The organism is Campylobacter concisus, from assembly GCF_015230015.1.
Classification (GTDB): Bacteria; Campylobacterota; Campylobacteria; order Campylobacterales; family Campylobacteraceae; genus Campylobacter_A; species Campylobacter_A concisus_AF.
In genome coordinates this window covers 1-47127 of the sequence record NZ_JAAKZC010000017.1, presented here as the reverse complement: position 1 = coordinate 47127, position 47127 = coordinate 1, and the positions used below count along the sequence as shown (strand labels likewise).

Sequence of the window (47127 nt, the reverse complement as noted above, 5' to 3'; positions counted from 1 at the left end):
AAGTAATATTTGTGACGAAAATACTATATTTACAGAAATAAATTCGATTGGAAACATAGTATTTTTAATAAGATTGGAATTTGCAACAACACTGCCAACACCACGACCTATAGCTTCAGCAAAACTTAAAAAAGGTATTAACCCACAAAATATTAAAAGTACATATTCATATGGAGACATTATTTGAAGTCTTATTTTGAAAATCATCAAATAAACTAGTGCATACATGCATAAAAACAATATAGGATAAAGCACTATCCATCTCATACCCAATAAAGACCCTGAGTATTTTGTCTTATATCATAAACCGTTTTTGTATAAATTATCTTTCTATACTTATACATTCTAATAATATGTTCTAATACTACTTTTAAAATTTCATAAAGCATCTGATATATACTCAATTTCTTCATAACACAAGTATGGATTCATTGGAAGGCTTAAAATTTCATTGGAAACTTTCTCGGCTACTTTAAAATCGCCTTCCATATATCCCAAATACTTAAAACATTCTTGCAAATGTAGTGGCATAGGATAATGAATAGCAGTTGGAATATTTTTTGCTTTAAGTTTTTCTTGAACAATATCTCTATTTTTTACCCTAACAGAATATTGTGCCCATGCCGATGCTGCTCTATTCTCAACATATGGTAAAACAATATTTTTTTTATCTTTTAAGGCTTTTGTATAGTTTGCCGCAACCTGCTGTCTAAGCTTCAAATCTTTTTCATAATGCTCTAATTTAACAATTAAAACAGCTGCTTGAATGGTATCAAGCCTACCGCCAATACCAATATATTTGTGATGATATCGCTTTGACTGACCATGTACTCGTAAGGATCTTATTTTTTCAGCCAATATATCATTGTTTGTAAAAACAGCACCTCCATCACCATAGCATCCAAGTGGTTTTGCTGGAAAAAATGAAGTTGTAGCGATATCTCCAAGTGCCAAATCTTTAATACCATTAAATGTAGCACCAAAACTTTGTGCTCCATCAACTATAACCTTCAAACTATACTTCTTTGCAATTTCAGAAATCATATCCATATCTGCTGGTTGTCCATAAAGCGAAACTGGTACTATCGCCTTTGTTTTAGATGTTATAGCAGCCTCAATCTTACTAGCATCAATATTATAGGTTCTTTCATCAATATCAACAAAAACTGGCTTTCCACCAAGTAATGCTATCATTTCAGCTGTAGCTATAAATGTAAATGGCGTAGTTATAACTTCATCTCCATGTTTTATGTCAAGTGCCATTAAGGCAAGCAAAAGCGCATCTGTGCCATTTGCACAGCTTATTGCATGTTTTACTTTTAAATAATCCTGGAGTTTATTTTCCAAGATATTTATTTCATCACCCATGATAAAGTTACAGTTCCTTGCAACTTTTAATATTGCATTTTCAATCTCATCTTTATATAGATTATGTTGATAGGCTAAATTTGCAAAATCAATTTTCACTTTCTATCCTTATTAAATTATTGTCCTCTAGTTTATATACACTACCATCTAACTCATCAATGGCAGTACCATTATTATTAAATTTCAATGTATTTCCTGCTATGCTAACCCAGCCGATCTGCTTAGCTGGAACTCCAACCATTAAAGCATAAGGCTTTACATCTTTATTTACAACAGCACCAGCACCTATAAGTGCATATTCACCAATAGTTGTACCACAAACTATTGTAGCATTTGCTCCTATACTGCATCCTTTTTTAAGAAGAGTCTTTTTAAATTCATTTTTTCTAACAATGAATGCACGTGGATTTACAACATTCGTAAAGACCATAGAGGGACCTAAGAATACGTCATCTTCTATTTCCACGCCTTCATAAATAGAAATATTGTTCTGTACCTTCACACCATTTCCAATTTTTACTTTCGGACCTATTACACAATTTTGACCAAAAGAGCAACCTTCTCCTATTGACGAACCACTTAATATATGGGAGAAATGCCAAATTTTAGTATTTTTACCAATTGTTACATCTTTATCAATATAACAACTTTCATGACAAAAATAATCCATTATAAAACCTTTTTACAAAATTTATGATATTCACCAATTAATGGTGAAATCTCAGCATTTCTCACAAAAGAAACAAGCTCAACAGAATTTCTAGCAGCATCAAGTCCAAAACCATTGCCCTCTAAAATTTTTTCATAACTTTTTGTATGAAGATCAAAAAAACCGCCACTAAATTCAATCTCTTCATTATTTACAGTTATACTTCTATAGGTTCTTTGACCTTTAGTTTTTATATCATCTGGAATATAATCGTAATTTACACTTAAAAACCACTTAACTCTAGCATGTTCTAATTCTAAATATCCAGCATTTACATCAGGTTGTTTTATATGTACTATATTTTGTTTAACCTTACCAAATATCCAAGTAATCATATCAAAAAAATGCACACCAATATTTGTAGCAATACCACCACTTTTATTCTCATCACCTTTCCAAGACACAAAGTACCACTTACCTCTGCTTGTTAAATACGTAAGATCAATATCATACATTTTGTTTGGGTCTTGCTTTAGCTCATATTCAACACGTTCTTTCAGTGCAATAATATTATCATGCAATCTTAATTGAAGTATGTTATAAATCTTTTTACCAGTTTCTTTTTCTATTTTAGCAAGCTGATCTATATTTTTTAGATTTAATACCAATGGTTTCTCACAAATTGCATTTGCATTATTTCTTAAAGCACATCTAATATGGGCATCGTGTAAATAGTTTGGAGTAGTTACTGCAATATAATCAATTTTTTCATTTGTATCATGAAGCTTATAAAGATGTCTATCAAACCTTTCAAATTCCGTAAAAAAACTAGCATCAGGAAAAAAACTATCCATAATACCAACACTATCACTTTTATCAAGTGCACATACAAGTTTATTGTTAGTGTCCTTGATTGCCTTAAGATGTCTTGGCGCAATATATCCACCAACTCCAATCATTGCAAAATTTTTCATAAAAGAAACCTCCAAAAAGTTATTTATTTTTTAATTAATACTAGGATTTAGATATTAACTTACTTATAACTAGTTTTAATCAGTTATAAAATTTTCTTTAATTTTAAATACACTAATATTAAAAAAACATTAAATACTATAAAAATTTTTAATAATCTATATTATCGTTAATGATATTTTACCAATACTGTATTTTTCGGTTATTTATAAATATTTTTATTTAAATAAATAAAACATTCTATCTTTTAAAATGTCTTCTCTACAAGTAAATTCTTGATTTATAAATTTCTCGGTCAGTATTTTTTCTAGCTCAATATAGTCTTTAATGACACCAATCTCTTTTCTTGATCCTTGAAGCATGTGAGCTTTTGCGGGATCTTTTGGATCGCTAAAGTTAAATTTGAAATTTGCAAGGTTTTGCCAAGTGTCTATTAAAGCTCTATCTTTTTTGTCACAATATGGATTAAAAGCCATTCCGCTTTCTAAATCAATTTTTGGTATGGCAAAATTTAACTCAAGTCGACCTTTATCGACATGTTGAACCCAAAGGATATTAAATCTCTCTTTGTATTCTCCAAAAAGTAGTGTTTCAAATTCGTCTATAATCTTTTGTTTAGTACTTAAATCAATATCAGCTTCTTCAAAACTCAAACAACCAATACAAAGTTTTTGTTTTTTAGTCATATTGGATACTATCTGCCTAGTAACCGCTTCGCTACCTTTTAAAACAAATGCCGTCCCATCTTTCACTCTATGATTCAAAAGATAGTTGATACCCGCAACACTACCGCCGTTTTTGTTTTTAAAGAATTTTGCTAACATGCTTAACTTCCTGGATTTTGCTTTTGCAGCATTAAGTCGTCTAATTTTTTATTGACATCAATTATTTGTTTTAAAACAACACAATCTATGACTTTATCTATATTTACATGCTTTGCAATTTGGTTTATGTTGTTACCTATTCTTGCCACTTGAACTATCATTGCCTTATCAAATTTATGAATAGGTGGCTTAGCATTTATTAAAACGTATCTTATATAGGATGATTTATTTAGCCCAGATATTGAAGCATTTATATTCACTTGATTAAATTCATTATCATCAAGTCTTATAGTGAGTCTATTTCTCTTATTTTGCTTCATCATAAAACCTTTTGCCTTTGATTTGTTAAAAACTCAGCTATTGAAAGTAATGGAAAAACTATCCTTGAATTTTTAGCATCACCTATTTTTATATATCTAGGTAAATTCCTGCCATCTTTGATACGTAAGTCTAATGTTGAAAGCCCAATTCCAATCGCCTTGGCTGTTTGCTTCCGATCTAGAGCTTGCACAGATGGAAACTGCCTTTCTAGACTTTGTAGTACTGTATTTAAAAACTCATTACTATCGAGCATAAAAATCCTTTTTGCTTTTACTATTAATTATACTAATTGAGGTATTTTTTCATTACAGAATGAGATATTTTTAGAAATTCTTTATAAAATATAGCTCTTTAGGGTAGCTTAGAGCGAATTAGAGTAAAAATATTTTATATTTTTGCCTACAACTCTTTAAAAACAAAAAATAATATACATAAAAACACATTAGAGCAAAATAGAAAATTTTAAAATATTAAATAAATCTGAGGGGAAATAAAGGGGAAAAATGCAAAAAATAATAAAGCATAAAGCTCTTAAAATATCGTAAAAGTCGGGGTTTTAAAAGGATTTTTTAATATAAATGGCTCCGGATGCTGGGTTCGAACCAGCGACCAAGTGATTAACAGTCACCTACTCTACCGCTGAGCTAATCCGGAACACTTAAAAGAAGTCGTATTATAGTTAGCAATCATTTAAAAATAGCTTAAATAACTAAAAAATTTAGCCATTTTTCTTATAAATTATATATTTTAAACCACTCAAGCAAATTTGCCTGAGTGGTTTAAAGTTTTACCAAAACAAGATCGTTTTGTTTTAGTAGTTTTGTTCAAACAAGAGTTTGTTTAAACTCTAAAGAAAGAGTCTTTTAAAACCTCTTCTTCCTAACCTCTTCAACTATGGCTTTAGCCATCTCATCTACTTCAGATGTTACTTCATTGGCTCTATTAGCTATTACCACATTCTCTTTTGTTAGATTATCTATTTGAGCAACTGATTGATTTATCATATTTATTCCTTCACTTTGCTCTTTGATTGATTCACTCATCTCATTTATTGATTGAGCTAAGACATTTGTATTTGCTTCTATCTCACCTAGAGATTTTTGAGTACGTTCAGCTAGTTTTCTTACTTCATCAGCAACAACGGCAAATCCTCTGCCATGCTCTCCAGCTCTTGCTGCTTCTATTGCAGCATTAAGTGCTAGAAGGTTTGTTTGATCTGCTATATCTCTAATGATAGTTATGATGTTTTTGATCTCATCACTTTGTCTTATAACATCAGCTGTCTTTTGAGAGATGGCATTCATTGAGCTACTCATTTGCTCAACTGCTGCTGCACTTTCTTGTAAGCTATTTGCTTGAGTGTTTGCTGAGCTTGCTACTTTTGATACTGAGCTTGCTAGAAGTTTAGCTTTTTCTTCTAGTACTTGAGCTTGGTTTAGATTGTCATTTAGCATTTTAGATATCTCAATACCTAGTGAGTTTATACCACTTGCTATCTTGCCATTATCATCAAGTCTTTTTGTAAAGTCTTGGTTTTTATATGTGTTTAGTAGATCAAGTACATCTTTACCATTACTTGAGATTGCTTCTTTAAGAGCTACTTGAAGATCTTTAAATGTATTTTTTAGTTGATTTAGAGCTGGGTTGTTTGTATCAGCTTCTAGGCTTGCTTCATAGTTGCCATCTTTTATCTCATTTACAAAGGTGTTGGCTTTTTGGATGAAGGTGTTCTCTTTTTCTTTAGATGTTTGGATCTTTTGGATGTTTTCATTTATAAGAGAAGACATAACGCCAAATTCATCTTTAGAAACGATATTTGACTTAACTGGCTCTTTAATCTCGTAGTTTAGAAATTTAAAGAACGAAATAAGCGAATCAGATATCTTTGAGAGTGGCTTAAGCGATCTGCTAACGATAAATATAAGAAGCGCTACGATGACTACTATAAATATAACTGAAGAGATGACTTGTGAGACAAGTGTTTTGCTAAGGCTTCCGTCATAATCGCTCCAAGAGTTTGCAGAGCATACAAGCCAGTTTGCTTGATCGTAAAGCTCGCAAGCAAGAAGCCTCTCTGTGCCTCTAAGATTGTAAGTAAATGTTTTATCTCCATTTTTCTTATACTCGTTTGAGTAGTCGTCAATGATCTTCATAGCTTCGCTAGCATCAGATAAAACAAGATCCTTATGAACAAAATGAATTATTTTTTTATGCTCTAAATCAAATAAAGCTATTGCGCTACTTGGAGTTGGTTTTATCTTATTAAGCTCATTATCAAGCTTATCTATGCCCATATCCACGCCAAATACACCAACGACCTTGCCATCAACAACTATCTTTTTAGCGATAGTTAAATTTAAGCCACCAGCTGAGCTTGTGTATGGAGCTGAAAAGATAATGCCATCTTTTGCAATAGCGTCCTTGTACCAGCCTTTAACCCTCGCATCATAGTTTTTTCTCTGATCAAAAACCATAAATTTACGCTCTTTGCCATCAAGCACAGCGTTATAAACAGCACCATCAGCTGCATAGCCAAAGTAAAACTCAGAAAAATCAGTAACCTGTGCTGCGTTCATCAGCACTTTTTCCAAAGCCTCTTTGTCATCTAAAATTTGCGGATGCGCCTCGAGGTAACTAGCAAAATTTTGAACGGCTGCAAGCTTGTCTTCAAAAAATGCATTCATATAAAACTGCAAAACTTTTGAAGATGAAGTCTTAGACTCCTTTGCTAGATCATAAATCCTCTCCTTGGTATTTGTGTAATTCACCGTTGAAAACACGCCAAGCGAGACAACTAAAAGCACCACGATAATGAGTGCTATCTTGTTTGCTGCTTTTTTCATAAACAAAATCCCTTTGTGTAAATTTTATGTTTATATCGGCAAAAATTTTTTATGGTTAATAGCTATTTACAATTATTTAGGTGTGAAATTTCAAGCTAAATTTCACATAAATTTTAGTTTCTAGCATCTGCTAAAACAAGCGCAAAAAGCACATCAACGCCTGCTTTTTGAAGCGTATCTCTAGCTTCTAGTATCGTTGTGCCAGTGGTTACGATGTCATCAACTAAGATAACTGGCGCAGTGATCTTTTTTAAAATTTTAAAATTTCTTGGATTGTTTTGCCTAAATTTAATATCCTTGCCGCTGTAGCTGACACTGCTTGTCGCATGCAAGGCGTGAAAGATGGGTTTAAGGTTTTTAGCACGAAGTTCATTTGCCAAAATAGCCGTGTGCGAGTAGCCATGATGCACTCTATCATCTATCGGCAGGGCATAAATTTGCTCTGGGAAGCTAAAGCTTTTAGCAAATTTCTTAAATGCAAATCTGGCTAAATTTTTATAGATAAAAAGTCCGTGCATTTGGTGCTTTGAGTGGATGAGCTCTTTGATCTCAGAGTAGGCGTAGAAGCTATAAATTTTAAAGCCCTCTAGCTCTCTTACTACAGGGCTTGGCTCGCTTAAAATTTGCGAGCAGGTTTTACAAAATGTCTTTAGCGTAAAGCTCTTGCAAAACGCACAAAACATTAGCTATTTAAGATAGCAAGTGCTGTGCGCTTAACGGCGTCGTTGATGATATCTGTTAAAAATGGCTTAAACGCCCCGCCTGTGCGGATAAACTCAAATTTAGTCTCGTTGTTTGAGATATTTTTGATGATGCTTTGATCGCCTTTTTGTATCTTAAGCGTGATCTTTATCTTGCCCTTTGTATTGTCGCTGCCATATCCGCTCATATTTGCTTCAAATTCGTTTATGAAAACTTCGACCACAACGCCGCCCATACCATTTACATTTGCGCCACGTGCCATGAGCTCTTTTTTGAGCGCGTCACCAAAGTACGCTGAAAGGTCGTTTTGAAGCACGATATACTCTTCAACACTACCCTTGCTATCGGTAATTGTTGCTATAACGCTTTTATTTTTGCGGTTATCATGCACTGCGCTCACATAGACCTCAAAGCCACTATTTTGCTGGCTCGCAGCAGCCTTGTATGGGTCAAATGCGACTACACTCTGACTTGGCGCGCAACCTGTCAAAAACAGGACAAAAAGCCCAAAAATAGTTAGAAATTTAAATTTATTCATCGTTTTTCCTTTTAAAGTTTACTTATCTCGTCAGCCACTTTTATCGCAGCTTGCTTGACAAGAAGCGCGATAAAGAAGTCAAACTGACCACTTTTTGACGCCTCAAGCTCCTCCACATGGTGTCTAGTCGAGATAGGAATTCGTTTTTTGAAATTTATATCTGAAAGCACAAGCTCGCCGTATAGATGTCCGTTTAAAATTTCTGAGCTTCTTGAGTAAGTGCCTCTAAGCTCGTCAAATCTAAAATCAAGCCTATATGTATAAGGAGATGTTTGCGTATCTACGACCACGATGCCACGCGAATTTAGCTCACGTTTTAAAAACATATAAAAGAGCACTTCTAGGCGTGGGTTTGAGTTAAAGACCACACCGCTACCATCTTCTCTTGTATAATAAATCGAGCTTGCGCTGCTTCTGGCATCCACAATCCTATGAAAATAGACCTTTTTTAGACCAACATTTATGTCGATCATATTTTTTTCTAAGCAGCAGTTTATCGCCACGTCGCTTCTATACTTGACGCCGTTTATAAAGACGCCATCGCCCCTGCCCTTGCAAGCGCTGCAGTCAGCTGGGATCCTCATAACCTCTTCAAAATAGGTCTTATCTTCGCTACTTATGCTTGCACTTTGCACGCCGTCTATACCCTCACACGATAGACAAAGGCTAGCTTTTGCTACACAGCCAGTTAGAAAGATAGCTGCAAAAACTGCTAATAATGTCGCTCTTAGCATTTCACTTCCTTTTGCTCTTTTTGTTTTTTACGGAGATTTTTTACACTCTCGCCTGCGATGCCGTAGTTGTTCGTATCGATCTCATCGATAATAACAACGGTATTTTGAGCGCTTCTACCTAAAATTTCGCTTATTAGCTTTGTAACTCCACTTATCATCTTCTCTTTTTGCTCCACACTTGGGCTATCACCCTCTTTTGTCACGCAAATTTTCACAAATGGCATAGCACTCCTTTTTGTAAATTTAGCATTTAATTTTAATCAAATTCATCAACCAAAACAATCCACAAGCAGACCTACCGCCAGATCTATATAAGGCGAGATATTTTGTGATGATTTTGAAAGCTGTGACGTGAAATTTTGGTGCAGATAGAACAGATAGTTCATCAAGCCAAAATTTCACTAACTCTTTCAAAAGGGCACAAAAGATAAGCCGTCAGTCTATTTTTAGGACCGATAAAAACGCCTCCTGCGGCAAATTCACCTTTCCTATCGCCTTCATCCGCTTCTTACCCTCTTTTTGCTTTTCTAGCAACTTTCTCTTACGAGTGATGTCGCCGCCATAGCACTTGGCTGTGACGTTTTTACCCATTGATTTTACCGTTTCACGAGCTATTATTTTATTGCCGATGCTAGCTTGTATCGCCACCTCAAAGAGCTGACGCGGCACGATCTCTTTCATCGCCTTTACAAAGTCCCTACCCTTTGTCTGCGCCTTGCTCTCAGGCACGATGATAGAGAGCGCATCGACCGTCTCGCCAGCCACTTTGACATCAAGCTTTACTAGATCGCCCACTCGGTAATCGCTTGGTTCATAATCAAAGCTCGCGTAGCCTTTGGTGCTTGATTTTAGCTTGTCATAAAAGTCCATCACGATCTCATTCATCGGTATGTCATACTCGAGTAAAACGCGGTCAGTCGTGATGTAGTCCATCTTTGTTTGTATGCCACGGCGGTTGTTTAAAAGCGTAATGATGTTGCCCAAAAACTCGCTTGGCGTGATGATCGTCGCTTTTACGTATGGCTCAAGGATAGAGTCTATTTTATTTACAGGCGGTAGCTGGCTTGGGTTTTGAATTTTTAAATTTACCCCGTCAGTTTGCCGCACTTCGTAAGTCACGGTCGGCGCTGTGGCGATGAGATCTAGATCAAATTCACGCTCTAGCCTCTCTTTAACGACCTCCATGTGTAGTAGTCCCAAAAAGCCAACCCTAAAGCCAAATCCAAGCGCGACCGAGGTCTCTGGCTCGTAGCTAATGGAGCTGTCGTTTAGCTTTAGCTTATCAAGCGCGTCACGCAGATCTTCAAATTTATCAGTTTCGATCGGATAAAGTCCCGCAAATACAAAAGGCTTAGCCCTCTCAAAGCCTCCAACTGGCTCTTTTAGCGGATTTCCTGACTGCGTTATCGTATCTCCAACTTGCACGTCGCTAACGTTTTTTAGTCCAAGCACGACTATACCGACCTCGCCAGCTGCGATACTTTTTGTCTTTATCGGTGCGATCGGATTTGGGTACATGAGATCAAGCACGATATGCTTTTTGCCTGTTCCCATGACTAAAATTTCGTCATTTTTAGATATTGCGCCGTCGTATACACGCACAAGAGCAAGCGCGCCAAGGTAGTTGTCAAACCAGCTATCGTAGATTAGCGCCTTTGTAGGCTTGCTTGCATCGCCATTTGGTGCAGGGATCCTCGTGATGATCGCTTCAAGTAGCTCTTTTATTCCAACGCCTGTTTTTGCGCTCACTTCGATCGCTCCTGAGCAGTCAAGGCCGATGATGTGCTCGATCTCGTCTTTTACCCTAGCAGGATCAGCCGCTGGTAGGTCGATCTTGTTGATGACTGGGATGATCTCTAGGTTGTTTTCAAGTGCGATATAGACGTTTGCGATGGTTTGTGCCTCCACGCCCTGACTGGCATCCACGACAAGTAGCGCGCCCTCGCAACTAGCCAAAGAGCGGCTCACCTCGTAGCTAAAATCAACGTGTCCTGGGGTGTCTATCAAATTTAGAACAAAATTTTGCCCATTTAGTGCATAGTTTAGGCGGACAGACTGAGCTTTGATCGTGATACCACGCTCTTTTTCTATATCCATCGTGTCCATGATCTGCGAGCTCATCTCACGGTCGCTAACAGCGCCACACTCTTGAATGAGACGGTCAGCAAGCGTGCTTTTGCCGTGGTCGATGTGAGCGATGATGCTAAAATTTCTAATGTTTTTCATGAAATCCCTAGTTAAATTTTAGGCGATTTTATAAAAAAAATCGTTAAAGTTGAGTAAAAATGAGTTTTGCTAGGTCAGTAAGGTTTAAATTTAAAGCTCAAATTTAGCTCTTAAAATTTTACGCAGATCAAAGAGCACAACACAAAGCGAATATAAAAAATAGATACAAACTACAAGTGGCAAAAAACCTAAAAATGCCGAGGCATAGACTAAAACACTAAGCCCATAAGTCGCATTTGCCAGCGCTGGCACGTGATAAGTCCAAAGCTCTGGTTGTTCAAAAGGGGTGTCTATGGCATTAAAATATAGAGCAAAATTTAATGCCAACAACAAAATAAATATATAATCCTTTTTCATACAAAATAGAGCGCAGATCAAGGCTACTACGAAATTTACCGCGATAAGAGAAACTATGACACTGCCCATAAAAGTGCAAAGCAAACCCATAGCCACGACTACCAGATATTCATTTTTTATGCGCAACATTAAATTTAAGCCTTTTGTGTCGAATTTTAGTGATGATGCCCAAAGTGCTCGTCTTTATGCTCGCTTTTTAGCTCGCAGATGAGATCGTCTTTGTGCCCAAGGCTCTCGCTCTCAAACTGAAGCGTGACGTGACCGATACCTGCGTGAGAAAGCTCGTGCTCGATGCGCTTTATCATCTTTGAAATTTCAGCCACGCTTAGCGCGTCATCCACCACCACGTGGGCTATTAGCGCATTTGTACCGGCATTTATCGCCCAGATATGCAGGTCATGCACGATTTTAACGCCATCTACGCCCTTTATAATGCCTAAAATTTCATCCATATCAAGCTTAAGCGGCACGGCTTCGATTAGGATATTAAAGCTATCTTTTAGCAAGCTGGCGCCACTTTTTATGATGAGTAGCGATACAAAGATACTTGCGATGCTATCGGCCTGCGTGAAGTCAAATTTCATCACAAGAAGCGCCGCGACGATCGCTCCAACCGAGCCAAGCGTGTCGCCAAGCACGTGCAGATAAGCCCCTTTCATATTTAAATTTTCTTTTGTATCAGCACTTTTGTGCATGTAAATAGCCACGACTAAATTTACCACAAGCCCCAAAATACTAACAAAAAGCATCGTTTTAGCCTCTATCTCTGGCTCGTTAAAAAGCCTAATGATCGCTTCAACTATGACAAAGATAGCAAGCGCGATAAGAGCGATAGCATTTATGAAAGCAGCGACGATCTCGACCCTTTTGTAGCCAAAGGTCTTTTGTAAATTTGCCCTTTTTTCTGCGATCTTAAAAGCAACCAACGACAAAAATAGCGCAGCAGCGTCAGAGAGCATGTGAAATGCGTCGCTAATTAGCGCAAGTGAGTTTGAAAAAAAGCCAAAAACGGCCTCAACTATCATAAATGTAAAAATTAGAAAAAATGAATTTCTAAGAACGCTCTTATTGTGCATCATTGTCCTTCTTTTGGGCGTCGATCCTTTTGCCTATGTCTTTTAAATTTGAAAACTCCTCGATGAGCTTTGGCGAGTCGTCAAGGCTAATGACGAAATTCCAGATATAAGTCATCACGGAGTAGATGTGGCCGGCGTTTGTTGGTTGCGAGCTTAGTACCATTATCGCCACCAAAAAGAGTACCGAAGCGCTAATGCCGATGATAAAATAGCTCACCGCTTCCCTGTTTGAGATCGCTATGCGAAATTTAGAAACGACGCCATAGTGCCTATCTAGCGTGCTTTTGCTAAAAGCGCCTATCACTTTTGCCTCTTTTTCTAGGCGGTTGTTTAAGCGAAGATAAAGGTCGTCATTTTTCTTAACATATCTTGGCAAAAATATAAGAAAAAAGACCATCACTCCAAAGCACGCCACAGCGACCTTTGGCTCGACAAAGATGAGCATAAATGCTGAGCCGATGATCGAAATAACAGAGTTAAAAAACATCGGAAAGTGCGTCTCAAAGAAATTTACAAACTCACGTGAGAGCGCTACTCTAGCGATGATAGCGGAGTCGTCTTTGGCATTTTGTTTTTCATTCATGATGACATTTACAGCAAGCTTTGCGTAGATATTTGCAAAAACTTGCGTATCCACGCGGCGCCTAATGGCTCCTACAAGCCACGCTATGAGCACAAAAAGTGCGTAAATGAGGGCATTTAGCGTGTTGCCTTGTATGATTGCGTTGATCGCAAAGCCTGCAAATATCGGATAAGCTAGAAAAAGTCCGTTCTCTGCTAGCACAAAGGCAAAGGTCAAAATGAGCTTTTTGTTATGCTCGGTCGCTATGCCTTTTAGCGTTTTAAAGGCGTTATTTTGCAAATTTACTCCTAAAAATTTTGCGAATTTTAGCTCAAATTTATAAATTTTGAAAAATTTTTGTTGTAACTCTTGACATTACAACAAAAAAACATTATACTTCGCTCATCGGTTGTAAATAAAAAGATTACAACACAAAAAACAAGGAGAACAAAATGAAAAATTATCAGGTTGCAAAGATCACAAACGAGCCAAGAGTTGAGCTAAAAGAGGCTTTAAATTTAACTGGCTGTGAGGTATCTATAAACGAACTTCCAGCAAACGCGAGCGTGCCATTTGTCCATGCGCATAAGCAAAACGAGGAGCTTTACATCATCATTGAGGGCGATGGCGAGCTTTTCATCGACGGCGAAGTGATAAAAGTAAGCAAAGGCGACGCGGTGCGCATAGATCCAGAGGGTAAGAGGTGCTTTAGGGCTGGCAAAAACGGCATCAAAATGATCTGTATCCAGACAAAACGCGGTAGCCTAGAGCAATACACAATGAGCGACGGCGTGATAGTTGATGACATAAAGCCAAGCTGGCTCTAAATTTAAAAAGAAATTTAAAGGAAAAACATGAAAATAGCAATCATAGGTGCAAACGGCAAAAGCGGTGCAAATTTAGTAAATGAGGCACTAAAACAAGGTTACGACGTCACAGCGATCGTTAGAAACAAAGAGTATAAAAACGAAAGCGTAAAGGTCGTTTATAAAGATATTTTCGAGCTTACAAAGGCTGATCTAGCAGGCTTTGACACCGTTATCAGCGCATTTGCAGCATGGAGCGAAGAGACTTTCCCGCTTCACAAAAAAGTGGCTGCTCACCTAGTAAATTTACTAGAAGGCACTAGCACAAGGCTCATCGTAGTTGGCGGCGCTGGCACGTTATTTGTTGATAGCAAAGGCACTATGCTCATGGACACCCCAGACTTCCCAGTAGCATATATGGGCGTGGCAAAGGCTACGGCAGAGTCTTATTTTGTGCTAAAAGGTAGCGCAAATGTGCTTTGGACGTATGTAAGTCCAGCAGGTGACTACGACGAAAACGGCGCTCGCACCGGCAAATATGTGCTTGGCGGGGACGATCTCATACTAAACTCAAAAAATGAGAGCTACATAAGCTACGCAGACCTTGCGCTTGCGATCATAGACGAGCTAAAAAACAAGAAATTTATCCAAAAACGCTTCACTGCAGTCGGCGAGAGAGCGTGAGCTTAGTTTTAGCAGGCAAATTTAAACTTACGCCTGCTAAACTTAGGGGTTTAAATATGAAATTTAAGGGAGCTTATGCAAGTTGGCATTAAATTTTCAACTGCGATACACGCGCTTTTGTGTGCTAATTTTTTTGAAAATGAGAAGGTTACAAGCGAATTTATAGCTAGCAGCATAAACACAAACCCAGTTATCGTTAGGCGCCTACTTGGCACTCTAAAGGCTGCAGGGCTCGTAAATGTCGCAGCTGGAGTTGGTGGAGTGAGCCTTGCAAAAGAGCCAAAAGATATAAATTTACTTGAAATTTTTAACGCAGTAAATGATAAAGAAAAACTTTTTAAAATTCACTCTGATTCACCAAAAGCCTGCCCGCTTGGTGGCAGGATAGAGGAGCTTTTAGGCGGGCACTTTTTAAGAGCGCAAACTGCGCTAGAAAACGAGCTAAAAAACGTTACTTTGCAAGACTTGCTAGACGAACTTGCGAGATAAATTTAGGCTAGAAATTTGATCCTTTCTAGCCTAAATAAATTTACAATCTACTCCTGCATCATGGTCCATTTTTGTGCGATCCTAACGGCATTTGTCGCAGCTCCCACGCGGATCTGGTCGGCACTGCGCCTTTTGATTAGAGCTTAAATTTTAGTAGCTAGCGTATAGAAATTTAGCGGTGAGGTTTCATTGCGATTTGTATTTATTTGACTTCAAATTTAGGCTTGTTACAAGCAGGATTTTAAGTCTTTTGGGCTGTAAATTTAATACAAAAGATAAATATCAATCAGCCAAAACAGATAAATTTAGCAGGCTAACGCTTTAGCCTGCAATGATTACTAAAACAAGCTATTTACGCTTTCGTTGTGATAAACACGGCGTATCACTTCGCCAAATAGTGAAGCTGTGCTTAGCACTTTTATACAAGGGAGTTCTTCTTTTAACGGGATCGTATCAGTCACCACCAGCTCGTCTAAAAAGCCAAGTTTTAGTCTATCATAAGCTGGTCCGCTAAGCACTGGGTGCGTGCAAAACGCCATTACGCTAGTTGCGCCACGCTCTTTGAAAATTTCAGCTGCTTTTACGATGGTGCCAGCAGTATCGATCATATCATCGACCAAGATCACATCTTTGCCTTTCACATCGCCGATCACGTTCATCACTTCGCTCTCATTTGCTTTCTCGCGGCGTTTATCAACGATGACCATATCTAGCAAATTTAGATTTTTCGCCAAGGCTCTAGCACGAGCCACGCCGCCTACATCTGGGCTTGCGACGACTGGGTTTGGTAAATTTTTAGCTTTTACGTAGTCGTTAAAAACAATGCTACCATAAAGGTTATCTACCGGAATGTCAAAAAAACCTTGAATTTGCCCTGCGTGAAGGTCCATAGTAACGACTCTGTCGATGCCTGCTGTTTGCATCATATTTGCCACTAGTTTTGCAGTGATAGGCACTCTAGGAGCTGCTTTTCTGTCTTGTCTAGCGTAGCCAAAGTATGGCACTATCGCTGTTATAGAGCTTGCGCTACTACGTTTTAAAGCGTCAGTTAAGATAAGAAGCTCCATTAAATTTATATTTGCTGGGGCGCATGTTGGCTGGATGACAAAGACATCTTTTCCACGCACGCTTTCGCCGATTTGCACGCTGATCTCACCATCGCTAAATCTTTTTATGCTAGCTTCACTGAGCGGAAGCGACAAATATTGCGAAATTTTCTTCGAAAGCTCGATATTTGCGGTGCCTGAGAAAATTTTATAGCCTCTCATAATAGTAACCTTTTTTAGTGATTTTTATGTTGGGATTTTATCAAAATGAGCTTTAAATTTAAATTTATTTACCAACTAATTTTAGCCAAATTTTATACTCCAAAAGGCAAAATTTACACCAAATTTTTAAACCATTTTATATTTATAAATTTATGAGGACTAAGATAACAAACATGTTTAAGATATGTAGAATTTACGACTTTATTAAAAGCGACGACGAGAGTTTTAAAGGTGTCTTTATCGATAGACTATATCCTAGAGGCGTGAAAAAAGAGATCTTTTCTAGCTTCATCTGGCTAAAATCAGTCACTCCATCAAACGAGCTAAGGTCATGGTTTCATGAGGATAAGGAGGCTAGGTTTGATGAATTTTGCAAAAGATTTAGGCAAGAGCTAAATGGCAAAGAGGAGCAAGAGGGGCTAAAAGAGCTTAAAAAGCTAGAAAAAGAGTATAAAAACGTGGCGCTTCTAACTGCTGTCAAAGAGCCAGAATTTAGCCACGTTAAGGTGATAAAAGAGGCGCTTAGCTCTTTATAAAACCGCTTGCGATGACGCGCTCCCCGTCATACATCACGCAAAGCTGACCTTGCGCTACGCCAAGTGCGTTTTGATTTAGCGTTAGCTTTGCGGTTTTGCTAGCTTTATCAACCTCTACAAAAGCCTCAAGTTTAGGGCTTCTATACCTTATCTTTGTTTCGCACTCAAATTTATATTCATCTATAAATAAATTTACATTTTCAAGCTCGACCACCTTTTGAGCAAGGTCATCCTTTGTGCCGACAACGATCTCATTTTTATCAGCGTTTATCTTGATGACAAAGTGTGGCTCATGAGCGCCAAAAACCTCAAAACCACGGCGTTTGCCGATAGTGTAGTGCATGTAGCCTTGATGGCGGCCGATGATATTGCCATCTTTATCGACCACGTTGCCTGGTAAATTTGTGTTGTAGTGCTTGTTTAAAACCTCGATATAGGTATTTTCCACAAAGCAAATTTCACTGCTTTCTGCCTGAGTAGCGAACTCTTCAAGCACTTTTACGCCTCTTGCTAGCTCTTTGATATCTTTTTTAAATTTATCCCCAAGCGGGAAAATGACATCTTTTAGCACCTCTTTTGGTACCTGAGCTAAAAAGTAGCTTTGATCCTTGCTAGGATCTTTGGCGCAGGTTATAAAACCATCAACCACCTGCACGTAATGCCCAGTAGCAAGCTTCTCGCAGCCATTTGCCTTTGCAAAGTCAAGTAGCGCACCAAGCTTTATAAATTTATTACACAAGGCGCAAGGATTGGGCGTCTTGCCCTCTTTATAAAGCCTGACAAATGGATCATAGACATATTCGTTAAATTTATCCTGCAGGTCAAGGATATGCACCTTGATGCCAAGATATTCGCCCACTTTTTTGACTTTTCTGATGTTTTCTTCGTGGTATCCTGGCTTTTGATGAAGCATCATGTAGCAGCCTTGCACCTCATGTCCAGCCTCTTGCAGAAATTTAGCCGTCATCGTGCTATCTACGCCGCCGCTCATTGCAACCATTATTTTCATATTTTTACCTTTTTTAAATTTAAAGGCGATATTTTATATCTTATTTTTAAATAGCCAAAATTTCACTTACGATAAGCTCTATATCATCGGTGATTTTATATAAATTTAGATCTTCTTCGTTTATCGTTTTTTGAGGGATCAGCGTCTTTCGTATAAACTCATCAAGCCCCTGCCAAAACTCGCATCCGTAAAGAAAAATTTTCACTTTTTTGCTACCAACGTGAGCTAGGACTAAAATTTCAAATAGCTCATCAAGCGTGCCAAAGCCGCCAGGAAAGACGACAAATGCGATAGAGCTATCAGTTAGAGCAAATTTTCTTGGACTTAAATTTGAAAAGAGGTATTTTGCAGTGACGTATGGATTTGTTTGTTGTTCAAACGGCAGCCTCACGTTTAGTGCGACGCTAGGGGATTTTGCGCTATCAAATGCACCCTTGTTTGCCGCTCTCATTATGCCATCTCCTCCGCCAGTTAAGATGGCAAAACCTAGCTCATTTAGCTTGTAAGCTAGCTCGTATGCCTTTTTGCAGTAGAAATTTTCTTCATCAAATCTAGCCGAGCCAAAGAAGGTTACATTTTTGTTTTTATACTTTAAAACACTTGGAAATTTTAAGAGATCATTTACTAATTCATTCATTATTTTAACTGCTGAAGCCTCTCGCGTTTTGAGCCTATCTGAGTGATCTGGATGCCAAAGTTGCCGTCTATTATGACAACTTCGCCAAGGGCTATCACCTTATCTCCTATCAAAATTTCAAGCGGGTCGTTTGCGAGTTGATTTAGCTCGATGACTGAGCCTATGTCCATAGTGAGCACATCTTTTAAGAGCATCCTTTTTGAGCCGATACGAACACGCATTGGTAGTCTAACGTCCATGATAAGGCCGATGTTTCTCATCTCCTCTGCGCTAAATTCGCCCTTTAGTGCATGGGGAGCGGCTGCAGCTTTTGCAGCATCTGCTGGCTCACTTTTAGCAGGCTCGAAAAATCTCATAAGCGTATGATCGCAGACAAAAGCCACATGCTCATTTAGATCCTCGATCTTTATGTTAAACAAAAAAAGCTTTTCAAAAACGCTAAAATCAAGTGATGAGTTTTCATCTAAGAAATTTACATTTATCACCTCAAAGCTGATCTTTGGCATACCCTTTTGCGCTCCAAGAGAGGTGCTAAAGGCGCTAAAGAGGTTTGAAAATATCTCTTTTGCGGCGTCAAGCTCGTCGCTACCGAGGTTTTCATTGCGTGAGATTTCCTCCTCGCCCATCATCCACTCACTAACCGCGCTTATAAGCACCGGCGTGCAGGCGATCTCTGCTTTTGCATTGATGTCACCACTTAATGTCACACTAGCCATGACAACTGGCGGTTTTATGCCATTTTGCGCTGGTGCGTCAAATTCATTTCTCTCGCCGATCTCTGGCGCTCTGCCCGTCAGCCCTTCGATAGTCGCTTTTAGCTCATTTGAAAAGATGTTAAAAAATTCATTCGTCATTATCTTCGCTCTCTTCTTCGTTGTTGTGTTCGTTGGCCTCGTCGTATGCCATTAGTTTTGCTTTTCGCTCTTCTTCGTATTTTTCTAGGATGTGCTTGATCTCGTCTTTGTCAGAGCGGATTAGCTGTTCGATCTTGATAGACTTTCTAAATCTATGAAGCCCAACTTCAGCCAAGAATACCTCTTTTTTATCGATACAAACGATCGCTTTGTCGTCAGCACCTCTATCAAGCCTTAAGATATCGCCCTCTTTTAAATTTAAAAACTCATTTACACTAACGATAGACTTTCCTAATATCGCCTCATAAAGCACCTCAGCACGGCCTATTAGCGTTTTTAGCTCTTTGTTTCTACTCTTTTTAGCACTCGTTTCGCCAAGCATGATGTCTCTATTAGCAAGGCGCGATAGGATCGGCTCTAGGTAGATGACTGGATAGCATAAATTTATCATACCGCTTGAGCCACCAACGATGATCTCCATAACGACCATGATAACGATCTCGTTTTGTGAGACGATCTGCACGACGTTTGGACTGCTCTCTTTTGCCTCAACGTTTGGATACATATCAGTTATCATAGACCAGCTCTCTTTTAAGCGCTGCATGATCATCCTAAGCACCGCATCGAGCAAATTTACCTCGATGTCAGTTAGCTCTCTGTTTGCCTCGAAATTTTCGCCAGTTCCGCCAAGCAAGCGGTCTATCATAGGAAATGCTATGCTTGGGTTTATCTCTAAAATGCAGTTTCCATCAAGTGGCTTTATAGAAAAGACGTTAAAGCTCGTTGGACTTGGCAAACTCATCAAAAACTCGCCGTATGTCATCTGATCGACGCTGTGAAGCCTAAGTTCGACGATACTTCTCATGACACTTGAAATTTGACTAGCTAGGTTTCTAGCAAGCTTGTCGTGGATACCTTTTATCGCACGGAGCTGCTCTTTACTGACGCGGTTTGGACGCTTGAAGTCATATATGATGATCTGCTTTTGCTCGCCTTGTGGGCTCTCTTCTATCTCGATATTGCTCGTATCGCCGTCTTCATCGACGACTTCAAGTAGCGCATCTATCTCTTCTTGACTTAAAATATCAGCCATTAAACCCCCAAGCTGCGTCTGATGCGATCAAGCAAACGTTTATGAATTTGCGAAATTCTACTCTCGCTGATATTCATTATCTCGCTGATCTCTTTTAAATTTAGCTCTTCGTAGTAGTAGAGCTGAACGATCATCTGATCACGCTCATCAAAGTCTTTTAGCGCACTTTCGATCTTTAAGATAAGATCCTCTTTTTCTACGCTTTTTTCAACATCACTTTGACCGATTAGCTCCATTTGCTCGTCTATTGGTAAAATGGTGATGATACCACTAACACCCCTTGCCTCTCTTACCTTTTCGATATCTTCATTTAGTTTTTCAGCCAAGTACTCGTCGCTTGGCTCTTCTTCGTGTGTGTTAAAGTAGTTATCTATCTCGGTATTTATGCTCTTTACTAGCTTTCTGTCGCTTCTACTAACAACATCAAGCGCTCTAAGATAGTCAAGCATCGAGCCATAAATTCTCTTTTTACCATATCCCCAAAATGAGTCGTTTTGCTCTTTGTCATACTTCCTGCTAAGCTTTATCATCTCCTCAACGCCAACGCTTATAAGATCATTTACGTCGATGCTTGAAGGCAAGCGCTCCTTTAGTCTAAACGCCATTGCACGCAAAGCTGGCATGTATTTTAAGACGATCTCGTCTTGCTCTTTTTTAATGGTGCTTTTATAAGCGTTAAGCTGCTTTTGCTTTAGTTCGTACATTTTGCTTACCAGAGTCTAAATTTTCGGTGGTTACTTTTAGCATTATGTTTTCCATCCGTTTTTCCCTAACGTTTAGCTCAGAGATGAGATAGTCTGCGATCTCCTCATGTCTTTGCTTGTCAAAAAATTTCTTCAAAGTCCTTTTTACATCGACGTAGTTCATTATCACGATGTGAATTATAAGGTAGAAAAATAAGGTAATAACTAGCGTATAAACGAGCATTTCGATAGGCTCACTCACCTTTAGCAAGGTAAAAACTATGCCTATGAAAAATCCACAAACCGTAAAAAATGCTATAAAATTTTCTGCACGCAAAGCTCAATCTCCATTAAAATTGTTCTATCAAACGCTTAAAGAAGCCCCCAAAGCTCCTACTTTGCTCATCTTTAAGCACTTTTCGTTCCAACCTATAAAGCAAATTTGAAGCTATCTGCTTTATCTGCACGCTAGCAGAGCCGTAAGCTTCGTCATCCGTAAAGAGCGTCCTTTGCTTTATGCTCCTTGCCACACTCTTATCAGAAGCGACGTAGCCAATTAGCTCTAAATTCAAGTTTGGTCCGATATTTGCATTTGCCACTCGCTTTACATTTTCATAAATTCTAGTCGCTTCCGCCTCGTTTTTTACCATATTTAAAAGCAAAAGCTCGTTATTTTTAAACCTTGAGACGATCTTTATGACCGCATACGCATCGGTTATCGCCGCAGGGTCAGGCACAGTCACCACGACAACCTCATCGGCTGCTTCTAAAAAGAGCTGCGTACTGCCGCCTATGCCAGCTCCAGTGTCGATGATCAAAAAGTCAAGCTCATCAAGCTCGCTCGCCTCATCTAAAAATCTCTCAAATAAAAATTGATTATTAAATTTCAAAATTTCATCGCCACTCTCGCCAGGGATGAGGATGAGATTTTTATTTATAGGTATCAAGATATCTTTTAGACTGCACTCACCTTTTAGCACGTGAAGCAGGTTTTTGCCCATTTTAACATTTAAAATAACATCAAGGTTTGCAAGGCCGATATCAGCGTCAAAAAGCCCTACTTTATAGCCATTTTGCGATAAGACGTTTGCCAAATTTGCACTTATCGTGCTCTTGCCAACGCCACCTTTGCCGCTTGTAATCGCTATAAAATGCGTATTTTTAGCCTTATTTTGAGACTGGACTAAATTTTGTAGTTTTTGCGCTTGGTTATTCATCGCTAGCCTTTTGCTTTGTAAAGCCGTCAAACACGCACTCTACTAAAAATTCGCTCTTTGCCTCCACAAGATCGTCAGGCACCTCTTGACCCACGCTAAAGTAGCTAACTGGCGTGTTTGTCTCATATATGAGCGAAAAGACATTGCCAAAAATTTTAGTCTCGTCAAATTTAGTAATGATCAGCGTGTCGATCTCCAAAAATGAAAATCCATTGTAAATTTCTATTAGGTCTTCAACCTTTGAGCCAGCTGAGAGGACTAAATTTACATCGATCTTTGCGCCGCTATGCTTTAAAAATTTATCAAGTCTTTCAAGTTTTTCTTTGTCATACTGCGAATTTCCAGTGGTGTCGATAAGTATCACGTCGCAGTAGCTAAGCTGTTTTATGGCGTTTTGAAAGTCCTCGACCTCGATGACGTCAAGGATCGGTAACTTCATCATCTTAGCGTATTGAAATAGCTGCTCGACCGCTCCGATACGGTAAGTATCAAGCGTGATGATGCCCGTTTTATAGCGCTTTTCGTTGCCGTAAGCAAAACGAGCCGCAAGCTTTGCAAGAGTCGTCGTCTTGCCAACTCCAGTTGGGCCAACTAGCATCATTATGCGCTGTTTTTTATCGCCGAGCTCTTTTCTGCATGGCAGCATATTTCGCAAAAGTGAGTAGAAGTACCTTTTTACCGCGGTTGGGTTGCTTTTCATAGAGACTGGCAAATTTTCAAGCGTCGTTTGCATGATCGCCTCTAAATGCTCCTCCTTCATACCGCTTTGTTTTGCGAGTTTGTAGATGCTAGCAAACTCTGGTGGGATCGAGAGATTGTTGCGATTTGGGGCTTTTTCGTCCCAGATCATATCAGTTATCAGCCCTATTTTTTCGCTTAGCACGCTTACTTGCTTTGCCACGTCGTCTATTTTTTTATTCATGCCATTTGTATTTGGCTCTTTGATCTCGTTCATATCGACATTTGCGATCGCGCTTATCTCTTTTGCGACGTCTGAGATATTTAAAAGCACGCTCTCATTTGGATCGTAAGGCTCAGGCGACGTCGTCTTTGCCTCAAATTTAGCAGGCTCCTCTTTTATCTCAAATTTTGGCTTTGGCGGCTCGTAGTTTTTGCTAAATTTAGAGTAGGCATTTTCATAGTTTATGGCTTTTGCATTTGGCTTTGGCGGTTGCTTTACCTCGTCCTCTTCGACGCTTACTAAAATTTCATAAAGCGGCTTTTTGTTTATCGTTTTGGCTTGAATTTGCTTTGTGGTAACGAGTATGGCCTTCTCGCCGCACGCTTCTTGAGCCTTTTTCAAAGCCTCGATGGTGCTTTCGCCTGTAAAAGTATGAAATTTTGTAGCCATTTATATCCTTTAACCTCTCATAAGCCCTAGTGGCACGATCACGCTAAGCCTCTTGCTAGCCCCTGGGTGCGGGACGATAAGGCGCGGCGTCTTATAGACTTTTTTACTAAAATACAAAATATCCAGATCAAGCGTGCGTGGCGCATTTTTAAACGTCCTCACGCGCTTAAATTTACTCTCATAATGCCCCAAAATTTTTAGCAAATTTCTAGGAGCCAGTGATGTTTGTAAATTTATAACAGCGTTACTAAAATCAGCCTGCTCTTCGTAGCCAAACGCCGCATTTATCAGGATCGGCGAGACTTCGACCACGTGAAATCTACTATCACTTGTAATCGCTCTTATAAATTTATCAAACCTCTTTGCGCTATCGCCGATGTTGCCACCCATGCCAACTAGCGCCTCATACTTAAACTCTTCTCTTTTTTCAAAAAAACTAGGGCAAAAACGGCTTTTTACGATCTTTCTTGCTCCAGCTAGCCTCATAAAATTTCGCACCCACCTTCTCTTGCGACCACCACGTCTTCGATCCTGACACCAAATTCATTTTCTAGATAAATTCCAGGCTCCACGCTAAAGACCATGCCCTCTTTTATGAGCGTTTCGCTCCTTGCTGAGATGACCGGAAGCTCGTGTATATCGACACCTACGCCATGTCCTGTCGAGTGAAAAAAGGCCTTTTCATATCCAGCCTTTGCTATGACACTTCTTGCTGCAAGGTCTATCTCGCACGCCCTAACGCCAACTCTTGCGACCTTTATCGCAGCAGCCTGAGCCTCTTTTACGATCTCGTAAATTTCTTGCATCTTGGCGTTTTTAAATTTTTGCTCCTTTGAAAAGTTAAAATTTTCATCAAAGCAAGCAGTTCTGGTGCGATCAGAGCAGTAACGCTTAAATTTAACCCCAGCGTCAAGTAGCAGCAAATCGCCCTTTTTTAAAATTTTATCCCCAGGTAGCGCATGCGCCTTTGCGGCATTTTCATTTATCGCCACGATCGGATCAAAACTAAGACCTAACTCGTTTTTTTGTCTAAAAATGAGCGAAGCGTTAAAATGAAGCTCTTTTTCGCTCATCCCTTCGCCATTTTCACGGACAAATTTAGCAAATTCATCAAAGCATTTTGCTCCAAATTCGCTAGCCTTTTTTAAAATTTTTATCTCATCTTCGCTTTTGCAAATTCTCTTTAGCCTAGAGAAATTTGCCTTTGGTTTGAAATTTATCCTAAAACCCTTGCTAAGCGCATTATACTCGCTGATACTTAGCTCATCAGGGTTAAAAACGAGGTTTTTTGGCTTCATCTTTCTTAAAAAAGCCCGCACCTCGTTTATTAAATTTCTCTGCGCTAAAAGAACGACCACGCCAGCATTTACGCAGCTTTTTGCCTCGAAATAATACCTCGCATCTGTGAAAAAGTATTTCACACCATCAAGGCATAGCAAAAATTCATTGTCGCAGCTGTAGCCGCACTCGTAATATACGGCGTTTTCGTCCTTTAAGATGAAATTCATTGTGCGTTTTGATTTGCTCTTACTGCTTTTATCTGCTCAAAAATTTGAAGCATGCCTATCATCGCCAAATGATAGCCAACTGGTCCAAAGCCCACGATCTGGCCTGCTGCAACTGGCGCGATAAGGCTTTTGTGGCGGAACTCTTCTCTTCTATAAACGTTGCTGATATGCACCTCGATAACTGGCAGCGCAACCGCACTTAGCGCGTCACGGATAGCGATAGAGGTGTGAGTGTAAGCGGCTGGATTTATGATGATGCCGTCAGCATCGCCCAAGCACTCTTGGATCTTATCGACTAGCTCGCCCTCAAGGTTGCTTTGAAAAAACTCGATCTCTACGTCATTTTGATCGGCAACGATCTTCATTTGAGAGTGGATATCCTCCATCTTCATAACACCGTAAATTCCTGGTTCTCTAGCGCCAAGCATGTTGATATTTGGGCCTTGGATAACCATTATTTTTAGCTTCTTATCCATGTCACTCCTTTTTGATTAAATAGCCCAAATTATACATTTTCGTTCCTAAATTTTCGCTACAATAACAAAAATTTAAGGCTAGAAATGGAAATTTTAAAAGCAAAAAAGATCATCACTGGCGGAGAAAATCCAAAAATTTTAAGAAATTCTTGTGTTGTCATCGAGGACGATAAAATTTTAGAAATTACAAGCGAAAAAGAGGCAAAAAATAAATTTAAAAAGGCGAAAATTTGCGACTTTGGCGCAAGCGTGATCGCCCCAGCTTTTATAAACACGCACGTTCATTTGGAGTTTAGCTCAAACGTTAGCACACTAAGATATGGCGATTTTATAAAATGGCTTGGCTCTATCATAGATAAAGGCGGCGAGCTAGCCAAAATGGACGCTAAAAAAGCGATGCATGAAGCCATAAATTCGCTACTTAAAAGTGGAGTTTGTGCCATTGGCGAGATATCTAGCTTTGGCAGTGATCTTGAAATTTTGGCTGATAGTCCACTAAAAGTCGTGCTTTTTAGTGAAATTTTAGGCTCAAACGAGCAGATGACTCACAAAAATTTGCAAAATTTTCTAGCCAAATTTGAAAAGACAAAGGGCTATAAAAGCTCAAATTTCACCCCAGCTATCTCACTGCACTCGCCCTACTCTGTGCACCCAAGACTTGCCAAGGCCGCCCTTGAGATCGCTAAAAAAGATGACCTGCTTGTAAGCACGCACTTTTTAGAGAGCAAGGCTGAAAAGCAGTGGCTAGAACGTAGCAGCGGCGGCTTTAAAAAACATCTTTTAAGATTTAGCCCATATCCAAAGCCGATGTATGATGCGCAGGGCTATTTTGCGATGTTTCGTGAGATAAATACCCTTTTTACGCACTGCGTTTATGTGAGCGATTTTTCTAAATTTAAGCCTCACCACAGCGTGACACACTGCGCTGTTTCAAACAGACTGCTTGGCAAAAAGGCGCTAAATTTAAAAGAAATTTTCAAAAATAACGTCAGTCTAAATATCGGCACAGACGGCCTAAGCTCAAATATCAGCCTAAATTTCTGGCATGAACTAAGAGCCGCCCTTTTTACCCACGCCAGCCTTGATCTAAACGAGCTTGCCACTAGGCTTTTTGTCGCTGCAACGCATGGTGGCGCAAAGGCACTTAGGACAAATAATGGCGAGATAAAGGCAGGACGCGCGGCTGATCTTGCCGTCTATAACGACCTAGAGTGCGATGACAGTGAGCTAATACTTCAGCTCATACTTCATACAAACGAGGCTAAAAAACTATATATCGGAGGCAAAATTTGCAAATTTTAAGGCTTATTTTTAGAGGGATTTTGGGAATTTTTAAATTTATCAATAACTACTTTAAAGCGCTCATATTTTTACTGATACTATTTTTCATATTTGCGCCAAATGGCAAGATGAAAGAGCCAAATTTAGCCCGCATAGACATCACCGGCACGATAGTGGATACTAGCGAAATTTTAGAAGCGCTAGAAAAAGCAAGGCTGGATAGCAACATCAAAGGCGTGCTACTCTACATCGACAGCCCAGGCGGAGCGCTAAGCCCGAGCGTGGAGCTAGCCATGGCGGTCAAGCGACTAAAAGAGAGCAAAAAAGTGCTCGCATACGCCGCTGGCAATATGGCAAGTGGTAGCTACTACGCTGGCGTAAATGCCGACGCCATCATCGCAAACCCTGGCGCTTTCATAGGCTCGATAGGCGTCATCATGCAAGGGGCAAACATCGAAAATTTAGCCAAAAATTTAGGCGTGAGCGAGCAGGTGGTGAAGGCTGGCGAGTTTAAAGAGGCTGGCACCTTTATGAGGAGCTGGAGCAAGCAAGAGCGTGAGAGCTTGCAAGGGCTCGTAAATGACGCTTATATGCTATTTGTAAGCGACGTGGCGGAGGCTAGAAATTTAGACATCAAGAAAAAAGACGAGTGGGCAAACGCAAGGGTCTTTTTAGCGCATAATGCCCTAAAAATGGGGCTAATAGACAGCCTTGGTAGCTACATAGACGCTCAAAATGAGCTAGCTAAAATGAGCCTCGTAGATGAGCCCGTCTGGCAAGAAAAACCGCAGCTCGAAAAGATAATGGAGAAATTTACAAAGCAAGGCATAAACTCGCTTTTTAACGCATTTTTTGAGACAAAACTTAGATAAAAAACCGGCCAAGTTAAATTTAACTGGCTGGTAAAGCTTTTTATAGCTAGTTTATCTAAAATTCCCTTCGCTATCCACAAAAAGTTCTCGCTCTGCTATTTTTAGTTTCATTTATCCTTTGAAGCACTTTCTTACTGCCTGCCTATTTAAAATTTGCTCCGCCTGCTCGCTCTTTTGCTCGTCTTTATTTTCATTGCAAAATTTTATAGCTAGCTTTGCTCTATCTTGTATATGCTTTTGTATCGGATCTAGCCACTCGTCACTTAAGTTAAATTTAGCGTGCTTTCTAAATTCAAATTTACTAAGCTTTTCTAGGCCCTCTAAGTGTCTATCACATACAAAACGCTTTAGTTGTTCGTTAAATCCATAATCAAAGTGAGAAATTTTATCGCTCAATGCAGTATCAATATCTTTTAATTCATCTTGAGTTAAGAAGTTAATCATCGATAAGCCGTTATCAAATATCGGTGCTGCTCTTAATGGCATACCAGTGTCGTTATCTACAATCATACCAAAGTTACCCAAGTGCCTATCGGTATTATAAATAAGTGCGTCAAATACGAGTAAATCTCTTAATTTATCCTCTCCATATATCGCAGCAATTTTCATATTTCTATTCTCAACCGAAAGCTCGCCTCTTTTAAAAAAGTTACCCATAGGCACGTAACCCTCATTTTGGCTTGTAAAAATTTTACACGAGCTTATCAGTTCATTGTGAAATTTTTGTAAGTCGTATTTTATACACTCAAAGCCTAAAGCCTCTACTACTTGAGCCATATAAAATTCTGCATAAGCCTCTTTGCCATTGTTTGCGTAAGCTTTACTAGAGCCTTTATAGAGATAAATTCCGTCCCACTCCCTATACCAGCACTTCTTAAGCATTCCGTTAGTTGTGTATTCAGGCGAAGATGTAAAGCCACTTACTTTATGGCTCATACCACTAAAGGCAACTAAAGACAAAGCCTCGTCAAATTTATTATCGTAAAGATTATAGTTTTTCCATTTATAGTCATCGCCAGCTGGAGTAACCCAAAACGTATCATTTAAGCTAAGCCCAAATGATACGTCGATATAGTCCATAAGACTACGCTTTTCGTCCAAGCTATAAGAAGCAACAACCTTTTCTACAAAACGTCTATTATTCGGTATTCTTCTATTTTCTATCCAGGATTTTAAAGAGTTATTTAAATCGTTTATATCAATAGTTTTAGGCAAATACAAAGCGTCTTTAATTGCAATATTTACAACTTCATATTTGAAATTTTTACCGCCTATATCGTCGTATTCTTTGGCGTTAATACTAAATTCTAAAATAGTTTTGTCTTTATTTTTTAAATGATAAAACATTATTTTTACTCTTCTGCCTTTCTCATATCTGCCTTACCTTTTATCTCTTCTGCTGCCTCTAGGTCAAGCTGCGCTTTTTTAAACGCTTTACGAGCTTTATCAAGGCGGTTAGAATTCTTAACACTAGGGTCAAACTTCTCTGCTTCTTCAAGCTCATATTTCTTTTTGCCGTAATTCATTTGAGCGTTTTCTAAGCGCATAGTAGCATTATCTCCACCAGCTAAATTTGCACGTGAGGTTACTTTCCCAGTTACTGGGTTACGTCCGATAGTTAAATCTAAATCACGTTTAGCTGTTTCAGCATTGAGGCTACGATAACACTCTTTCCCCCCATCAATATTCCTGCTATAACACGTGGTCTATTTCTTGGGTCGGAGCAATCTACAGCTGCAAAGCTTATAGATGAAAATAAACTAACTAATAAAATATAAAGTAATGCTTTATTTTTCATTGCTTATTCCCCTTTACTCTTATCTTGCTCTTTTGAGCTGTCTAATCCTTTTCTCTTACGTAATCTTCTAAATGCACTTGAGAAAGTAGTTAGGCTCATACCTAGCTCTTTCTCTTCTTTTTTTACCGCAGCGAAGCCATCACTAAAATCACAAATGTATCCAAAACTATTTGCCATATAAGCCTCCTTTGTTTTTTAAATATTGTAATTTATATTTTTTAAAAATAAGTAAAATTTCAAATAATATTTAAATCGTAGAATAAAATGGAAATTTAAAGTAGATGGTGGAAGCGAGGGGGATCGAACCCCTGTCCAAAAACAAAATCCGTACAGCCTCTACACGCTTAGCAAAAGTGAAAATTTCATCTAAAAAGGCTCACTTTCCAAAACCAAAATTTTAGACTAAGACTAAAATTTCAGCTAGCAAGCAGTCACTTTGCTGGCCTACTCTAGCTAAATTACTCGCTTACATCCTAGCTAGAATGAGACAAAGCGAGGCTCAACTGAACTTACGCAACTTTAGCGTAAGCAGGAGCGAAATTAACGTTGTTTGCGTTTAAATTTAATTTGAGCTTTTTACGCTTTGCTCAAAGCGACGTGCCACCGTACACACTCTGCTCCTGTCGAAGCCAAGTCGCTCCCATAAAAAATGAAATGGTTTAGTTGGATTGTTTAGTCAAGCTTTGCAGGTACGTCAATGATCTTTGGCTCAAGGACGCTAAAATACTCTAGGTCTTTCTCGACGTCGCCTTTGTATTTATGAAACTGATCGCTAATAAGCAGCAACCAATCTATAAATTTATCATTTGCTGGACCTTTTAAGCTTCTAGCCTCTTGAGTGACCTCTTCAGCTAAAGTCGTTAGTTTCAAGATCGGGTCAAGATGCATAAAACCTGCTGCTGATTTGATATTGTGAAAGATCCTAGAAAGCTCTAAAATGCTCTCCTTATACTTATCAGCTCTTCCTAAATTTATTATCAAAGGCTCTAGTAAATCGCACATCAAAGTGTAGTGGGAGAGAAACTCCTCAACTATATCATAAGAATAATCGACTTCAAGCCTTTTTAATATACCCATTTTCATGTCCTTAAGAAATTGGCGTAATTGTAGCAAAATTTTGATAAAATTGTTAGCATTATCACAAATTTTACCGGACTTAGCCATGAGAGATGAAAAAATCGCAAAGAAAAAACTAACTATAAATGATATAAAAAATAAAAAAGGCATCGAGCCTATCGTGATGATAACCGCCTACGATGCGCTTTTTGCGAAGATTTTTGATGATTATGCTGATGTGATCCTTGTTGGCGATAGCTTAAATATGAGCTTTAATATGAAAGAGAGCACGCTAAGTGCCGATATGAGCACCATGCTTTATCACACAAAGGCCGTTTGCGCCGGGGCTAAAAAGACCTTTATCCTAGCTGATATGCCGTTTGGCAGCTACACAAATGAAAAACAAGCGATCAAAAATGCGATGAAATTTTTTAAGCAGACAAATGCCGATGCGGTGAAGCTTGAAGTTGGCATGCATCAGGTAAATTTAGTAAAACGTCTCTGCGAAGAGGGCATAAACATGATGGCCCACATCGGACTAAAGCCGCAGTTTTTTAAATTTGAGGGAGGATATAAGATAAAAGGCAGAAGTGAGCTTGAGGCAAAAAGGCTGGTTGAGGAGGCTTTGGCGTTTGAGCAAGCTGGCGCGTTTAGCATACTGCTTGAGGGCACGCTTAGCAAGGTAGCGAGCGAGATAACAAGGCAGGTTCGTGTGCCAGTTATCGGCATAGGCTCTGGAGCAGACGTTGATGGTCAGGTGCTTGTCTGGTCTGATATGCTGGGATTTTTCGAGGACTTTAAGCCAAAATTTGTTAAGCGCTATCTTGACGGAGCCACTCTTGTGCGAAAGGGTGTGCAAGAGTATGCAAATGAAGTAAAAAGCAAAATTTTCCCAAGCGAAGAGTTTTCGTATAAGGGCTAAATTTATAACTAAAATCAAAACGTAAATTCACTACAGCAAATTTTAACCACACGACACATCCTGTCATATCCTCTTTGTAAAATGCAAAAAACAAAGGAGAGGTGATGAGCAAAATAACAAAAGATCAAATTTACGAGCAGCTTGACAATATAGCCAGCACAAAAGAGTATTTAAAACTAGCCGAACTTGCTAAATTTGAGCTAAAAGATGATGGCTTGACTAGAGAAATTTATGAAAGAGCACTTTTTGATACAAATAGAAGCAGCATGTTAGCTAAGCTTGGTAGGCATGTTTTATGGCTTTTGCAAGATAGCGAGCTGGCTATAAGGTTTTTCAAGCAAGCCATGAAAAAAGAATTTAGTAAAGAGCAACGTAAAAATATCTTGCTTGGTAACTTCAAAAAGACATCAAATGAGCTAGCTTTTTTTGATGAATTCACAGACTTGATAAACGAAACTAACGAATTTGATGAGCTAATAAAGCTGTATCGTCACTTACCGCGTGAAATTTCACTAACAAAAGCCTTTTATCAAAGAGCCTCTGACCTTGTAAAAACATTTTATCAGTTTGAAAACATACTTAATATGGTTTATAAATTTGATAAAGATATGATGTGGGATATTTTTAACAAAAGCCCTTTTCCAAACAGGGCAATTCACTATTTTAACCTTAGTCAAATGGATATCTTTGACGAAGCGACAAAGGATGGCTTTTTTGATCAATTTATAGCACGTGAAAAAGAAATAATGAAGCTTATAGATGTGCTAGACTACAACGTGCTAAGCGATGATCAAAAAATAAAGATCATCAAAAAGGCAACCACTCTTGCGGACGATACGCCATCTTTTAAGATAGTGGCGATAGAAATTTTAAAGAATTTTTCAGATAAAGGGTGGGCGATAGATATAAAAAGCCTGCATGACGAGATGAAAAGTGCTGGCAAACTACAGCCCACAAAAAAGAAGAGGAGCTATAGAAGCTATTTTTTCTATAACTTTGCAAAAGAAAAACACCCACCCTTTTACACACTAAATGACTATGAAAAAAGTTATTCTATTCTTGATTATTTGATTGTTATTGGGCATAGCTACTATTATTCTGCGGAGCCTGATTATGACTGGTATGAAGATGAGTGGAGTTTTTTGGATTGGGAGGTAAAAAACGAACGTTTGATAGCACCAGATCACCTTTATGAGAGTGCGGAGGACTATCTAGATGAGACCAAAAAACTAATCTCCACAAACATAAAGATCAAAGGAATTTTACAATGGCTAAAGTAGAAATGAGATATTTTGATACAAAAGACGCCATAAATTTACAAGCCAAGATCGCCGAAGAGATAGGTGGTAAAGCTGGTTGTGACGCCAAATTTATAGCAAAGCTAGAGGATATTTTAGACAAGATCAAAGATGACAGTTGCTATCCAAATTTTAGTGACAAGCTAGCTCACCTCATCTGTTCATGTGTCGTACTTCGCCCATTTTTAGATGTCAATAAAAGCACAGCTTTAATGCTTGGTATCTTTTTTATATTGTTAAACAAGATGCCAATTGCTATAGAAAATTTTGCTTTTGCGGTACAAAATAGCATAATCTTGATCTCTAGATATAGACTTGGCGAAAGTGAGCTAAAAGATCTTATAGAGGGCTTTTTAAAGAGGTAAATTTAAAAAAGCTCTTCTGATTCAAGATAGTTTTGCGAGACATTTCGCTCTTTTTCATCGGTATTTACATGAAGAACGTAGTAGCCTATCTGTGTGTTGCTAGCATCAAGTAGCGGCACAACACAAAAATAGTGCGTCTTATATACGTAAAATTCATACTTTTTAAGGTCTATATCACGCAAAATTCCAACTATATTTAAATTTGCACTGCTTAAATTTTCGATGTAATAATCACTTAAAATTTGATCACTCGGCGCGCTTTTATGTGCTGGCATCTTATCTTTTGACAAGAGCACAAAGAGGTCGATGCCTTGCGTTTTATAGAAATTTCCAAGTGAGTCGTAGTTTAGTAAAACCTCGATGCTACCGATGTTTTTACCCTCATGCATCACATTTGAAACAGCCCTTATATGCACTCCAGCATACCACGCCTCGATGCCAACCATGGGCCTATCTTGACGCCTTGACTCTTGAACTAAAAACCTACCGCTAGCGATCATATCGCCATATCTATTTAGATCCCAGCTTCTTACGTAGCTTTTTAAGTCTTTGTCGTAAAGATGAAGTTTGATGTTGTTATACATCGACGCTGCGCCAAGGGTTTTGGTCAAATTTTCGATATTTTTTACGCACTCGTCGCGGTTTTGACCTAGCAAGCACATCTGTATAGACTCATTTTGAGCAAGAAGGATCGAGATCGCCATTGATGAAAATTTCGCATCATCGATGCTTTTATTAAGCTGCTTTACATGGTAATCAAAAAAGACACGCATATTATTTTGCTTTTTTTCAGCCATGTATGAGCTATAAAGAAAGTAAAAGAGGCTACCAAGCACCGCAAAAACGACTAAAACGATATAGATATTAAAATATTTTTTGTATTTACTCAAAACTAAGCCTTAGTTTTTTTTCTAAAAATTTAGCAAATTCATCAAATTTAGGCAGCTCAAGCTCGCTTTTTCTTTTGGGACTAGCCCAAACGCTATCTGGGAAAAATGCATCGTTTTCAAATCTCGCAATAACGTGAATATGCACGTGTGGCACGTAGTTTCCAAAGCTTGCGATGTTTATCTTAGTCGGTTTATAAAACTCAAGCATAGCCTTTTCAGCCACCAGCATCGCCTCAAAAAGCCTAGCCCTACTCGCCTCATCGCACTCGCTTAGCTCCCTATATGGCTTTGCGGTAAAAATTTTCACCCACGGAAGCTCGTTCTCTTCACGCTCAACTCTTATAAATTTATCTTCATATATCATTTTTGCCCCTATTTTATACGAAATTTCTCTCTCGCAAAAGCGTGTAAAGCTTGATCGTTGAGACAAAAAATGTCACAATCGCAGGTCCGAGGATCACGCCCCAGAAGCCAAAAGTGGTGATGCCAGCCATCATCGCAAAAAAGATGAGTAGCTCGTTTATCTTTGTTGGTATCTTGACTAATTTTGAGTTTATAAATTTAATGACAAGCGGCTTTAGCAACGTATCAGCACCAAATGAGATCACGATAATGGTGTAAAGTGTGATCGTGATAGCGGCTGCTGTGTTGCCATTTGCAAACTCATAAATGCTAATAGGCACCCATGCCAAAAAGCCACCAACAACTGGGATGAGCGAAGCAAAGCTAAAAAATATACCAGTTAGCACGCCATCATAGCCATAAAAGCTCGTTATGATGGCAAATAAAAAGCCTTGGATGATCATATTTGCAATGGTTGAGTAAAAAACCACGCCCATTACGTTACCCACCTCACTTAGCAAAAACTCGGTGTCGTCTTTTTTAAGCGGCAACGACTCTTTTAGGTAGCTTATAAGCTCGTTGCCATAGAGGTTGCAAAAGAAGAAAAATACTATGATGATGATCATATCGACGCCAAATTTAAGGCTTAGTTTGCCAAGGCTCGCGAGATTAGCAGCGACTTGTGAAAAGAGCATTTTTATATCAAGACCACTTATAAATTCCTTGATCTTTGGCTCTAAGAAATTTATTGACTCTGGCAGGCTAAAGTCGTAGTTTTTTATAAACTCAATCGTCTTTGTGACGTTGTTTATATCAAATCCAGCTGCGTACTTTGCGATCTCGATGACGGCGTAAATAAGTGGCGCGATAAATAAGCAAAGAAGCGCAAATGTCGTAAGTCCTGACGAGAGCGTCTTGCGATTTTTAGTAAGCGCTAAAAATGCGATCTGCACGTTTGCAACAGCCACCGCGAGCAGCGCTGCGATAAAAATGTCAAGTAAAAATGGTTTAAAAAGATAGACCACCAAAGCCAAAGCACAAAACGCAAAAATTCCAAAAAACAGTCTGTTATTCATTTTGCTCCCTTAAAATGGGGTAATTATAGCAGATTTATCAAAGCTACTCATTTGCTTGATAAATTTACTAAAAAACGCTTTGGCACCAAATTTGCAAAGAGCAGGCTTTTGGCATATTTAGCCTGCCACCGCTTAATAAATTTAGATAAATTTATGCCTTACGTAAATTTTCTTGCTCAAAAGCTCCTATAAATTTAGCCTTTTACGTGCACTGAAAATTTGCTCCGACAACCTCACACTCGTCACAAATTTGCATATAAATAGTGCCCTCGGCATCCGCCAAAGCACCAAAAGGAATTTGCGCTAGATATTTCATCGTTTTAGCGCATTTTGGGCATGCTAGATGCTCGCTGTCTTGCAGCCACTGCGGATATCCGCCAAGTAAAATTTCGCTATCTATCATATATGAGTAGTGAGCGCAAACCTCGCTGGCAAGCTCAAATTTTTGCCCATCAAGCACCGCCACAGCCTCTCTTACATAGTCTTCGTTCTCGCTCTCGCCTACTACTTCTGTTTGAACGCTATTGCCGTCGTTTTGGCAAAAATACTGCACAAAGCCCACGCATGTCGGGCAAAATTTAAGCACAGCGTCATTTTTAAGCTCTAGCCCAAGTCGCTTTAGACTCTCTTTTTTGATTGTAAATTCCAGCATCTCGCCGCTACAAAATTTACATTTTTCATCATTTGCAGCTTTAAATTTAACGCTAGCGTCCTCGTTTTTACTTGGCTCACAGGTAAAGCACCTATCAAAAACTAGGCTTCTTCTCTTGCCGCTGCTATCAAAGCTCCAGCCAGCAACCTGCGCGTATCCATCCATATCAACGTGAAGCTTTGCCTTCCAAGGCTTTGGCGCATTATAGAGCTTAAAAAATAGCTCTCTTACCACCTCATCGCCCTGCCACGCAAGTGCTGATAGGATGTGATTTAGCTTGACTATATTTTCTTCGCTTGAAAGCCTCTTTATAAGCTCATCTCTGATCTTTATTGAAGCCTTTTTGTAAATTTCAGGTGGGTAGTACCCGCTGTTTTTTGTCACTTCTTCGATAATCTGCTCGTCGCAAATGCCATGCAGATAAAAAATATATGTGAGGTCGCTGTAAATTTCATCATATTTATATAGCTCGTCAATGCGAGCGAGGATATCTTTCTGCCTCTTTTTGATCTCATCTTCGCTTAAGCCCTCGTAAAACTCCAGCTTCTCTTTTTGCCTACACTCATAGCAGATCCCGTCAAAGTAAATCGTCCTTTGCTTGCACTTAGGACAAAGATGTGGCTCGCCCATTTTTGCTCCAAATTTAAATTTCGCTACTCAAAAAGCCCTTTTTCGATGTCGATCTTGACGTTAAAGGTCTCAAAGCACTTCGCACTAGCGATCCTGCCCTTTGCTGTGCGCTCGATAAAGCCATTTGCAAGCAGATATGGCTCGATGACGTCCTCAACCGTGCCCTCGTCCTCGCTAAGTGCCGCTGCGATCGTGCTAAGTCCCATAGGACGGCGCCTTGCTTGCATCAAAATTTCTAAATACCTAATATCCATCTCGTCAAATCCAAGCGAATTTACACCAAGCGCATTAAGCCCCTCTTTTGCGCGCTCGTGGCTGATGATTAGCTCGTCATTTACCTCGGCAAAGTCGCGAATTCGCTTTAGTAGTCTAAGAGCGATCCTTGGCGTGGCACGTGAGCGTTTAGCGATCTCAAGCGAGGCGTTTTTGTCGCACTCTTTGCCAAGCTTAGCTGAGGCGATCTGCACGATACGGCTTAGCTCGCTGCTTGTGTAAAACTGCAGCCTAAAGTCCATCCCAAAGCGGTCTCTTAAAGGCGCTGAGATCATGCCAGCACGTGTCGTTGCGCCTATTAGCGTAAATTTTGGCAGGTCTATCTTGATAGTCTGGGCAGCTGGCCCTGAGCCAATTATAATATCAAGTCTAAAGTCCTCCATCGCAGGGTAAAGCACCTCCTCGATAGCTGGGCTTAGGCGGTGTATCTCGTCGATAAAAAGCACGTCACCCTCTTGTAAATTTGTAAGGATCGCTGCAAGATCGCCACTCTTTTCTATCATGGGAGCCGCAGTCATTTTGATACTCACGCCCATTTCGTTTGCGATGATGTGAGCAAGGGTCGTCTTACCAAGTCCTGGAGGGCCGTAAAATAACACGTGATCTAGACACTCGTTTCGCTTTTTGGCTGCTTTTATAAAGACGTCTAAATTTTGCTTGATCTTTTCTTGTCCGATGTAGTCTTCAAATTTTGTCGGTCTAAGCGAGACTTCAAAGTCATTTTCAAAGCTTACTTTTTCGATTTCAACGATTCTATCCAAAGTTTTTCCTTCTAAATTTAAGGCTTCATTTTACGCTTTTATGCTTAATCTAAGCTCGTTTAAATTTATAGTAAAAGGTGCTGCCTTCATTATAAACGCTATCGACGCCGTATAAAATGTCATGTTTTTGGCAAATTTCGCTGACGATATTTAGCCCAAGGCCAAAGCCGCCTTGGATTTCATCCTCTCTGACGTATCTTTTCCAGACCCTTTTTACGTCCTTTATCCCCTTGCCAAAGTCCTGCACGCTAAGATTGATGCGATCTGCTTCAAGCTCTAAATTTACTATTATCTCGCTCTCTTTTGGGCTGTATTTTATGGCGTTTGTGATGGTGTTATCGATGATGCGCTGAGCTTCGACCTTGCTTAGCATAGTAAATGCCTCGCTTGCTAAATTTGTCTTTACCACGATGTGCTTGACATCAGCCACGCTTGAGAGAAATTTTACTCGCTCTTTAACATACTCGCCTAAATTTAGCCTCTCAAGTGGAAATTTGATGTAGCCTCGTTTTATGAAGTACTCGACATCTTCGTAGGTTATTTGCATCTGTTTTAGAGCGTTTTTGATGCGGGTTATATACTTGTTTTCAAGTCCTAGCATCTCAAGGTTCATGCCAGCTACGCCAAGTGGGGTCTTTAGCTCATGCATAGCGTCGTTAAAAAAGTTGTTCATATACTTTTGAAACTCTTTATAAGGCTTAACGCTGCTTAGATATAAAAAATAGACGATAAAAAGCACTGCCACAAGGATGACAAGCAGCATGATAGCTGTTAAAAAGATGTTCTTTTTGTTGTCAAGCTCCTTTTCTACGACTATGTAGTAGGGGGTCTTATCTTTTATAAAAAAGCTCTTGTAAAAAAGGTACCCGCCCTCTTCTAGAGTTACAAATTTAAAGCTGCTTGGCTCTTTGGTAAGGGTTGAGATGACTGGTTTAAAATTTACGTCGTAGATCGCAAATTTATATTTTAATGAGCTAGCTATATTTTCGTTTTTGAGAAATGAATTTTTGATGATGGTTTCATGCTTCATAGCGCCAAAAAGGGCTTTTGAGCTGCTGTCTTTTTGGCTTAAATTTAAGATCACAAAGCTTTGAAAGCAAAAAAGCGACATTATGACAAATGTCGCTATGATCTGGATCTTAAAGCTCTTGTGCATCTATCTTGTAGCCTATGCGCCTCTTTGAGATGATGAAGTTATTGTTTGTCTTGTTTCTTATCTTTAAAACGTGCATCCTTATATCAGCGCCCTCGATCTCTTTGTCGTTCCAAACAAGATCTCTAAGCTCCTCCATGCTGACGTAAGAATTTAGATGTGAGACCAAACACTCGACCAAAGCGACCTCTTTTGCACTAAGATCAACAGCTTTGTCGTTTTTATATAGCACACGCTTGTTTAGGTTAAAGCTAAACTCGTCATTTATCTTAACTATGTTTTTATCGTCAGTGCCATAGTATTTTCGCATAAGCTCAGCAACTCTAAATTTAAGCTCAGCAAGCTCAAATGGCTTTTTTAGATACTCATTACAGCCAAGTTCGTAGCCAATCGCCATATCGTCAATATCAACTAAAGATGTCGTTATCATGATAGGAGCGTTTGGATTTAGACTTCTTATATACTTGATGACTTCGTGACCATTTACTCCAGGCACTTTTATGTCAAGTATAAAAAGATGATAGAAATTTTTCTCTATCAGATCGCAAGCCTCTTGACCGTCGCTCACCGCTGTAACTTCATAACCAAGCGTCTGCAAAAACTCACAGACGCTCTCTTGAAACCCCAAATCATCTTCTAAAAGTAAAATCTTCAAAACGCTCTCCTAAAAAACAAACTTTAATAAGATTTTTATCTATTGTAATACTTAATAGGTAAATTTCAAATTAAAATTCTTTTTTAAGTATTAAATAAAAATTTGTCCTGCATAGACTATGTAATATCTTAGCAAAAAGACACCACAAATGACTAAAATAGCGTTAAGCACGGCAAATTCGCGTTTGAAATCATGCACCTTTAAAACGCTTAAGTCCAAGATGATAGGCACAGCCATACCAAGACCTATGACGCCGATATAAAACATCAGCCCAAGAGAATTTGCACTAAGTGCGTTTGAGACGCTCTCCGCACTACTTACGCTTGCACCTTTTACAACCATGAAAAGAGCAACTATTAGCAAAAACTCAACTATTATCGCAAAAAAGTCAAATTTTAATAAATAGTGTGCAGCATCGTTATGCTTTTTCTCTTTGTCTTTTAGCACACCGATTAGTAGCGTAAATGCGCCAGCACAGCTTAAACCAGAGACTAAGAATAATAGTGGCAAAACTGGTGTGTTCCAAAGTGCTATCTTATGAGCTGCGCTTAGCAAGAAGCCTGTATATGCACCAACGCCAATGCCAAGGATGAAAAGTAAAACTCCAAGCAAACCTGAAAGCTTGCTAGCTATATTTGCAACCACGTCGCAGATAGAAATTTTAAGTGCGGCGATCTCATTTTTAAACGCGCCAACTGCGTAGATAACGCTTAGCGGAGTATAAACTAGAAGCAGCGCAACACCTATTGACATAACTGAGTCAAAGTTGTAAAGCAAGAGTATCCAGTAAAAGCTTAGCGGCTTGCCAAGGTCAACTACCAAAAGTGCAAGACCAAAGATGATCGCTACTGGAGCGATAAGAGCGGCTGCTTTGAAGTAGTGGTTATCTTTGCCGTATTTGCCAGCTAAAAGCACTGCAACGATACTAGCACCTGCACTAAGTCCTGCTAAAAATAGATAAAATGCTATTGGCCAGCCCCAGTAAATTTCAGTGTACTGAGCTAGACTTCCTGACATGCTATTCATTGTGTGCTCCTTTTGTGTTTGCGATCATTGCAAGTAGAGGTTTTGTCTTTAACTCCTCTTTTGGCAAGTAGTATTTTGACTCTTTTAGTAGTTTTGATACTTTAGAATTCTCATCGTTGATATCGCCAAAAGTTAGTGCATTTGTAGGGCATACGCTCACACATGCAGGGTCTTTGCCCTCTTCTAGTCTGCTCTCGTAGCAGAACGTACATTTACCTATCTCACCATCAGGCAACACAAAACGTGCATCATATGGACAGGCTAGGATGCAGTATTTGCAGCTAACGCAAATTCTGTGATCAAGCAGCGTCACGCCATCAGCCGTTTTAAAGCTAGCTCCAGTTGGGCAAACCTCAACACAAGGCGCATCTTCGCACATAACGCAGCTTTGACGTAAAAAGTCAGTCTTTAAATTTGGAAATGTCCCACTCATCTTCGCATGTACTTGCAAGCGGTAAACGCCCATTGGTACTTTGTTTGCACTTCTACATGCTACCGAACAGCCTTGGCAGCCGATGCATAAATTTTCATCATGTATCATCATATATTTTTTCATTTTCTAATCCTTACGCTTTACTTATGCTAACGCCAACGTTTGTGACCATAGTTGCAGCTACTGGGCCCTCTGCTGGGTCAAGAAGCACACTTGTATTTAAGCCAACGTGGTTGATAGTTTTTAGGCCTGGGGTGATGTGTCCAAAGCCGTGGTAAACAAAGAGTGTATCCTCTCTGATGCCCTCTGTTAGCATTAGATGACCTTTTTGCTCGCCAAATTTGTTTTTGACAAGGACTGTGTCGCCATCTTTTAAATTTTTCTTTTTCGCTGTATTTGGATGTATCCAGATCGGACTATCACTCATAAGGTCATTTAGATAAGGAACAGCTTGTGTGTGGCCGTTAGTATGGATAGGTGTCTTGCCGCAAGTTAGGCATAGATCGTGTCCATCAAAAGTATCCATATCTTTGTCATTTAGTGCGCCATATCCTGCGAAATGCTCTTCAACCTCTGGTAAGAATAGCTCTATCTTGCCGCTCTTTGTTTTAAGCTTCGCCATATCGTCCATTAGGCCATTTTCACCAACAAATTTAGTTGCGTTTGGATATTTAGCTACAAATTTCTCGATCATGCCTTTTTCTCTAAACAAAATACCCGGCTCATCCCATGTGATATAGCCATCTTTTTCTAGCGCAGCAAGTAAATTTGCATCTCCGCCAGCTTGTTGCATTCTAAACTCACGCATATCATTCCAAGTGTAAAGCTCATCTATCTTCATGCGGCGTGCTAGCTCTCTAAAGATAAATGCCCCGTCCTTCGTGTCACCAACTGGATCAACGACTTTATTTCTTATCATATAAGCTGGTTTTAGACCTGACTTATCCTCGATACCTTCGTCGCGCTCTAGGTAGCTGCTCTCAGGCAAGATAACGTCCGCAAATGTCGCCATATCGTTTAGATAAACGTCACTTACTACGATAAGATCAAGCTTTTTCATAGCCTCGATACTCTTCATCGTTCCAGCCACGTTTATAAGGTGGTTAAATCTTATATTAAACCAGCCCTTTATCTCGTATGGTTTAGAGCTTAAGATCGCTTCATTGATATCCATTAAAACGCCGTGTTTTCTGCTTACAAATTTATGCACTCCAGCGTCGCCTGCGAAGTCTAGCCTAGTGACTTTTGGCACTTTAAATTTATCATCTGGGTTTTTAAGAACTGGGAATTTATCCTCGCCAACTAGTTTGTTAAAGGTTTTTGCGTTTTTGCCACCAAAAAGACCGCCTTTGACCTCCCAGTTGCCCATCATAGCATTTGCAACCATTATAGCTTTTGTTCTCATGTACTCAGCTCTTGTGGTGGTTGTGTTGTGACCAAAATCAAAAATAACTTTTGGAGCAGCTTTGTAAATTTCATCAGCTATTCTTCTTACGTCACTTGCTTTTATGCCAGTGATGCTCTCTTGCCACTCAGGTGTTTTGCCCTCGACGCTCTTTACGATCTCATCAAAGCCAGTTGTAAATTTCTCAATAAATTCTTTATCATAAGTGCCATTTTGTATCCAAGTGTTGATAAGTGCTAATACAAACGCTAGGTCAGTTCCTGGTTTAACTGGTAGCCACTCATCAGCTTTTGCAGCTACAACGCTAAATCTTGGCTCAAGCACAAGTAGCTTCGTATCTTTTTTAGCTGCAAATTTAGCAAGCTTTTTGGCATCAGCTATGACGATGCCCTCAAAGAGGTTGTGACCAAAATTTACAACGTATTTTGCATTTGCAAAGTCTCTTTTTAGCTTAGCGATGCCATACATCTGCTCACAGACCATTTGGTAGGTGATCGGACAGCTTGAAAAGTGCGAAAAGCAGTTTGGCGAGCCATAAGCTGAGGCAAAATTTACCATCAGCTTGTGCGTTTGCGAGCTTTTACAGGTAAATACAAAACTTTCAGGGCCATACTTTTGCTTGATCTCAAGCATTTTTGAAGCAACTAGATCAAGTGCTTCGTCCCAGCTAACCTCGCGCCATTTATTCTCACCTCTCTCACCAGCTCTAATTAATGGCTTTTTGATCCTATTTTCATCATAGAGCTGACTAAGGCCTGAGCCGCCTCTTGCACAAAGAGAGGTTGCCGTGCCACCAGCTTTTGGATTGCCACTTAAAAAGCGAACTTTGCCATCAACGACTTTTGCTTCGATAGGACACCTTGAAGAGCACATCTCACAAAAGCTATGAACGTGCTTTTCGCCTCCATTTGTAGCACCTTGCAAAGCACCACCTGATAGAGATGATGCAGCTGCGCTAACTCCTGCACTGAATTTTAAAAATTCTCTTCTATTTAAGCTCATCTTTCTCCCTTTAAAAGAAATTTTACTTCTGTTATTTTATTATTTAAAGTTAAAACTAAAATTAAATTTTATTTAATAATTTTTTTTAATTTCTATTTTTTATGGTATGTGAGATCAAATATCAAAATAGAGCAAATTTTAAAAATGATAAATTAAGAAAGATTAAATTTTAGCGCGATTTTTGTGTGATTTATAAAAATAAAAAATTTAAAATTTAAAAAGAGATATTATTTAAGGATTTGATATAAAAATTGAAAATTTAAAGTGTGTTAAAAAAGCCGAGAGAGATCTCGGCTTAAGTTTTATATAAGAACTGGAGCTACTATAAATCCAAGGATAACCGATAATGCAACCATTATAGTTCCTGGGATGAAGAATGAGTGGTTAAACACAAATTTACCAACTCTTGTAGTTCCTGTATCGTCCATCGCTATCGCACCTAGTGTTGTAGGATATGTTGGCAATACAAATAGACCAGAAACTGCAGCAAATGAAGCTACAAGGATCCAAATTTGACCTGAATTTTCAGGGCTAGTCATACCAAGAGCAGCAGCAACAGCAGGCATCATAACCTTTGTTGTAGCAGCTTGAGAGTATAGCAAGCAGCTTAAGAAATAAAGCGCAACAGCTAGGATAAATGGATACTGAGTAACGAAGTCTTTTGCAACCTCTTTGATAGCGTCAAGGTGTCCATTAACAAATGTTGTACCAAGCCATGCGATACCAACAACGCAGATGCACGCATTCATACCGCTTTGGAAAGTGCTAGTTGATAGAAGTTTGCCTGTCTCAACTTTGCAAGCTACTGCTATTGTAAAGCCGATAGTTAGCATAAAGCTAATGATAGCTGCATCTCTTGAAAGGATAGGTTTTTCTACTAAATTTAAGCTCTTTGAAATGCATAGTGCATAACAAACAACGATCAAAACACCAACTGCAAAGATAGCAACTGATCTTTTTGCGTATGGTTTTGGCTCGTGATACTCGACATCCTTAACCTCTGCAACCAAACCTTTTGCAAGTCTATCTTGGTAGATAGGATCTTTTGAAAGGTCAAGATCGTAAAATTTATTGATAATAAACGCAGTGATAATCATCGCAACAAATGTAGTTGATATACAAATAAATAGCAACACTGGATAGCTAACACCTAGCTTTTCACATAGACCGCTCATAGCAACAAACGCAGCAGAGATAGGGCTTGCAGTGATCGCCACTTGAGAAGAGACAACCGAAAGCGCAAGTGGAGCTGAAGGTTTGATGTTTTGAGTTTTTGCAACCTCAACGATAACAGGGATCATAGAAAACGCAGTGTGTCCAGTTCCTGCAAGGATAGTTAAAAAGTAAGTAACTATCGGAGCAAGAAAGTTGATTTGTTTTGGATTCTTGCGTAAAATTTTTGTTGCTACTTGAACTAAATAGTCAAGTCCGCCAGCAACTTGCAAAGCTGTGATCGCTGAGATAACTGAAGCGATGATCAAGATAACATCCATAGGGATGTCTTTCATATCGACTTTCATACCAAGTAAAGCAAGTATCACAACGCCTAGACCACCTGCGTAGCCAACGCCCATACCACCTAGTTTGACACCAAGATAGATGCCGCCAAATAGGACTATAATCTGTAAGATCAGCATTATATCCATCGAAAACTCCTTTATTAAATTTTATTACTAAAATCACCACTTAAGCGTGTCAGAATTTTGGCACGCTTTTAATAATACTTTGCTTAAAATTTTACTTAACCATGCTCGGATTTAGCATATTTTTAGGCTCTAAAATCTTATCGATCTCTTCTTTGCTTAGATAGCCTCTCTCTAGGCAGATATCGCCAACTGCTTTGCCTGTTTGAAGGGCTTCTTTAGCGATACTTGCTGATTTTTCGTAACCGATATATGGGTTAAACGCTGTTACGATACCAACTGAGCCAAGAACTGATTTTAGGCAAGCCTCAGGGTTTGCTGTAAGTTTTTTGATAGCTTTTTGGGCTAGTGTTTTCATAGCATTTTCAAGGATAAATATAGAGTTAAATAGCGCATAAGCGATGCCTGGCTCAAACGCATTTAGCTCAAATTCGCCTCTTTCAGAACAAAGCATGATAGTTACATCGTTGCCGATTACTTCATAGCACGCTTCACCTACAACCTCAGCGATAACTGGATTTACCTTACCTGGCATGATTGAGCTGCCTGGTTGCATTTGAGGTAAATTTATCTCGCCAAGACCACATCTTGGACCTGAGTTCATTAGCCTTAAGTCGTTTGCAATTTTTGAAAGTCTAACAGCGGCAGTTTTTAACGCTCCACTTACGTGAACGAAGTCTGCTGTATCTTGAGTAGCTGCGATGAAGTCATCAGCCTTTTTAAAATCAACTCCAGTGATCTCTTTTAGTTTTTTAACAACTACATTTTTATACTCTGGGTGGCAGTTGATGCCTGTACCTATCGCAGTTGCGCCCATGTTTAGATGTGTCATTGACTCACGAGCAGCTGTGATCTTTTCGATGTCACTTTTGATGTAGCTTGCAAATGCGTTAAAAGTGTTGCCAAGTGTTGTAGGGACGGCATCTTCAAGCTCTGTTCTACCCATTTTGATGATATCTTTAAATTCTTTTGCTTTTTTCTCAAGCTCATCTTTTAGTAAATTCATAGCAGCAAGCAAGTCAGTAAGTTTTGCATAAGTTGCTACTTTAATAGAGCTTGGATAAGTATCATTTGTGCTTTGTCCAAGGTTTGTGTGATCATTTGGATGGATGTATTGATACTCGCCTTTTTTGTGGCCAAGACTCTCAAGTGCGATGTTTGTAATGACCTCGTTTGAGTTCATATTTGTACTTGTTCCTGCGCCACCTTGAACCATATCAACGACAAATTGATCTAAAAACTCACCAGCTATTACTCTATCAGCAGCTTTTGCCAAAGCATCAGCTATCTTTGGATCTAAAACGCCAACCTCTTTATTTGCAAGCGCAGCAGCTTTTTTAATCTGTGCAAATGCCTTTACGAAGTATGGATACTCTTTTAGTGTTCTACCACTCATGTGAAAATTCTCAGTAGCCCTAAATGTTTGGATACCATAGTAAAATTCGTCAGAAATTTCCAACTCGCCAATAAAATCATGTTCTTTTCTGGTTGCCATAACAGCTTCTCCTTAGTAAAAAATTGTTACCGAGTGAAATTATATAGGTATTTGAGATTTTAAATATTAATGACTACTTATTTTTTTTAAGTTTTAAGCTTTTGACTTGATATGCCGCTCTTTGAAAGAAAATTATATTTCATATTTAAGCTAATTTTTAGGAATTTACTTGTCTAAATTGTTATATTACTAATAATATTACTTTTTTATTATATAAAAAGGGTCAAATCAGCTCAGATTTATCCTACACTTTAAGTTTAAAAGCCATTTTTGAGAAAATTTAACAAAATATTAATATAAATTCAAAGTTATCAAA

General features: G+C 39.1%; 54 protein-coding genes, 1 tRNA gene, 1 other RNA gene and 1 pseudogene. 10 read left to right on the top strand and 47 right to left on the bottom strand.

The window, feature by feature from the left end:
* Window positions 1–187, top strand: a 187-nt coding sequence (locus G6W42_RS10390; RefSeq protein ID WP_206759041.1) for a hypothetical protein, incomplete at its 5' end; no start/stop codon positions are given.
* Between the two features lie 191 nt (window positions 188–378).
* On the opposite strand, the gene G6W42_RS08780 is transcribed toward G6W42_RS10390, so the two are convergent.
* The 17 genes and pseudogenes from G6W42_RS08780 to G6W42_RS08705 form a co-directional block, all read right to left on the bottom strand.
* Window positions 379–1467 carry an aminotransferase class I/II-fold pyridoxal phosphate-dependent enzyme gene (locus G6W42_RS08780; protein ID WP_194173713.1) on the bottom strand — a complete coding sequence of 363 codons (1089 nt, stop codon included), beginning with the start codon at window positions 1465–1467 and terminating at the stop codon, window positions 379–381.
* Entirely contained in the window at window positions 1457–2038 is a 582-nt protein-coding gene (locus G6W42_RS08775) for an acyltransferase (RefSeq protein ID WP_194173712.1), read from the bottom strand. Before G6W42_RS08775 ends, G6W42_RS08780 begins: the two co-directional genes overlap by 11 nt.
* On the bottom strand, window positions 2038–2991 hold the full coding sequence (locus G6W42_RS08770) for a Gfo/Idh/MocA family oxidoreductase (RefSeq protein WP_194173711.1): 954 nt from the start codon (window positions 2989–2991) through the stop codon (window positions 2038–2040). The genes G6W42_RS08775 and G6W42_RS08770 overlap by 1 nt, the downstream gene beginning before the upstream one ends.
* A gap of 216 nt (window positions 2992–3207) precedes the next feature.
* Entirely contained in the window at window positions 3208–3813 is a 606-nt protein-coding gene (locus G6W42_RS08765) for a relaxase/mobilization nuclease domain-containing protein (protein ID WP_194173710.1), read from the bottom strand.
* 2 nt (window positions 3814–3815) lie between these two features.
* Window positions 3816–4133, bottom strand: coding sequence for a plasmid mobilization protein (locus tag G6W42_RS08760; RefSeq protein WP_194173709.1), 318 nt, complete (start codon window positions 4131–4133; stop codon window positions 3816–3818).
* A complete protein-coding gene (locus G6W42_RS08755) occupies window positions 4133–4387 on the bottom strand; it encodes a helix-turn-helix transcriptional regulator (RefSeq protein WP_035145040.1) in 255 nt (84 codons plus the stop codon). The genes G6W42_RS08760 and G6W42_RS08755 overlap by 1 nt, the downstream gene beginning before the upstream one ends.
* Before the next feature lie 326 nt (window positions 4388–4713).
* A tRNA-Asn gene (locus tag G6W42_RS08750) sits at window positions 4714–4788 on the bottom strand.
* Window positions 4789–4997: 209 nt separating this feature from the next.
* Window positions 4998–5588: a methyl-accepting chemotaxis protein gene (locus G6W42_RS10875; RefSeq protein WP_430640620.1), complete on the bottom strand. Its 591-nt coding sequence runs from the start codon at window positions 5586–5588 to the stop codon at window positions 4998–5000.
* Between the two features lie 585 nt (window positions 5589–6173).
* Window positions 6174–6818, bottom strand: a pseudogene (locus G6W42_RS10870) (cache domain-containing protein); the annotation flags it as partial.
* A gap of 272 nt (window positions 6819–7090) precedes the next feature.
* Window positions 7091–7660, bottom strand: a complete 570-nt coding sequence (locus G6W42_RS08740) for a ComF family protein (RefSeq protein ID WP_194173707.1) — start codon at window positions 7658–7660, stop codon at window positions 7091–7093.
* Window positions 7660–8217, bottom strand: coding sequence for a YajG family lipoprotein (locus tag G6W42_RS08735; protein WP_194173706.1), 558 nt, complete (start codon window positions 8215–8217; stop codon window positions 7660–7662). Before G6W42_RS08735 ends, G6W42_RS08740 begins: the two co-directional genes overlap by 1 nt.
* Before the next feature lie 11 nt (window positions 8218–8228).
* Window positions 8229–8951 carry a hypothetical protein gene (locus G6W42_RS08730; RefSeq protein WP_194173705.1) on the bottom strand — a complete coding sequence of 241 codons (723 nt, stop codon included), beginning with the start codon at window positions 8949–8951 and terminating at the stop codon, window positions 8229–8231.
* On the bottom strand, window positions 8945–9175 hold the full coding sequence (locus tag G6W42_RS08725; RefSeq protein WP_009294206.1) for a 2-hydroxymuconate tautomerase family protein: 231 nt from the start codon (window positions 9173–9175) through the stop codon (window positions 8945–8947). The genes G6W42_RS08730 and G6W42_RS08725 overlap by 7 nt, the downstream gene beginning before the upstream one ends.
* A gap of 211 nt (window positions 9176–9386) precedes the next feature.
* On the bottom strand, window positions 9387–11177 hold the full coding sequence (gene lepA / locus G6W42_RS08720; protein WP_194173704.1) for a translation elongation factor 4: 1791 nt from the start codon (window positions 11175–11177) through the stop codon (window positions 9387–9389).
* A 90-nt stretch (window positions 11178–11267) separates the two neighbouring features.
* The gene (locus G6W42_RS08715; protein WP_194173703.1) at window positions 11268–11663 is read right to left on the bottom strand and encodes a transporter; all 396 of its coding nucleotides are present in this window, start codon (window positions 11661–11663) and stop codon (window positions 11268–11270) included.
* 26 nt (window positions 11664–11689) lie between these two features.
* Window positions 11690–12610, bottom strand: a complete 921-nt coding sequence (locus tag G6W42_RS08710; RefSeq protein ID WP_194173702.1) for a cation diffusion facilitator family transporter — start codon at window positions 12608–12610, stop codon at window positions 11690–11692.
* Window positions 12600–13472 (bottom strand): ABC transporter six-transmembrane domain-containing protein, encoded by an 873-nt coding sequence (locus tag G6W42_RS08705; protein ID WP_194173701.1) that lies wholly within the window; start codon window positions 13470–13472, stop codon window positions 12600–12602. Before G6W42_RS08705 ends, G6W42_RS08710 begins: the two co-directional genes overlap by 11 nt.
* Before the next feature lie 152 nt (window positions 13473–13624).
* On the opposite strand from G6W42_RS08705, the gene G6W42_RS08700 reads away from it, so the two are divergent.
* The 3 genes from G6W42_RS08700 (at window position 13625) to G6W42_RS08690 (ending at window position 15151) form a co-directional block, all read left to right on the top strand.
* A complete protein-coding gene (locus G6W42_RS08700; RefSeq protein ID WP_194173700.1) occupies window positions 13625–13999 on the top strand; it encodes a cupin domain-containing protein in 375 nt (124 codons plus the stop codon).
* A gap of 27 nt (window positions 14000–14026) precedes the next feature.
* Entirely contained in the window at window positions 14027–14662 is a 636-nt protein-coding gene (locus G6W42_RS08695) for an SDR family oxidoreductase (RefSeq protein WP_194173699.1), read from the top strand.
* Window positions 14663–14737: 75 nt separating this feature from the next.
* Window positions 14738–15151 (top strand): Rrf2 family transcriptional regulator, encoded by a 414-nt coding sequence (locus G6W42_RS08690; RefSeq protein WP_194173698.1) that lies wholly within the window; start codon window positions 14738–14740, stop codon window positions 15149–15151.
* A gap of 338 nt (window positions 15152–15489) precedes the next feature.
* Here G6W42_RS08690 and G6W42_RS08685 read toward each other — a convergent pair whose 3' ends face one another.
* Window positions 15490–16419, bottom strand: a complete 930-nt coding sequence (locus tag G6W42_RS08685) for a ribose-phosphate pyrophosphokinase (protein WP_021084389.1) — start codon at window positions 16417–16419, stop codon at window positions 15490–15492.
* A gap of 173 nt (window positions 16420–16592) precedes the next feature.
* Between G6W42_RS08685 and G6W42_RS08680 the strand changes: the two genes are divergently transcribed.
* Window positions 16593–16955 (top strand): DUF488 domain-containing protein, encoded by a 363-nt coding sequence (locus G6W42_RS08680; protein ID WP_009294214.1) that lies wholly within the window; start codon window positions 16593–16595, stop codon window positions 16953–16955.
* Here G6W42_RS08680 and mnmA read toward each other — a convergent pair.
* The 11 genes from mnmA to aroQ are packed head-to-tail and all read right to left on the bottom strand — an operon-like array spanning window position 16942 to window position 25783.
* On the bottom strand, window positions 16942–17994 hold the full coding sequence (gene mnmA / locus G6W42_RS08675) for a tRNA 2-thiouridine(34) synthase MnmA (protein WP_346010470.1): 1053 nt from the start codon (window positions 17992–17994) through the stop codon (window positions 16942–16944). The genes G6W42_RS08680 and mnmA overlap by 14 nt on opposite strands.
* 16 nt (window positions 17995–18010) lie before the next feature.
* Window positions 18011–18601, bottom strand: a complete 591-nt coding sequence (locus G6W42_RS08670) for a TIGR00730 family Rossman fold protein (RefSeq protein WP_087583760.1) — start codon at window positions 18599–18601, stop codon at window positions 18011–18013.
* A complete protein-coding gene (gene fliY / locus G6W42_RS08665) occupies window positions 18601–19455 on the bottom strand; it encodes a flagellar motor switch protein FliY (protein ID WP_194173696.1) in 855 nt (284 codons plus the stop codon). Before fliY ends, G6W42_RS08670 begins: the two co-directional genes overlap by 1 nt.
* Window positions 19445–20548, bottom strand: a complete 1104-nt coding sequence (fliM, locus tag G6W42_RS08660) for a flagellar motor switch protein FliM (RefSeq protein ID WP_012140115.1) — start codon at window positions 20546–20548, stop codon at window positions 19445–19447. Before fliM ends, fliY begins: the two co-directional genes overlap by 11 nt.
* On the bottom strand, window positions 20548–21252 hold the full coding sequence (locus G6W42_RS08655) for an RNA polymerase sigma factor FliA (RefSeq protein WP_194173695.1): 705 nt from the start codon (window positions 21250–21252) through the stop codon (window positions 20548–20550). Before G6W42_RS08655 ends, fliM begins: the two co-directional genes overlap by 1 nt.
* On the bottom strand, window positions 21224–21568 hold the full coding sequence (locus G6W42_RS08650; RefSeq protein ID WP_012140116.1) for a hypothetical protein: 345 nt from the start codon (window positions 21566–21568) through the stop codon (window positions 21224–21226). The genes G6W42_RS08655 and G6W42_RS08650 overlap by 29 nt, the downstream gene beginning before the upstream one ends.
* 13 nt (window positions 21569–21581) lie before the next feature.
* Window positions 21582–22448 (bottom strand): P-loop NTPase, encoded by an 867-nt coding sequence (locus G6W42_RS08645; RefSeq protein ID WP_107946069.1) that lies wholly within the window; start codon window positions 22446–22448, stop codon window positions 21582–21584.
* Window positions 22441–23799 carry a flagellar biosynthesis protein FlhF gene (gene flhF / locus G6W42_RS08640; RefSeq protein ID WP_194173694.1) on the bottom strand — a complete coding sequence of 453 codons (1359 nt, stop codon included), beginning with the start codon at window positions 23797–23799 and terminating at the stop codon, window positions 22441–22443. The genes G6W42_RS08645 and flhF overlap by 8 nt, the downstream gene beginning before the upstream one ends.
* 9 nt (window positions 23800–23808) lie before the next feature.
* Window positions 23809–24285 (bottom strand): 2-amino-4-hydroxy-6-hydroxymethyldihydropteridine diphosphokinase, encoded by a 477-nt coding sequence (folK, locus tag G6W42_RS08635; RefSeq protein ID WP_194173693.1) that lies wholly within the window; start codon window positions 24283–24285, stop codon window positions 23809–23811.
* Window positions 24282–25307, bottom strand: a complete 1026-nt coding sequence (locus G6W42_RS08630; protein WP_194173692.1) for a M24 family metallopeptidase — start codon at window positions 25305–25307, stop codon at window positions 24282–24284. The genes folK and G6W42_RS08630 overlap by 4 nt, the downstream gene beginning before the upstream one ends.
* Window positions 25304–25783, bottom strand: a complete 480-nt coding sequence (aroQ, locus tag G6W42_RS08625; protein ID WP_009294223.1) for a type II 3-dehydroquinate dehydratase — start codon at window positions 25781–25783, stop codon at window positions 25304–25306. The genes G6W42_RS08630 and aroQ overlap by 4 nt, the downstream gene beginning before the upstream one ends.
* Window positions 25784–25867: 84 nt before the next feature.
* Here aroQ and mqnF point away from each other — a divergent pair, with 84 nt between their 5' ends.
* Window positions 25868–27085 (top strand): aminofutalosine deaminase family hydrolase, encoded by a 1218-nt coding sequence (gene mqnF / locus G6W42_RS08620; protein WP_194173691.1) that lies wholly within the window; start codon window positions 25868–25870, stop codon window positions 27083–27085.
* Window positions 27073–27936 carry a signal peptide peptidase SppA gene (gene sppA / locus G6W42_RS08615; protein ID WP_194173690.1) on the top strand — a complete coding sequence of 288 codons (864 nt, stop codon included), beginning with the start codon at window positions 27073–27075 and terminating at the stop codon, window positions 27934–27936. The genes mqnF and sppA overlap by 13 nt, the downstream gene beginning before the upstream one ends.
* A 111-nt stretch (window positions 27937–28047) precedes the next feature.
* On the opposite strand, the gene G6W42_RS08610 is transcribed toward sppA, so the two are convergent.
* The 6 genes from G6W42_RS08610 to G6W42_RS08585 all read right to left on the bottom strand — a co-directional run bounded on the left by G6W42_RS08610 (window position 28048) and on the right by G6W42_RS08585 (window position 30811).
* Entirely contained in the window at window positions 28048–29283 is a 1236-nt protein-coding gene (locus G6W42_RS08610; RefSeq protein WP_194173689.1) for a transcriptional regulator, read from the bottom strand.
* A gap of 5 nt (window positions 29284–29288) precedes the next feature.
* Window positions 29289–29483: a hypothetical protein gene (locus G6W42_RS08605; protein ID WP_242042730.1), complete on the bottom strand. Its 195-nt coding sequence runs from the start codon at window positions 29481–29483 to the stop codon at window positions 29289–29291.
* A 77-nt stretch (window positions 29484–29560) separates the two neighbouring features.
* Window positions 29561–29734, bottom strand: coding sequence for a hypothetical protein (locus G6W42_RS08600; RefSeq protein WP_194173688.1), 174 nt, complete (start codon window positions 29732–29734; stop codon window positions 29561–29563).
* A gap of 3 nt (window positions 29735–29737) precedes the next feature.
* On the bottom strand, window positions 29738–29911 hold the full coding sequence (locus G6W42_RS08595; protein WP_194173687.1) for a hypothetical protein: 174 nt from the start codon (window positions 29909–29911) through the stop codon (window positions 29738–29740).
* A 105-nt stretch (window positions 29912–30016) separates the two neighbouring features.
* Window positions 30017–30376, bottom strand: a transfer-messenger RNA (tmRNA) gene (gene ssrA, locus G6W42_RS08590).
* Window positions 30377–30406: 30 nt separating this feature from the next.
* Window positions 30407–30811 carry a hypothetical protein gene (locus tag G6W42_RS08585; protein WP_004317574.1) on the bottom strand — a complete coding sequence of 135 codons (405 nt, stop codon included), beginning with the start codon at window positions 30809–30811 and terminating at the stop codon, window positions 30407–30409.
* Window positions 30812–30896: 85 nt separating this feature from the next.
* Between G6W42_RS08585 and panB the strand changes: the two genes are divergently transcribed.
* The 3 genes from panB to G6W42_RS08570 all read left to right on the top strand — a co-directional run bounded on the left by panB (window position 30897) and on the right by G6W42_RS08570 (window position 33375).
* Window positions 30897–31712: a 3-methyl-2-oxobutanoate hydroxymethyltransferase gene (gene panB / locus G6W42_RS08580; RefSeq protein ID WP_194173686.1), complete on the top strand. Its 816-nt coding sequence runs from the start codon at window positions 30897–30899 to the stop codon at window positions 31710–31712.
* A 104-nt stretch (window positions 31713–31816) separates the two neighbouring features.
* Complete coding sequence (locus G6W42_RS08575; RefSeq protein ID WP_194173685.1) at window positions 31817–32992, top strand: hypothetical protein; 1176 nt, start codon at window positions 31817–31819, stop codon at window positions 32990–32992.
* On the top strand, window positions 32980–33375 hold the full coding sequence (locus G6W42_RS08570; RefSeq protein ID WP_194173684.1) for a Fic family protein: 396 nt from the start codon (window positions 32980–32982) through the stop codon (window positions 33373–33375). Before G6W42_RS08575 ends, G6W42_RS08570 begins: the two co-directional genes overlap by 13 nt.
* A 2-nt stretch (window positions 33376–33377) precedes the next feature.
* Here G6W42_RS08570 and G6W42_RS08565 read toward each other — a convergent pair whose 3' ends face one another.
* The 12 genes from G6W42_RS08565 to G6W42_RS08510 form a co-directional block, all read right to left on the bottom strand.
* Window positions 33378–34265, bottom strand: coding sequence for a cache domain-containing protein (locus tag G6W42_RS08565; protein ID WP_194173683.1), 888 nt, complete (start codon window positions 34263–34265; stop codon window positions 33378–33380).
* Window positions 34258–34629: an HIT family protein gene (locus tag G6W42_RS08560; protein ID WP_103578136.1), complete on the bottom strand. Its 372-nt coding sequence runs from the start codon at window positions 34627–34629 to the stop codon at window positions 34258–34260. The genes G6W42_RS08565 and G6W42_RS08560 overlap by 8 nt, the downstream gene beginning before the upstream one ends.
* A gap of 13 nt (window positions 34630–34642) precedes the next feature.
* Window positions 34643–35683 carry an AI-2E family transporter gene (locus G6W42_RS08555; RefSeq protein WP_194173682.1) on the bottom strand — a complete coding sequence of 347 codons (1041 nt, stop codon included), beginning with the start codon at window positions 35681–35683 and terminating at the stop codon, window positions 34643–34645.
* 202 nt (window positions 35684–35885) lie between these two features.
* Complete coding sequence (locus tag G6W42_RS08550; protein WP_194173681.1) at window positions 35886–36965, bottom strand: cytochrome C; 1080 nt, start codon at window positions 36963–36965, stop codon at window positions 35886–35888.
* A 23-nt stretch (window positions 36966–36988) separates the two neighbouring features.
* On the bottom strand, window positions 36989–37999 hold the full coding sequence (ruvB, locus tag G6W42_RS08545) for a Holliday junction branch migration DNA helicase RuvB (protein WP_009294236.1): 1011 nt from the start codon (window positions 37997–37999) through the stop codon (window positions 36989–36991).
* A 49-nt stretch (window positions 38000–38048) separates the two neighbouring features.
* Window positions 38049–39155, bottom strand: a complete 1107-nt coding sequence (locus tag G6W42_RS08540; protein ID WP_194173680.1) for a sensor histidine kinase — start codon at window positions 39153–39155, stop codon at window positions 38049–38051.
* The gene (locus G6W42_RS08535; RefSeq protein ID WP_103617539.1) at window positions 39139–39807 is read right to left on the bottom strand and encodes a response regulator transcription factor; all 669 of its coding nucleotides are present in this window, start codon (window positions 39805–39807) and stop codon (window positions 39139–39141) included. Before G6W42_RS08535 ends, G6W42_RS08540 begins: the two co-directional genes overlap by 17 nt.
* Before the next feature lie 90 nt (window positions 39808–39897).
* Window positions 39898–40833, bottom strand: coding sequence for an NrfD/PsrC family molybdoenzyme membrane anchor subunit (nrfD, locus tag G6W42_RS08530; RefSeq protein WP_194173679.1), 936 nt, complete (start codon window positions 40831–40833; stop codon window positions 39898–39900).
* Entirely contained in the window at window positions 40826–41389 is a 564-nt protein-coding gene (locus tag G6W42_RS08525) for a 4Fe-4S dicluster domain-containing protein (RefSeq protein WP_194173678.1), read from the bottom strand. The genes nrfD and G6W42_RS08525 overlap by 8 nt, the downstream gene beginning before the upstream one ends.
* A gap of 10 nt (window positions 41390–41399) precedes the next feature.
* On the bottom strand, window positions 41400–43673 hold the full coding sequence (phsA, locus tag G6W42_RS08520) for a thiosulfate reductase PhsA (protein WP_194173677.1): 2274 nt from the start codon (window positions 43671–43673) through the stop codon (window positions 41400–41402).
* Window positions 43674–43975: 302 nt separating this feature from the next.
* Window positions 43976–45319 (bottom strand): anaerobic C4-dicarboxylate transporter, encoded by a 1344-nt coding sequence (locus tag G6W42_RS08515; RefSeq protein ID WP_021090082.1) that lies wholly within the window; start codon window positions 45317–45319, stop codon window positions 43976–43978.
* A 91-nt stretch (window positions 45320–45410) separates the two neighbouring features.
* Window positions 45411–46811: an aspartate ammonia-lyase gene (locus tag G6W42_RS08510; protein ID WP_021090103.1), complete on the bottom strand. Its 1401-nt coding sequence runs from the start codon at window positions 46809–46811 to the stop codon at window positions 45411–45413.
* Window positions 46812–47127 lie beyond the last annotated feature (316 nt).

Bases quoted from the DNA above. Each gene is read 5' to 3' on its own strand.
- G6W42_RS08775 (WP_194173712.1), bottom strand. From the start codon at position 2,038: ATGGATTATTTTTGTCATGAAAGTTGTTATATTGATAAAGATGTAACA.
- G6W42_RS08770 (WP_194173711.1), bottom strand. From the start codon at position 2,991: ATGAAAAATTTTGCAATGATTGGAGTTGGTGGATATATTGCGCCAAGA.
- G6W42_RS08765 (WP_194173710.1), bottom strand. From the start codon at position 3,813: ATGTTAGCAAAATTCTTTAAAAACAAAAACGGCGGTAGTGTTGCGGGT.
- G6W42_RS08760 (WP_194173709.1), bottom strand. From the start codon at position 4,133: ATGAAGCAAAATAAGAGAAATAGACTCACTATAAGACTTGATGATAAT.
- G6W42_RS08755 (WP_035145040.1), bottom strand. From the start codon at position 4,387: ATGCTCGATAGTAATGAGTTTTTAAATACAGTACTACAAAGTCTAGAA.
- G6W42_RS10875 (WP_430640620.1), bottom strand. From the start codon at position 5,588: ATGCTAAATGACAATCTAAACCAAGCTCAAGTACTAGAAGAAAAAGCT.
- G6W42_RS08740 (WP_194173707.1), bottom strand. From the start codon at position 7,660: ATGTTTTGTGCGTTTTGCAAGAGCTTTACGCTAAAGACATTTTGTAAA.
- G6W42_RS08735 (WP_194173706.1), bottom strand. From the start codon at position 8,217: ATGAATAAATTTAAATTTCTAACTATTTTTGGGCTTTTTGTCCTGTTT.
- G6W42_RS08730 (WP_194173705.1), bottom strand. From the start codon at position 8,951: ATGCTAAGAGCGACATTATTAGCAGTTTTTGCAGCTATCTTTCTAACT.
- G6W42_RS08725 (WP_009294206.1), bottom strand. From the start codon at position 9,175: ATGCCATTTGTGAAAATTTGCGTGACAAAAGAGGGTGATAGCCCAAGT.
- lepA (WP_194173704.1), bottom strand. From the start codon at position 11,177: ATGAAAAACATTAGAAATTTTAGCATCATCGCTCACATCGACCACGGC.
- G6W42_RS08715 (WP_194173703.1), bottom strand. From the start codon at position 11,663: ATGTTGCGCATAAAAAATGAATATCTGGTAGTCGTGGCTATGGGTTTG.
- G6W42_RS08710 (WP_194173702.1), bottom strand. From the start codon at position 12,610: ATGCACAATAAGAGCGTTCTTAGAAATTCATTTTTTCTAATTTTTACA.
- G6W42_RS08700 (WP_194173700.1), top strand. From the start codon at position 13,625: ATGAAAAATTATCAGGTTGCAAAGATCACAAACGAGCCAAGAGTTGAG.
- G6W42_RS08695 (WP_194173699.1), top strand. From the start codon at position 14,027: ATGAAAATAGCAATCATAGGTGCAAACGGCAAAAGCGGTGCAAATTTA.
- G6W42_RS08690 (WP_194173698.1), top strand. From the start codon at position 14,738: ATGCAAGTTGGCATTAAATTTTCAACTGCGATACACGCGCTTTTGTGT.
- G6W42_RS08685 (WP_021084389.1), bottom strand. From the start codon at position 16,419: ATGAGAGGCTATAAAATTTTCTCAGGCACCGCAAATATCGAGCTTTCG.
- G6W42_RS08680 (WP_009294214.1), top strand. From the start codon at position 16,593: ATGTTTAAGATATGTAGAATTTACGACTTTATTAAAAGCGACGACGAG.
- G6W42_RS08670 (WP_087583760.1), bottom strand. From the start codon at position 18,601: ATGAATGAATTAGTAAATGATCTCTTAAAATTTCCAAGTGTTTTAAAG.
- fliY (WP_194173696.1), bottom strand. From the start codon at position 19,455: ATGACGAATGAATTTTTTAACATCTTTTCAAATGAGCTAAAAGCGACT.
- fliM (WP_012140115.1), bottom strand. From the start codon at position 20,548: ATGGCTGATATTTTAAGTCAAGAAGAGATAGATGCGCTACTTGAAGTC.
- G6W42_RS08655 (WP_194173695.1), bottom strand. From the start codon at position 21,252: ATGTACGAACTAAAGCAAAAGCAGCTTAACGCTTATAAAAGCACCATT.
- G6W42_RS08645 (WP_107946069.1), bottom strand. From the start codon at position 22,448: ATGAATAACCAAGCGCAAAAACTACAAAATTTAGTCCAGTCTCAAAAT.
- flhF (WP_194173694.1), bottom strand. From the start codon at position 23,799: ATGGCTACAAAATTTCATACTTTTACAGGCGAAAGCACCATCGAGGCT.
- folK (WP_194173693.1), bottom strand. From the start codon at position 24,285: ATGAGGCTAGCTGGAGCAAGAAAGATCGTAAAAAGCCGTTTTTGCCCT.
- G6W42_RS08630 (WP_194173692.1), bottom strand. From the start codon at position 25,307: ATGAATTTCATCTTAAAGGACGAAAACGCCGTATATTACGAGTGCGGC.
- aroQ (WP_009294223.1), bottom strand. From the start codon at position 25,783: ATGGATAAGAAGCTAAAAATAATGGTTATCCAAGGCCCAAATATCAAC.
- mqnF (WP_194173691.1), top strand. From the start codon at position 25,868: ATGGAAATTTTAAAAGCAAAAAAGATCATCACTGGCGGAGAAAATCCA.
- G6W42_RS08610 (WP_194173689.1), bottom strand. From the start codon at position 29,283: ATGTTTTATCATTTAAAAAATAAAGACAAAACTATTTTAGAATTTAGT.
- G6W42_RS08605 (WP_242042730.1), bottom strand. From the start codon at position 29,483: ATGCGCTTAGAAAACGCTCAAATGAATTACGGCAAAAAGAAATATGAG.
- G6W42_RS08600 (WP_194173688.1), bottom strand. From the start codon at position 29,734: ATGAAAAATAAAGCATTACTTTATATTTTATTAGTTAGTTTATTTTCA.
- G6W42_RS08595 (WP_194173687.1), bottom strand. From the start codon at position 29,911: ATGGCAAATAGTTTTGGATACATTTGTGATTTTAGTGATGGCTTCGCT.
- G6W42_RS08585 (WP_004317574.1), bottom strand. From the start codon at position 30,811: ATGGGTATATTAAAAAGGCTTGAAGTCGATTATTCTTATGATATAGTT.
- panB (WP_194173686.1), top strand. From the start codon at position 30,897: ATGAGAGATGAAAAAATCGCAAAGAAAAAACTAACTATAAATGATATA.
- G6W42_RS08575 (WP_194173685.1), top strand. From the start codon at position 31,817: ATGAGCAAAATAACAAAAGATCAAATTTACGAGCAGCTTGACAATATA.
- G6W42_RS08570 (WP_194173684.1), top strand. From the start codon at position 32,980: ATGGCTAAAGTAGAAATGAGATATTTTGATACAAAAGACGCCATAAAT.
- G6W42_RS08560 (WP_103578136.1), bottom strand. From the start codon at position 34,629: ATGATATATGAAGATAAATTTATAAGAGTTGAGCGTGAAGAGAACGAG.
- G6W42_RS08555 (WP_194173682.1), bottom strand. From the start codon at position 35,683: ATGAATAACAGACTGTTTTTTGGAATTTTTGCGTTTTGTGCTTTGGCT.
- G6W42_RS08550 (WP_194173681.1), bottom strand. From the start codon at position 36,965: ATGGGCGAGCCACATCTTTGTCCTAAGTGCAAGCAAAGGACGATTTAC.
- G6W42_RS08540 (WP_194173680.1), bottom strand. From the start codon at position 39,155: ATGCACAAGAGCTTTAAGATCCAGATCATAGCGACATTTGTCATAATG.
- nrfD (WP_194173679.1), bottom strand. From the start codon at position 40,833: ATGAATAGCATGTCAGGAAGTCTAGCTCAGTACACTGAAATTTACTGG.
- G6W42_RS08525 (WP_194173678.1), bottom strand. From the start codon at position 41,389: ATGAAAAAATATATGATGATACATGATGAAAATTTATGCATCGGCTGC.
- phsA (WP_194173677.1), bottom strand. From the start codon at position 43,673: ATGAGCTTAAATAGAAGAGAATTTTTAAAATTCAGTGCAGGAGTTAGC.
- G6W42_RS08515 (WP_021090082.1), bottom strand. From the start codon at position 45,319: ATGGATATAATGCTGATCTTACAGATTATAGTCCTATTTGGCGGCATC.
- G6W42_RS08510 (WP_021090103.1), bottom strand. From the start codon at position 46,811: ATGGCAACCAGAAAAGAACATGATTTTATTGGCGAGTTGGAAATTTCT.